Source organism: Cupriavidus pauculus (assembly GCF_022179805.1).
GTDB lineage: Bacteria > Pseudomonadota > Gammaproteobacteria > Burkholderiales > Burkholderiaceae > Cupriavidus > Cupriavidus pauculus_E.
In genome coordinates this window covers 1-55,991 of record NZ_BPUO01000022.1, presented here as the reverse complement: position 1 = coordinate 55,991, position 55,991 = coordinate 1, and the positions used below count along the sequence as shown (strand labels likewise).

Sequence of the window (55,991 nt, the reverse complement as noted above, 5' to 3'; positions counted from 1 at the left end):
GCGGTTCAGGCGCCGGATCGCATCCACGAAGAAACGGTTGCCGGACGCCTGCGCCAGCCCCTCGTGAAATGCCGCGTTGGTCTCGAAGAACGCCACGGCTGACGCCTCGGTCCACGGCTGGGTCAGGAACGCCGAATGCTGGATGCGCATGCGCGCCGCCCAGTCATCGGGCAATGCGAAGGTCGGCTCCAGGATGGCCGCCGGCTCGATGACCAGGCGGAAGCGGTAGCTTTCCAGCCGCGCTTCGCGATACCAGACGGCGTCCTGGAACTTCCACAGGTAACCCAGCCGGCGCTCCACGATGCCAAGGTCCGCCAGGCGTACCAGCGCCTGCTTCACGGAGGCGCGCGTCTCGCCGTAGGTATCCATCAGTTCCTTCTCGGACACCTCGTCTGCCAGCGCGCCACGCTGCCGGTCGTGGGCGATGCGGGTCAGCAACTGGTCCTCTCCGGCGGGAGCGCCCTGCTCCGGGGCCGCCACCGGAGGCGGCGCCACCAGCGCCACGCCCTTGTTCCGGCGCCGCTCCACAAAACCCTCGGCTTCCAGTTCGTCCAGCGCGGCACGGATGGGCGTGCGCGACACACCCAGCGTCTCGGCCAGTTGCTGTTCGTTCAGCCGGTCGCCAGCCTGCAGGTCTTCATCGCGAATCCACGCCGCAATCCGCTCACGCAGCACCAGCCGTCCGCGCCCGATCGACTCGTTGGGAATACTCATTGATTTTTTTGTATGTCCAAAATACACTTTGAATTATATACCCACCTGACACACCCGTGACTTATCGCCCAAAGCACACATCCATGACCAGCCAAGCCCAATCCAACTATCCCACCCAAGCCCCCGAATGCCCGCTCATCGAAGTCAGCGGCGCGCCGCGCGAACGCGGCCGTCAGTACGGAGAGCAAGCCGCGCCCTGGATCCGGCGCGGCATCGCGCATTACACGCAGCAGTTGGAAAAGAGCAAGCTTAGCTGGAAAGAACTGGAAAAGATCGTTGCCACGTTCGAACCCACGATAGCGGCGTTCGATGCGAACTATATCGACGAGATGCGTGGCATCGCCGAGGGCGCCGGGGTCGAGTATGCCGCGATCGTCATGCTCAATGCCCGCACTGAAGTACTCAAGCTGGCCGAGCGCATGCGCCAGCAACAGCCGGTGCCGCTTGACCCGGACGGCTGCACGGGCGTGATGGCGCTGCCGGAAGCCACCGCCAGCGGCCGCGTCATCCACGCGCAGAACTGGGACTGGAAGGCCGAGTGCGCCGAATCGTCGGTCGTGCTCAAGGTGCACCGTGAAGACGGCCCCGACTACCTGACGTTCACCGAGGCCGGCGCGCTGGCGCGCTCCGGCATGAACGCCGCCGGCATCTCGATCACGGCGAACTACCTGGAATGCGAGCGCGACTACCGGCAGCTTGGCGTGCCGCTGGCGCTGATTCGCCGCAAGGTGCTGGAGCAGCGCCGCCTGGCCTTTGCCATGCAGGCGGTCTACGTGACGGCCAAGTCCGCCGCGAATAACATCATGGTGGCCCATGCCGGCGGCATCGGCATCGACTTCGAATGTGCGCCGGACGAAACGTTCCAGGTGCTGCCGCAGCAGGGTGTGATCGTGCACGCCAACCATTGGCAAAGCCCGGTGGCACTGGGCAAGCTGCGCGAGCTGGGCATCCAGAAGATGCCGGATTCGCTCTATCGTGACGAACGCGTGCGCCAGCTGGTGATGCCACATGTGGGCCAGATCACCGTCGACACCATCAAGCGCGCGCTGTTCGATGACTTCGAGTCGCCGTGGTCGGTCTGCCGGCCGCCGCGCCCGAACTCCAGCAACAACCTGTCCGCCACGGTCGCGATGATCGTCATGGAGCCCGAGGCAGGAACGATGGAGGTGTCGATGCTGCCTGCGCTGTTCCCCACCTTCCAGACCTTCCGCCTGGACATGGAGATCGAGCAAGCCCATGGCGCTGGCGCGGACCGACAGCACGCCGTGGCGGCATAGCAGCGCGGGAGGAGCCATGGAGAGACAACCCCCCACGAAGACAATCACAACAACAACGACAACAATGACGATGCGGACTCGGCGGACGATGAGGACCCTGCGCGCCGGCCTGGCGCTGCTGGCGGCGGGCGGTACCTTCGCCGCCGCGCCGGCGTGGGCCCAGCCCGCGCAGGACGTGCTGCGCGTGCGGCTCAATGCCGATATCCGGTCGACCGACCCCGGCGTCAACCGCGACGTGAATACCGATGCCGTCATGGCGCACGTGGTGGAAGGCCTGGTGGCATTCCGCGAAGACACGTCCGTTGGCCCGTTGCTGGCGCAGTCGGTGACGACCTCGCCGGATGGCCTGATCTACACGTTTACGCTGCGCCCCGGACTGCGCTTCCAGAACGGCGCGCCGGTGACCGCCGACGACGTGGTCGTCAACTGGAACCGCTACATGACCCCCGCCAACAACTGGCGATGTCTGTCCGAGTTCGACGGACGCGGCCAGGCGAAGGTGGTGTCGGTGGAAGCCAGGAACGCGGCCACCGTGGTCTTCACGCTCGACAAGCCGTCGGCGCTGTTCCTGAAGACGCTGGCACGGCCCGATTGCGGCGGCACCGGTATCTACCACCGCAGCTCCCTGGGGCCTGACGGCAAGTGGCGCGAGCCCGTCGGCACCGGCCCCTACCGGATCACCGACTGGAAACGCGGCCAGTACATCGAGATGGCGCGCAATCCCTACTACCAGCCGCTGCCAGGCGCACGCGACGGCAACACCGGCAACAAGACGCCGGCCATTGCCCGCATCCGGTTCATGGTGATCCCCGATCCGTCGTCGGCCAAGGCGGCGCTGCTGTCGGGCAACATCGACGTGATTCCCGACGTGGAAGACAACGACCTGCCCGACTACCGCGCGCGCAAGGACGTGCTGCTCGACAGCACGCCCACCATGAGCCTGAACGGCCTGCTGCTGCAGACGCGCGACCCCGTGCTCAAGGACCCGCGCATCCGCCGCGCCATCGCGATGACGCTCGACGTGCCGGAAATGGTCGATGCCGTCACCAATGGCGGCTCGCGGGCCAGCCGGTCGGTTATCCCGCGTCCCAGCCCGTTCTACGGCAAGCCGCAGGCGGCCATGCCGGAGCGCGACGTCGAGGGCGCGCGCAAGCTGCTGGCGCAGGCCGGCTATCGCGGCCAGCCCATCAAGATCCTGACCACCAAGCGCTACAACTCGCTGTTCGACATCGCGGTGCTGACCCAGGCCATGGCGGCCGAAGCCGGCCTGCGTATCGACGTGGAAGTGCTGGACTGGGCCACGCTGCTGGACCGCTATAACCGCGGCGACTACCAGGCGATGTCGTTCAGCTACTCGGCACGGCTCGACCCGTCCCTGTCCTACGACATGATCACCGGCCCCAAGGACAAGCAGCCCCGCAAGGTCTGGGAAAACCCCGAGGCGATCCGCCTGCTGGCGGACAGCATGACGGAAACCGATGCCGTGCGCCGCCAGGCCGTGTTCGACACGCTGGAAGCGCGTCTGCGCGAGGACGTGCCGGTCATCTTCGTCTATTCGGAAACCCGCACCAGCGCCGCGCGCAACTACGTGCGCAACTTTGGCGGCTGGCCGCTGGGCCAGCCACGCGCGTGGAATGTCACGTTTGCTCCGGCGTCCCCGCCGCCCACGGCCAGCGCGGCGCGCTGAGCCCGCCGAGCCCCCTTTTTCCCGGAACGACTCCATGTCATCTTCCTTTCCGCTCTACCTGTTGCGCCGCGCACTGTGGACGCTACCAACGCTGCTGCTGGTAGCGGTGCTGGTCTTCGTGCTGATGCGCCTGATTCCCGGCGATCCGGCGCAGCTGATTCTTGGCGACACCGGCACTGCCGCGCAGATCGCCGACCTGCGCGCCCAACTGGGGCTCGACAAACCGATCCTCGTGCAGTTCTGGTTGTGGCTGTCCCACATGGCCAGTGGCGACTTCGGGCATTCCATCACCAGCGGCGAAGCCGTGTTGCCGCTGCTCGTGGAACGCTTCCAGGTTAGCGCCACCATCGTGCTAGTGGCCGTGGCTGCGGCCGCGCTGATCGCCGTGCCGGCTGGCCTGTTTGCCGCGTGGAAGCAGAATTCGCTGTCCGACACGGTGATCGTGGCCGGCGCCACGCTGTTCCTGTCGATCCCGAGTTTCTGGCTCGGCCTGTTGCTGCTGCTGGTGGTGGGCCTGAAGCTCGGCTGGGTGCCAGTGGTGGGCTACGTGGCCTTCGGCGAAGACTGGCGTGCGGCGGCCAGCTTCCTGGTGCTGCCCATCGTCACGCTGACGCTGATCGAGATGGGCGTGCTCACCCGCATGGCGCGCGCCAGTGTCATCGAGACCCTGCGGCTGGAATACGTCACGCACGCACGCGCCAAGGGCCTCTCCGAGTTGCGCGTGCTGCTGCGCCATGTGCTGCCCAACGCGTTTGCGCCCACGTGGACCATGATCGGCCTAGTGCTGGGCAACTTGCTGGGCGGCATCGCCGTACTGGAGACCGTCTTCACGCTGCCCGGCCTGGGCCGGCTGCTCGTCGACGCGATCTTCGCGCGGGACTACCCGGTGGTGCAGGGCTGCCTGCTGTTCACCGCAGGCATCTACGTGCTCGTGAACCTGGTTATCGACCTCTTCTACCCGCTATTCGACCCGCGCGTCGCCACGTCATGAAATTCCGAACCAATGCCGTCATTGGCGGCCTGCTCGTGGGCATCGTCGCCGTCATGGCGCTGCTCTCCGCGGTCTGGACGCCGTTCAATCCGCTCAAGCTCAACCTGCGCATGCGCCTCAATGCGCCGTCCAGCCTGCACTGGCTGGGCACCGATGAATTCGGCCGCGACATCCTGTCGCGCCTGCTGGCTGGTGCCGGCGCCAGCCTGGCCGTGGCCGCGATGACCGTGATCGTGGCGATGGTGCTGGGCACGCTGCTCGGGCTCGTGTCCGGCTACTTCCGGGGCCGTACCGACCGCATCATGATGGTCGTCAACGATGCGCTGCTGGCGTTCCCGGGCATTCTGCTGGCGCTCGGCATCATGGTCATCACCGGTGCCAACAAGTACGGCATCGTGCTGGCGCTGGGCCTGGCCTACACGCCCACCGTGGTGCGGCTGGTGCGCGGCACCGTGCTGTCGCTGCGCGAGAAGGAATTCGTCGAAGCGTCGCGCGTGATCGGCAATAGCGAAATCGTGACCATGCTGCGGCATATCCTGCCCAACTGCGCGGCCCCGCTGATGGTGCTGGGCACGTCGATGTTCGGCTGGGTGGTGCTGGCAGAAAGCGCGCTGAGCTTTCTTGGCCTTGGCGTGCCGCCCCCGGCGCCCACGTGGGGCAACATGCTGTCCTCCGGACGCCCGTATATGGAATCGGCCGCGTGGCTGGGCATTGCACCGGGCCTTTGCATCGCCATGACGCTGCTTGGCATCAACCTGCTGGGCGACGCGCTGCGCGACTGGCTCGACCCGCGGATGGAACGACAATGAACGCTCAAACCCGACAGGAACACCAGGCGATGGCCGATTCGAACCCCCTGCTCTCGGTACGCAACCTCACGCTGAGCGGCGCCGCCGGTCATCCGATCCTGAACGGCATCTCGTTCGACGTGGCGCCCGGCGAGGTGCTGGCGCTGGTGGGCGAATCCGGCAGCGGCAAGACGATGGCCGGCCGCGCGATCATGCGCCTGCTGCCGTCCCAGGTCAGGCAGACCGCCGGCACCATTACGCTGGCCGGGCACGATGTCGGCACGCTTTCCGACCGCGCGATGCGCGACCTGCGCGGACAGGTGGCGGGCATGGTCTTCCAGGAACCCATGGTGTCGCTGAATCCCGCCATCACGGTGGGCGCTCAACTGTGCGAAGGGCTGATGCTGCACGAGTGCATTGGCGCAGTCGACGCCCGTGCGCGCGCCATCGAGATGCTGCGCCGCGTGCAGATCGCCGATCCGGAAGGCTGCATGGCCGCCTATCCGCACGCGTTCTCGGGCGGCATGCGCCAGCGCATCATGCTGGCATCGGTCATGCTGCTCAAGCCCCGGCTGCTGATCGCCGACGAACCGACCACCGCGCTCGACGCGCTGAGCCAGCGCGAAGTCATGGAGATCATGGCCGACCTCACGCGCAAGAGCGGCACGGCCGTACTGCTGGTCACCCACGACCTGCAGCTCGTGGCGCACTATGCGGACAGCGTGCTGGTACTGCGGCGCGGCGACCAGGTGGAACACGGCCCTGCCGAGCGCGTGCTCAGCAAGCCCGCCGCTGCTTACACGCGCAGCCTGATCGATGCGCTGCCCAGGCGTGCCGACGATCGCAAGCCCGTGCCCGATCACGCGCCGGTGATCGAGGCGGTCAATGTCTCGGTGACTTATCCCGGCAGCCACCGGCTGTTCTCGCATCAGCCGGACAAGCGCGTTGTCGACCAGGTATCGCTGGCCATCCGTCCGGGCGAAGTCGTGGCGGTGGTGGGCGGTTCCGGCTCCGGCAAGACCACGCTGGGCCGCGCGATGATCGGCCTGCTGCCGCTGGCCGGTGGCGAGCTGCGGTTTCGCGGACAGGCCCTGGGCACCGGGAGCAAGGCCGCGCAGCGCGAATTCCGGCTGGCCTGCCAGATGGTGTTCCAGGACCCCTACTCCTCGCTGGACCCGCGCCAGCGCATCGCCGAGATCGTTGCCGAGCCGCTGAACCACGGCGAACGGCTGACACCCGCCGAGCGCCGCGCCCGCGTGGCGCAGATGCTGGCCGAAGTGGGACTCGACGGACTGGGCGACCGCTTTCCGCACGCACTGTCGGGCGGCCAGCGCCAGCGTGTGGCCATCGCTCGCGCCCTGATCCGCAGGCCCGCCCTGGTGGTGGCTGACGAGCCCGTTTCAGCGCTCGACATGACGATCCAGAAACAGGTGCTGACGCTCTTCCGCCAGTTGCAGACCCAGCATGGCTTTGCGTGCTTCTTCGTGTCCCACAACCTGGCCGCCGTCTCGGAGGTGGCCGACCGCATCGTGGTGATGCACCAGGGCCGTATCGTCGAGGAAGGCAGCGTGGCGGACATTCTCGATCGCCCGCAGCACCCCTATACGCAGGCTTTGCTGGAAGCCGCGTACGTGGCGCCCGGCCAGCAGACGCCGCTGTCGGCACGGACGGCCGCGGCAGCCTGACGCCGTCCCGCCCCGTACCAGCCACGCCGGTGCCGCCTTGCGCGGCACCGGCGTTTTTCTTTCCGGCGCGCCGGCGGCAGCCCCTTCCGATGCAAAAAAAAGGGCGCCCACGATGGTGGGCGCCCTTTCTATCAGGCTATCAGGCTTGTTGACCCGGCCGGAACCGGGCGCCGGTCAGAACTTATGCCGGATACCGAGCAGCACACCAGTCTGGTTCTTGCCCGGGACAGTCGTCCCGAAGCCGCCCGTTCCAAGGTTAGAGCCGTCCTTGTTGCGCGTGTAGGCCACGTTGAAATACGCGTCGGTACGCTTCGAGAACGAATAGTCCGCCGATACGACGAACAGCCACGGATCGGCGCCGGTGTCGCGGAAGTCCTGGTAGTAGGCCGAGCCCGTCAACGACCAGGCCGCCGTGATATCCCACTGCGCGCCCGCCCAGTAGAGGTTCGTCGTCTGGCTCGTGGGGGGCGTCATGATCCGGCCATAACGGTAGCCCACGTAAGTCTTGACCGGGCCGATCACATAGGTGCCGACCAGCGCCGCCTTGCGGGTCTTGTAGTCTTCAGTGGCGACCGTGTCGCCGTTCTGCTCGTCGTAGACCGCGGCAATGGCCAGCGGACCCGCCTCGTAGGCCAGGCTGGCGCCGTATTCGCGGCCCACGCTCGGATGGCCCGGCACCTCGCCGTTCACGCCCGCCGTGCCGTCCGCGCCGAAGCTGTAGAGCAGCTTGGCCGTGACCGGACCGAACTTGCCCACGTACTTGATCGAGTTGTCGGCCCGCGACTGGAAGTCGTCGTCCTGCACGCCAATCGAGTACCGCGTGGAAATGCCCATCGGATCGTATTGCACGCCGATGTCATACATGGGCGTGTTATGGCGACCCAGCGTCAGCGTGCCATAGTCGCTGCTCAAGCCCACCCACGCCTGCCGTCCGAACAGCCGGCCACTCTGCCCGCTCTTGCCGTCGTCGACGTTGAAGCCGCTTTCCAGCGTGAAAATGGCGCGCAGGCCGCCACCCAGGTCCTCGGTGCCGCGAATGCCCCAGCGCGACCCGGACAGGTTGCCCGACTGCATCCGCACCACGCTGTTGCCCGCGCCCTTCTGGTGATTGGCGAACTCGATGCCGACGTCGGCCACGCCGTAAAGCGTCACAGATGACTGCGCGTAGGCGCTGCTTCCCAACAGGCAGGCAATGGCCGCGACGGCCAGCTCTCTTCTTTTCATGCTCGTGGTTTCCCCTTGTGGTGAATGCGAACTGCCGGCCCGGAGGCGGCGGCTTCTGGTGTTTGAGTTGGCTCTGGTAGTACGCGCGCGCGGCAGCGCGCCCTGGCGATGACCGGGCTGCCCGCCGGTATGGCAGGCAAGACAGGCGGGATGCACGCTGGGCGTCGGGTTGTGGCGACGCCAGCCGTGTCAGGTGGGATCAGCGCTCGGTAGCGCCAGGCAAGGACGCGAGTGGCGTCAACGGCGCTGCCATTCTTTCATTGGCGCTTCACAGTTGAAAGTGTGCATTGTGATAACGAAATACACATTTCACTGCAATATGCGACGTGACGGTGACAATCCGTCAGACGGGAAAGTCCGGGCAGGCGCTGCGTTCGGAAGCAGGATGGCGATCGACGAATTCACGCGGGGATTTGCGGCGCGGAACCCGGGCATTCCGATCATGAACAATCAGGCGAAGTAGCACGGGGCACGGCCGGGCCGTCGCCGGCCCGTCGGGTAACTAAATGCTCCCCGGCACCGTCCACCCTAGCCCGCGCACATTCCGCACGATGGCGCTGCCGAACTTCTTGCGGATGCCGTAGATCACCGCATCCACGGCATTGCTTTCGACCTCCTCGCCCCAGCCGTACAGCCGCTCTTCCAGCTGCGCGCGCGAGAGGATGGCACCGGGCCGCTCCAGCAGCGCCAGCATCAGCGCATATTCGCGGGCACTGAGCACATCGCCATGCTCGCCATACGTGAGCTTCCGCAGGTTCAGGTCAAGCGTGACCGCCCCGTGGGTCAGCGTGGCCGATGCCGAGCCCGCCTTGCGCCGAACCACGGCGCGGATGCGCGCCAGCAACGCACGCGCCTCGAACGGCTTGATGACGTAGTCGTCGGCACCGAGGTCGAGGCCGGAGATATGGGTATCCACGTCGTCCCGCGCGGTGATGATCAGCAGCGGCGTCTCGTCCTTGCGCTGGCGCAGCCATTTGAGGATGTCGAGCCCCTCGGCATCGGGCAGGCCGAGATCCAGCAGCATGGCCGTGTACGAGCCATCGGCGATGGCCGACCTGGCCAGTTCGCCGGTGCGTACCCAGTCGACGCTGCATTGGGCATCCTTGAGCGCGCGGGTCAGGCTCTGGCCGATCTGCGGGTCGTCTTCGATCAGCAGGATTCTCATGGCTGTCTCTGCGTGGGCAGGTGAATGCGCGCCACGAGGCCGCTGTGGCCATCGTCGCGGCCGGCGAGCCAGACCTTGCCGCCCAGGTTCTGCGCCACGGTCTGCACGATCGCCAGCCCCAGGCCGCTGCCCTCCTCGTCGGTGGCCGCGCCGCGATAGAAGCGGTCGAACACGCGGGTGCGTTCAGACTCCGGAATGCCCGGACCGTTGTCGGCGACTTCGATTTCCACGTGGTTGTCGTGGCGCCGCACGCTGACATCGATGCGGCAGCCCTGCCCACCGTAGCGGATGGCATTCTCGATCAGGTTCTTGACCACCATGCGCAGATCGGTTTCCTGCGCCGGCACCATGGCGTCGTCGAGCTGCTCGACACCCAGGTCGACACCGCGATCGATGGCCAGCGGCAGCAGATCCGCCACCACATCGGTCACCAGTTGCGGCAGCGCCACCGCCACCGGCGGCGAGCTGGCGCCGATCTCGGCGCGCGCCAGGCCCAGCAACTGCGTCACCAGCGTCGCCGTGCGCCGGATGCCGCGCTGCAGGGCGTCCAGCCGCTCGCCGCGCGCATCGGCGGGCGCGTGGCGCAGGTTATCCACCTGCAACTGCAGCGCCGTGATGGGCGAGCGCAGTTCGTGCGCAGCATCGGCGATGAAGGTGCGTTCGGTCTGGATCAGCGTGGATAGCCGCGCCATCATGTGGTTGATCGATGCCAGGAACGGATGCAGTTCCTCGGGCGCGGTGCGAATGTCCACCGGCTCTAGGTGATTCAGGTCTGCCTGCGCCACCCGCTCGCCCATCACGCCGAGCGGACGCAGCGACAGCCGCACGCTGGCCCGAATCAGCCAGATCAGCACCGGTAGCAACAGCAGCACTGGCACGGCGGTCCACATCGCCACGCGCCAGGCGTTGTCGTTGCGCACCGCGCGTTGCTCGGCGATCTGGACATAAGCATCGCCCGCCTGCAGCGCGAACACGTCCCATAGATTGCCGTTGGCGCCCTGCACCGAGGAAAAGCCTTCACGGGCGCGCGGCAGCAGCACAGTGGCATCGCTGGTGTGTCCTGGCAGCGTCGTATCGCCGGGACGCCAGGTCTGGATCACCACGTGCGGCAAGGGATGCGAGGCATCGGCCTGCAGCGGCATGTGCGCGGGCGCGGGATGGATCGACGCGGCGGCGGCCTGCAGATCCTGGTTGAACTGACGCCCCATCTGCTGCACCACCACCCACGCGCCGAGCGCCCCGAGCAATCCCACCAGCAACGCCAGCGCGCCCAGCGACATGCTCAGACGACCGTGCAACGACCGGACGGCAGTCCGATTGATAAGCAGGCTCATTGCTTCTCCCGTCTTCCCGGGTGCCATGGTTTGAGCGCCATCGTTTTGCCGGGACGTGAGATGCAGTGTGCGTGGCGGGTGGCGTTCTGCCAATCCCGGCAACTCCGTACCGGCGGCGGCTCGGGAAAAAGTGGCGATTGCCCCATCTCATTTTCGGCTCATTCTCGGGCACCACACTCCAGACATCCGAGCCCGCAATGACGCTGACCCGAATACCCAGAACAAAAGGAGCCGATCATGACTTTCACCAAGCAAGCCGTAGTCGCCGTGGCACTGAGCTGCGGCCTTGTGGGAATGGCCCAGGCACACACGTTTGTCGGTTTTGGTGTCGGGTTCTCCGCCCCGGTCATGGCGGTGCCTGCCGCACCCGTGGTCGCCTATCCGCCGCCGGTCTACTACCCGCCGGTGCCCGCCTACGCCGCACCGGCCTACGTGCCGGCCACGCCGGTTGGCTACATCACCGGTCCGGGCTGGTACGGCCAGCCGTATCACCCCTGGCATGTCGGCTTTGGCTACTGGCACCACTAAGCCAGTCAAAGCGCCAGTCAAGTCTCAAGTAGTAGAAGTCAACAGGAGAACATCATGAAGAACCGTCTTGGATTCATCGCCGCCAGCGCCCTGGCCCTTTCGCTGGTTTCCGGCTGTGCCGTGGCCGATGTCGGCTACTACTCCGAACTGCACCCGAACATCGAAGCCGCCAGCGTCCACGCCGAACAGGCCATCGAGCGCATGCAGGCCGCACAGCGGGCCAACCACTACGCGCTGGGCGGCCACGCCGGCCGGGCCATCGCCCTGCTCCATCAGGCACAGGCCGAAATGGAAGCCGCTGCCGCCACCGCCAGCAGCCACGCCTACTGAAATCGCGCACCGGGAGAGCCATCATGAGAACCCTTGCAACCGTACTGGCCGTCGCCGGAGTCTTGTTGGTATCGGCCTCGACGTCCTATGCTGCCGAAGGCTGCGGCCCCGGCGGATGGCGCGGCCCCTGGGGACATTGCCACTTCGCCGGCCCGGCCGTCGTCTACCGCCCCGTGGAACCCGTGATGACGTTGCCGGTGGTCACGGTCCGTCCCAACGGCTGCCCCGTTGGCTACTGGCGCGGCCCGTGGGGACACTGCCGCGACACGCCTTACCATGGCCGCCTGCCCGGTGGCGGCTGGAAGTAACCGGGCGCCGATGTCCGCCCAGGATGGACCATGCGCACGGACCGAAACGTCACTACGTTCGCCAGCGTCACCCGCGCCGCCGTTACCGGCGGCTGTCGGTGGCTGGCGCGTTTCGCTGCCTGGCTGGAACGGGTCGATCCGGGCGTGCATCGTCGCATCAAGGGTCTGCGGCTGATCACGGCCTACGGCATCGCCGCCGCACTCGGCGCCCTGCCAGCCGTCACGCACGGCATCACCGGCGGCCAGCGGATTGCCACGCTCGCCGCCGGCTTCGCGCTGTGGGCCAGCGTATCGGAGGCCCGGCATGCGCGCCTGGAGTCGACGCGCGACCTGGCCGCGCTCTGTCTTGCGGCGGACCTGGGTGCCGCATCCTTCGCCCTGCTTTCTCCGGTGCTGGCCGCCGCGGGCAGCACCGACCCCGAATGGATACTCGTGAGCGGCGCCTTTCTGGCGGGCTACTGCCGGCGCTTCGGCGTGCTGGGCACTGGCGTGGGCTCGCAGGTCTTTATCGGGCAATTGCTCGCTTATGGCGCAGGGCTGGGGCCGCCCGACCTGGGCGCGCTGGGCGCCGCCTTTCTTGTGGCCGCCGTGGCGTGCGTCGTGCCACGCCTGTTGAGCGGGCCGGCCGAACGCCCGCCGGCGACACCGCAACCCGTGGCCGTCACTGTCAGTGGCACCAACGCGTTGTCGCCAGAGTTCGTGATGGGGCTGCAGGCGGCCACCGGCTCGCTGGCCGTGGTGCTGCTCAACTGCGCGTTCGGCCTGACCGAATCGGCCTGGGCGGTGACCGCTTGCGTCTATGTGGTGGCCGGCACTGCCGATGGCACGCTCGACCGCGTGCGACGCCGTATCGCCGGCACACTCGTGGGCGTGCCGCTGGGGCTGCTGCTCCTGCCGCTGGCAGCCCATGATCCGCTGCTGATCTGGATCGCGGCCTCCATCGCCATGGTGGTCTATGCGATGGCCCTGCCCGAGCGCTACGACATCGCCTGCGGTGCCTTTGCGTTCGCACTGGTCATCACGCTCGCCGCCGCCGGTGAGCACTCCATCGCGCTGCTCACGGCCCGTGCATGGGAAACGATGCTCGGCGGCGCCGTGGGCTGCGCAGCTGCGATCTGGCTGTTTCCGCTGCGCCCTGCTGTTGCCGCCCCGTCCTCCCCGTCTACGCCTTCCACCGACTGACCGCACGGTTCCCGGCGGGCGCTCATTTTCGGCTCATTCTGCGCCGCTACGCTTCTACCCATAGCAACCCCGAACTCCTGGAGACACAACATGAACCTGCTACTGGGCTTTCTTCCCTTTCTCGCCTTCGCGCTCGTGACGCACGTTGCCGGCAACGCGCTCGGACTCACTGCCGGCGCCCTCGCAGCCGTCGCCCTGCTGGTGCGCGACGGCATGGCCGGCCGCCACCTCAAGCTGCTGGAAATCGGCGCCGCCATCCTGTTCGGCGGCCTCGCGCTGTACGCGCTGCGCGCCCAGCCCGACTGGTCGTTGCCGCATGTGCGCCTGCTGGTGGACGGCGGTCTGCTGGCCATCGTGCTGGCCTCAATGGGTGCGCGCATGCCCTTCACGCTGCAATACGCGGCCGAGCGCGTGGCGCCGGAAGTGGTCAGCCACCCGGCATTCCTGCGCAAGAACTATGTGATCACGGCCTGCTGGGCGGCAGCCTTTGGTGTCATGGCGCTGGCTGACGTCGTGATGGAAAACCATGCGAAAGCGGGCGTGGCTTTGACGGTGGCGGCGCTTTGGGGTGCGGCGAAGTTTACGGAGTGGTATGCGCAGGCCAAGCCGGTTGGTGCGGCGGTGCACTACTCTTAGACCTAGCCAATGCTGCTGGCCAACATAAGCGAAGAAAAAGAGGGGTGCCATGACCGCAGACGAGACTCGCCGGGCACAACCGGCATGGGAAATGCAGGCCTGGGCTGAATTCTGGGCGGCGTGGCTAGCCTGGATGACGCGCCAGATGGCTGAAGACCGCATGCCGCTTTCGGGCGACGTGACTCAGTGGATTCGCACCTGGGGAGAGGCGGTTGGCCAGGTCGGATTTCTGAACGTCAACTACGCCGGATCGAGCGATCCGCAAGCCGAGCAGCGCATCGGCAGCCGATACAGCTACGGGCGGCAATTGGGACGGATGATGGATGTCCTCGTGCCGTATGTGCGAAAGCATGAAGCGGATTTTAGGAATGATCCCGACGGACGTGCGGTGAAAGATTTTCTCGAAATGGCCGAAGACATTGACGCGCTGAAGCAGGCAAGCGTCGACGAGCTTCTGCACCGCGTGAAGCAGTGGCGTAAATCGTCGGAGTTCAAGACGAAACTTGAGCAACTGAAACGTGGACTGGAGGCGCTGGACGACACACCATGAGAGATGGCTGCGCGATCTCCATGTAAAACGCGGTCTCGGCGCACTCACATCCATGACTGCGCCGGAAGCGCCAAGCCAGTCTAGGCGTCACGCTGGGGCGGCGCGCAACGCGCTGGTTGAACCGACGCCCTTGGCCAATCACCGTCGTCACTTGCACGTCACGTCAGAGGTGCGTGCAGAGGCTTGCATCTGGGCTTCGGTCGCGTGCTGTTCGGCATGCTTTGCCTCGCGGGCCTTCTCGATGACATAGAAGTCAGGGCCAGCAATCGCGGAGACGGAGAAAGATGCGGCGAGGAACGTGGCGCCGAGAAAAAGAATGGTTTTCATGGGTGGAGAACGAAGGCCGGTCAGACCTGGTAAGTGAAGTGAATTGCTGCGCTTCGCGTGCGGTGTGGCACGTGAAGAAGTCTAGCCCCCCTCTCCCATTACGTTGATGATTTAAAAGGACACAGATCAGTCGTTTTTTTCATGGGATGAAACGTAATGGCAAGCGAAGGGTCCGGATGGCTGCGCGAGCGCAGTTGGGCAGCCCCCGGCAGCCGCACTTTCGATGTGTGACCTAGGTAACAGTGATGTCGCTTGCAAGGGGTGTACTCTTCACGGACTGCTTCCCGACATCTTGCCCGTGCGATCTACCAGGCTTGGCCTTATCTCTCTTGTCTTTGCTCTGCTCGGACTATTAGGCTGGGCAAGTGCAGCGCTGTCGCCGTCGGCGCTCAACAGCGAAGAGATGATCGTCGATGTCCAAAGCAATGAGCGCGTGGAGCATTTGGCTGTTTGCTGCGCCGACCGTATGGCGCACGCTTCCTTCGTGCCAGATGACGCCGCGGAAACACAATCCACGCCTGCTCTGGATCCTGCCGAGCAGCTATTGCTGCAGTTCCGCACATTGCCTGCCGCCGGCACCCGGAAGGCACAGGCACCTCAAGTTGCCAGTACCTGGCTACCCGGGCCCGACCTGCCCATCCCCCATCGCCCACCCCGCACCTGACGATCCCTTCCGCTAGCAGTGTCGGTCATTTACGGCGCGGTTCCGGCGTAGGTACGTCGTCCACAGTCTCCCGGAGCACCGGCAGATTTCGCGCCTATTTGCAACTGACACTGTCCGACCAATGACGCCTGCTTCACCAGAACTAGCAGCGCGTCCAGGGATACGGAGGTATCTATGCAAACGAGCTTGCTGGAACCGGCATGCCCGGAGTGGCGCGACACACTTTCACGCTGTCGCCATGACTGCCACCACACGCCAGGCTGGTACATCGCCGCGGAACGCAGCGATCACGGTAGCGCTGCCGCGGTACGGGTGACCGACGGCGCCCACGAATTGCTGGTGCCAATGCTGCGCCGCCCCATCGGACGGGATAGCTGGGATGCCACTTCGGCCTATGGCTACGGTGGCCCGGTGCTGAGCCACGACGCGCCTTCCGGCTTTGCCGACGAGGCGCTGGGTGCGGCGATCGCGCTATTGCGCGAGCGGGGGTGCGTGTCATGGTTTATCCGTATGCACCCGCTGCTCAATGCCGGCTGGGACAGCGGCCTGGGGCTGGTAGTCGAGCAGGGCGAGACGGTGTGGATGGACCTGACCAAGAGTGCGGAGCGGCAGTGGCAGGAGACACAGGCGCGCCACAAGCAGGGCATCAATCGCGCGCGGCGCGCCGGCGTGACCGTTCGGCTGGATCGGGAGTTCGCCGGGCTGCCGCGCTTTATCGAGCTGTACAACGCGACGATGACGCGCCTGCAGGCGTCGCCCTATTACTTCTTTGACGCGCTGTACTACCGCGCGCTGGCACGCGGGCTCGGAGACGACCTGCTGCTGTTCGTGGCCGAGGAAGGGGATTGCACGATTGGCGCGGCACTGTTCACCGTGGCACGCGACAGCGGAATCATGCAATACCACCTGTCGGCCTGGGACTGGGAATATCGCCGCCACCAACCGACCAAAACCTTGATCCACACGGCGCGCGAATGGGGCCAGGCCAATGGCATGCACTATCTGCACCTGGGCGGCGGGCTGGGATCGGCCAACGATTCGCTGTTCGAGTTCAAGCGCGGCTTTTCGCCAGACACGCATATTTACCGGACCCAGCGCCTGGTACTTGACGCCAACCGCTACGTGGCGCTGTCCGGCGGCGACGACGCCACGCTAAAGAACCTGGACGGATTCTTTCCCGCCTACCGGCGCCCTGGCGCCAACATGGGGAAGTACTTCTCGAGTTCAGAAAAGGTGGTCAGCGCGTCAGACGGCTCGGTTCGTCGCGCCCCAGTGTCACTTTCCGGTTGAACCACAGTCCATAGCGGTCCCTTGCGTCGAGCGGGTCGCCAACTTCGCTTGCGCGATGGGTTGGGCCGATGCGTGCAGAAGTATTGAAGGCCGTCCCGTTGTCACAGGGATGGCCTTTTTCGTCCGTTCGTACCAACACAGCACGCGGAGAAGGCGCCAGAGAGGCTCATGGCTTCATGATGTGTATTAGGCACAAAAAAGCAACTGTTGTGTTAACGCCATTCATTTGACCAATCAACCCCCACCCACGCGGCGTGCACTACTCTTGCATGTCGCCACGCGTAGCACCTGCGTCTGGCCTCGGCGCCCTTACCGGCAACCTTCCCAACAAGAATGAGAAAAAACACATGCGCCGACTGTTCGCCGCCCTTGCCTTGTTCGCTATTTGCCAGTCATTGCAGGCCCAGGTAAAGCCGTACCCGTCCAGTTTTCGGAATCAGGACATAAAGACCGAGGGTGCCACACTGCATGTGCGGGTTGGCGGAAGCGGGCCAGCCGTGGTCTTGCTGCACGGTTTTGGTGACACGGGCGATATGTGGGCGCCGCTGGCGGCCGAGTTGGCGCGGAACCATACGGTGGTCGTGCCCGATCTGCGTGGCATGGGCTTGTCGTCGCATCCGGCTGGCGGCTACGACAAACGTACGCAGGCCGGCGATATCCGGTCGGTGCTGACGCAACTGCATATCGACCAGGCTGACGTGGTGGGTCACGATATCGGCACGATGGTCGCATTTGCCTATGCGACGCGTTATCCGGACAAGACCCGGAAGCTCGTGGTCATGGACGCCCCGGTGCCTGGCGTGCCGCCGTGGGAGCAGATCGTTCGTATGCCCGCGCTCTGGCATTTCGATTTTGGCGGGCCCGATGCCGAGCGGCTGGTCAAAGGCCGGGAGCGAATCTACCTGGATCGATTCTGGAATGAATTCGCGGGCGATCCGTCCAAAATCGACGAGGCCACGCGCGCTCACTATGCCCGCATTTATGCGCGCCCTGGCGCCATGCATTCCGCATTCGCGCAATTCCTGGCTATTCGCCAGGACGCCGAAGACAATCAGAAATCGCTGGCCACCAAGCTGACGATGCCCGTGCTGGCAATTGGCGGCGAGAAGTCGTTTGGCCAGAACGAGGCGATCGTCATGCGAAACGCGGCGGTCAACGTCCAGGAACTGGTGGTTCCCGGTGCCGGTCACTGGTTGATGGAAGAAAAGCCGCAGGTCACGGTGAGCGCGATTGTCGATTTCCTCGCGCAATAGGGCCGTTACCCGCCCTGCTTTGCGCTGGCCAGCGGTTGGACGTATGCAAACGGAGACAAACCATGACACGTGTTCGCGTTGAATGCTTCACCATCTCGCTCGACGGATTCGGCGCTGGCCCGGATCAGGACATCGACAACCCGCTCGGCATTGGTGGCACCAACCTGCATCAGTGGCTGCTGCCGACACGCACGTTCCAGCGGACGTTGTTCGGCAAAGACGGCGGGACGACCGGGATCGACGACGATTTCGCGGCGCGTGGCTTTGATAACGTGGGCGCCTGGATTCTGGGCAGGAACATGTTCGGGCCGATTCGTGGCGCATGGCCGGACGAAAACTGGAAAGGCTGGTGGGGCGACAACCCGCCGTACCACGTGCCGACCTTCGTCCTGACGCATCACGCGCGCCCCGCTCTGAAAATGGAAGGCGGCACGACGTTCCATTTCGTCACCGGCGGCATCCGCCAGGCGCTGGATCTGGCGCGCGCCGCTGCTGGCGGCAAGGACGTTCGCATCGGCGGCGGCGCCGACACCATCCGGCAGTTTCTATCGGCGGGCCTGATCGATGAATTGCACGTCGCGATCTCGCCGGTGCTGCTTGGCCGTGGCGAGTCCCTGTTCCACGGACTCGACCTGCCGGCGCTGGGATACGCATGCGTGACTTCCGTGGCCTCAGAAAAGGCGACGCATGTCGTGCTGCGGCGGCAATGACAAGCGCCCTTGCCCACGCTCGCTGTTTGACTTTGCCTGCATTGACTACCAAGATGGACAGCGCGCTGGACGCTCGCGACCCCAACAGCCACTGAACCGGCTGGACGACGGCGCGGCGGTTGGCGGCTCTTTCTGTTTGGAGTTTTCGCGATGACTGCAAACGCATCCGCTCTCGAGCCCATCGCAATCGGTGGCCTGACAGTGCGCTATCTCATTGACGGGGCCGCCACGAAGACCATGGGCGTCTTCGAGTTGACGATTGCGCCGGGAGCCAATGTGCCTCCGCCGCATAGTCACACCCACAACGAAGAATGCATATACGCCCTGGAAGGGCTCATCCGCTATTCCGTTGACGGCGTTGCCAGGGATCTGGCGCCGGGCGAGTGGATGCATACCCCCAAGGGTTCCATCCATGCGTTCAGCAACCCGCACCAAACCACCGCCAAAGCCCTTGTCATACTGACGCCTGACCTGGGTGCGCAGTACTTTCTGGATGTGCAGGAAGTGGTGAATGCAGGCGGGCCGCCAGATCGCCAGAAGTTGGCGGCGATCATGTCCAGTTACGGTCTCGTTCTGGGGCACTAGCCTTCAACCGAAGCCTCGAACACGCGCCGATAGTTGCCGCCGAGCATCAAGTCGGTCTCGGCCTGCGAGAATCCTGCCTTGAGCAAGGCATTGCCGAGCGCCGGCAGTTGCTCGTAGCTTTGGAACACGGGTGGGGAAATAAAGCCAAGCATATCGGTGCCTAGCCCGACGTGATCCACACCGACGACATCGGCCATGCGTTTGAAGCCATTGGCCATATCCTGCAAATCGCGGAAAGTGCCGGCATTCGGCCAGATGCCGATCACACCGCCCGTCGCCGCAATAACGCGCGCATGATCCGGCGTGATGAGGCGGCTGCGCGTGCCCGGACGCGTGGCCAGAGCCGTGTGTGACAGCACCAATGGCTTGGTCGTGACCGCTGCGGCGCGCTTGACCAGTTCATAGGTGCCATGCGCGACGTCGATCACGATGCCTAGCTTGTTGCAACGGCGGATCACGTCGGCACCGAAATCGGTCAGGCCGCTGTGAACAGGCGCTTCAGTCTGAATATCGCCTACTTCATTCACGCGGTAGTGGGTCAGTTGCAATTGACGCAGCTGGTGCTGATGGAAGGCTTCATCGACACGATCCAGCCGGCCTTCGAGGAAGTCCGCACCCTCCGACGCAATGATGGCCCGTGGCGCGGACGCATCCACGGATCGTAGCGCGCTACCCTGCGTGATGACGGCGATCCCCTCGTGCTGGACCAGCGCCTTTGCACGTTGAAACGCCTGCTGCGACATCCGGTACAACTCCCCTGGTTCGGGCTGGCGCCATGCTTCGAAGCGCTTGCGATCGGACGAGACACGCGTGACGGGGGTGTCCATGACCACGGCAAGGCAGACGACGTTCATACCGCCCGCTCGCATCTGCGCGCCGACTGGCAGGAACGGACGATTGCCGCCCGAAGCCGGGTCTCGCGACATCGCCAGCCGACCCGCGTGGCTGTGCATGTCGATGGTCACCGCGCCGGCGGAGGGGCGCCAGGGTGTCTCGCTTCCAATACGTCCGGAGGTGCAGGCGGTAATTCCCGCTGCAACACCCAATGCCAGAAACGCGCGTCGGTCCATCACCGTCGAAGATTTCGGGGAAGCCAGTGAATAATCGGTTTGCATGGGATGGCAGACGCCTTGGATGCATGATTGGCCCCGATTATCACCGATCAGTTGGGGCGCGGGCCGTCTGCTTCAGTCAAGCTGATACTTTTGCCGCGCGAGATGGCCGATACCGATGCGGTCCAGCACCGGAAGCGGGCACATGAAGGTCACGCGCACCGTGCCAGGGAGTCTGCTGATGTCGATCGATCCGGCGATCGTGGCGCGATTGAGCACTTCGTCGTAAGGCAGGCCAGTGACATCGGCCGCGCGCTGCAGGCCATTCTTCGTTGCGGCGTTCAGATCGACGCCGCTACCGATGAACGTGATCGGCGCCGACTCCTCGATCTGAACCTGCCCCCAGCGTGCGCCGAGCTCGCCCACCTTCTGCCGCTCTTCTTTCGACATCGGGCGCGCCAGCGGCGGCAGATCGTCGAGATTCTGGAACAGGATGGGCCCGTCAATCGTCAGGTGCTTGATGACCTCGACCTGCAGTTCAGTCTCCCCCGACACGTCGGTGGCATGTCCGGCGATCTCGCCATTTCCCTGTTGCGCGTGCATGTCGCCAAGATAGACCCCTGCGCCTGGAACCTTGACCGGGCAAATCAGGATCGCGCCTTCGCGCACGGTGTTGGTATCCATATGGCCGTCGGTCTTGGCGGCATGCAGCTCCTCGCGTGTCATCGAGAAACGGTGCGGCGCGCCAATCAGGTGCTGCCCGAAGTCGGCGCAGTTGTGCGAGTCTGGAAGATCGCGGGCCGGCGTTGTACCAATATTGCCGAGGAACGGCCGCATGCGTGAAGCCACACCCGCCATGTCGGCGCGTGCCAGCGACAGGATCGAATGTTGCGCTGCCAGTTCAGGCAACGCGGACATCTCCGAAGCCTTGCCAGCCAGCCGATCTGCAATCTCCTGCTTTACTGTGAGACTGAGTTGATTCTCGTGGTCGAACACCACGACATATCCATGGCTGAACCGAAATGCGCTGACCTCCGCGCCGCAGTTGTCGCAGCGGATAGCATGGTCGCCGATCCCCTCGACATGGCTAGCCGGGTGCTCGACACCACATTGCGCGCAGAGCTTTGCCACGAACGGATCGCCGTGATAACGGCCTTCAACAAACTCCATCACACCCGATGAGGTGGCGATCGAGCTGACACGCATTCTCCGGATTTTCAACGCCACCGCATCGCCAACTTCGGCGCCTGCAATCGACACGGGCTGCGTTACTTCGTGGCCGCCCTCGAAAGCCGGGGTGATCATCGGCCCCCAGCAGCCGGGCGGCGTTCCCGCCAAAAGCGTGCCGCCATCGGCTAGCGGCCCCAGCATCGGTTGGCTTGGGCCGATGACGCCGTGGGTGTAGGTCTGCACCCGAAGCGAATCCACGATATTCCGGTCGATCTTGTCCGCGATGATTGTCATGAAGTGCTGCCTCCGGTCTGCTTGTCGGTATGGAACGCGTCAGGACGGCCGAAAATTCCGATGGCTCGTACTGACGACATGCAGCGCAGTAGAACGCGCCGATGTATCGCCCCAATAGCGCACACCCCCTGAATTGGTCCGCATATGTATCCACGACTTCGCCAGATACAGTGCGATACAAGTACCCGCGTCCTTCGGCCGTAGATCTCCTCAAGCACTGCTTCGCGGAAGCACTCTCAACGCCACGGAACAACTGATTTTCGGCCGACCCCGATGATCTTGCGAAGGCCGTTGACCACAATGACAGGTATCAGTCGGTGTCGCTGACGCAGGCACCGCAACCTCAATAGCCACGGACCAGGCTCGCCGCGGTCCGTCGCCTAACGTCAGGAGTCATCGCATCATGTTCAACAGAAACCGCAGGCCTTCCGTGGACAATGAGCATCAGCAGGTCCTGGAACTTCTACAGACCTACCTTGACGCGATTTACGATGGTGATGTCAGCGCATTGCGTTCCGCATTCCACCCTGAAGCACTCTTGTTTGCCGAAGTCCGTGGCGAAACGGTGCAGAAGACACTTGACGCCTATCTCGATGGCGTTGCAAAGCGTCAAAGTCCGGCTTCGAGCAACGAGCCATACGGCATGTCGGTTCACTCCATTGACGTAATCGGCAAGATTGCCTCTGCCAAGGTTCAAGTCAAGGTGACCGGCAACAACTACTTCAACTTCCTGTCGATGCTTAAGATTGACTCCGAGTGGTATATCGTCAACAAACTCTATACGCGTGTCGGCGAGTAGGTTGTTGTGCGGAGCGGGAGGTGAAGGACGTCCTCCACCCCCAAGCCCCATCAGACCACGAACGGTGTCGTAGCCCCGTCGATCGAGAGAATCGCGCCAGAAATATAGCTGGCACGCGCCGACGCCAGAAACAGCACGGCATCCGCGATTTCCTCGGGCTTTGCTAGCCGTCCAAGCCCGGTCCGGTCATTGGCCTTGCGCAGGGCTTCTTCCACCGTCGTGCCAGCAAGTTTCGCTTCGGCCTCCAGTCCTTGATTCAGCCGGTCCGTACTCGTGGCCGAAGGGTTGAGCGCGTTGACCCGTACCCCCAACCGTCCGTACGCATTGGCCAGGCCCGCCGAGGCCAACATCAGGGCGGCATTGGCCGCGCCGCCCGGCAAATGGGTCGGGCTGGGGACCTTGCCGCCCATGCCGACGATATTGACGATGGCGCCACCTCCACCCCGCCCCATCCGTTTGATGACGGGATCGATGACGTTGATGTAGCTGAAATACTTCGCATCCATGGCGTCGCGCCACGCTTGCGGCGTGAGGTCCGCGGGCGGGGTGCGCCGCGCGGCGCCGGCCGACGTGACCAGGATGTCGATGCCGCCGAGCGCGGACCAGGCCGCATCCACAGCGCGCGCGGCGCTGTTCGCGTCCGTCAGGTCGGCTGCGGCAGTGACCGGTGCGGCGTCGGGAAACTTACCAGCCAGTGTCGTCAGCGCGGCGGTCAGGTTTGCCTCGCTGCGGCCCACTATCGCTACCTTGGCACCCTCGCGCAGAAAGGCTTGGGCACACGCCAGGCCGATGCCACGGCTGCCGCCCGTAATCAATACACGCTTGCCGCTCAGTTCCATATCCATATTTGCCACCTCCGGTCATTTTTTGATCACTACCCTGCTTCGGTCTGTGGCAGAAGATACAGCATTGTGCCGACGGCTTCGGCCTGCGAGCGCGTGCAGGTCTTCTCGTAGATCGCCCGCAGTTGCGTCCGGACCGTTGCGACGGAAACGCTGGCCGCAATGGCATATTCGTCTGGGGTCTTGCCACCGATCAGCGCCTCGCCGACGGCGGCCTCCGCAGCCGTCAATCCGAATGCCTGCTGCAATTGCGACGCGCGAACCATCGGCGCCGCACTCCTGCGTCTTGCCGTGACCAGAATCTCCGCGTGACCGAACGCCATACCGGTATCGCGGCCCGGAAGCCGGCTGATGCCAAGAAAGACTTCCGGCTCCAGGCCCGCCGCGGATCGCAATGTCAGGCTCTCGCCGTGCCGCGATTTCGCGGCGCGGGCGATTGCCGCGTGAAGCTTCGCGTTTTCTGCTGCCACGCTGGCAGAAAGTCGTCCATGCGCGAGTTTCAGGCAGTTGTTTGCACGCAGCATGGTTTCCGCCGACGGATTGGCAAATACAACTTTCGAACTGCTGTCGAGTGCAAACAGGGCCACGCCCAATTGCGCCATCATTTCCGCACCTACCGCCGCATCACGATGCAGCACGCGTGCGTCAAGCCAGAGATTGACCGCGCGCTGCAAATGGGACGCCATGTCATCAATACCCTGCCGCTCGTCGTCCGAATAAGCCGGGCGATCATTGGATCGCACTAATCCAAGCAGGATGTCGTCCGAACCCGGGCGTGCAAGGCGCGCACCGGTCAGGTAGCGGAAACCGGTTGGAATGTGAAAGTCCTGGTAGAACTCGCTACGTGCGACGTCAGCGTCACTAACGTAGTCCTGACAGAACTGAAATTGGCCGACGGGTGCCTTGGCAACCACTTCGCGCCGCGGATCCAGTGCGCCGTAGTACTGGTCGTATAGCGCCACGACGAAATCCCAGTGTGGGTCCGACGTGTGGGCCGCCAGATGTGGGACATTGCGCTCCGAATCCCAACTGAACATATGGAATCCGGTGGCACCCAACGCTTCGACAACTGTTTGAAACACGTCGAGAAACCCGTCGTGCCGGAATGCGGCCTCATAAAGGTCGCCAATCAAATGGTCCCGTTGCAAGCCTTCCTCCCCCAAGGATTTTTTTCCTTTTGGTCGGCAATTGCGCCGACAAGCCTCTAGCGGGCTGCATTCAGCTTCGCACAACGTCGTGTCGAGTCATTCCCCGCGAATCGGGGGATTGACGCGTTTTCATCCAAATGAATGATGCGCGTGAATTTTCCATTTCAGAGAATCGCACCGCGAAGACGGCCCATGCACGTCTCTCGCTTTCTGAATAACGACAGGGGGATCCGGTTCATGAAAACAAGATTTTTTCTCGTGGCAATCGCCGCCGCAGCGCTGAGCGCATGCGGTGGCGGTTCCGATTCGACGTCGTCGTCGGGTTCGTCAGCTTCACCTTCGCCCAGCACGACGACCACCAAGCTATCCGGTACGGCGGCAGTCGGCGCGGCCTTGGCGAATGCCACCGTGCAGGCCAAATGCGCATCCGGTAGTGGTACGGCCACCACGGCCGCCGATGGCACGTTCGTCATCAACATCCCGGACGCCAAGCGTCCATGTGTGCTGAGCGTCACTACGGCTGACAACGTGACGCTCCACTCGGTGATCGAGGCCGGTACCGGCACGACCGCAGTGGCCAACATCACGCCGCTGACCGAACTGGTCACGGCATCGCTGGCCGGCGGCAACACCAAGGACTTCTTCGACAGCTTCGATGCCACCGCGCAATCGAAGCTGAATGCCGACGGTCTCAATGGCGCGATTCAAGCGGTCAAGCTGATCCTGACCGGCACGGTCGATCTGACCGGCGTGGACCCGCTCAAGGACACGCTCGTCGCCGCACATGGCAGCACGCCGGGCAACGCGCTCGACCAGCGACTCGATACCCTGGGCGACGCGCTCGCTTCGTCCAAGACGTCGATCGCTGACCTGTCCGATGCGGTGGCCACCAACAAGGGTTCGACGGACGGCATCAAGACGCTGCTGAATCCGGCCTCGGCCACCTGCGCGTCGTACCGCAGCGGCAAGTACCAGAAGGTGGACCTGACCACCAACACGATCCAGCGCTTCACCGTGGATGCCGTGGCACTCAATCGCACCAACGACGCCACAAGCGCATCGGAGCACTTCGACACGAATGCCACTGAAGCCTGCCGCTTCGGCAACAACGATGCCCGACTGCTGGTATCGAAGTCCGGCATCGGACTGGAGCGTCGCGCCGGCGCAGCGAGCCTGCTGATTCCGGAGCAGACCATTCCGATGTCCGAACTGGCGGGCGACTGGGTGGCGATGAGCTTTGAACGCGAGACCAACCCGGGCAACTACGGCTCGGGCCTGATCCAGTTCACGGTGGATGCCGCGGGCAAGTTCACCAAGGCTGCCGATTGCGGCTTGAGCGGCTGCGGCCAGCCCTGGCCGGCCAGCGACCTGCCGACGTTCTCGGCCAACGCCAGCGGTGGCTTTGATCTTACCGACACCACCGGCACCGCTCGCGCATTCGGCTTCAAAGGCGTGGATGGGCAACTGGCCATCGTGATCGTGCATGCGGACGGATTCATGGTCGCACGCCATCCGGTCGCACGCGCACTGCCGGCAGTGGGCTTTACCAACGCCTACTGGGACGCAGCGCTGAACCCCGCCGGTGGCACCGACATCACGACGTTCTCGAACACCGTGATTGCCGTCGACCCGGCTACCAGCACCTACACGCGCCAGCGCAGCGATGGCCGTATCGACACGTGGCAAGACAACCGGCCGTCCGTTGGCCTGCGTTACCGTCCGGAAGTGCTGCCCGTCAACGGCCTGCCCGGTGCGGCCGAGTCCATCGGCATGAACCTGTCCAACACGGGCCTGACCATTTCGATCAACGTCCAATCGAACAACCCGTTCTATTCGATCTCCGTCGACCGGCCGTAAGCGGTCTGCCTGCAGTCCGAAAAGCCCCGCGCGACTTCACATCGCGCGGGGCTTTTTTCATTGTGCGGCGGCGCCGGTCAGCGTCGCCTGCAGGGCCTGGAGCCCGTCGCGATAAATGCCAGCGAACAACTGCGACGCGTCTTCGTCGCTCACGCCGGCTGGCGTAAATTGCCCCGACCACTCCACGCGCGATGCCAGGTTGCCATCGGCGCCCGCCACGCCAACCACGCGCAGCGTGGACCGGTAGCCAGTCACCGGGAACGGCGCTTCCAGAATCGAGTACGTGTAGCTGCGCCCCGCGTTGTCGAAGGCTTCGAGCCGTTCGACGATGGCATCGCCATCGGGATTGAGCAGGCGACGTACGCGGCCGCCCTCGCTCAGCTCGCTTTTAGGGATGTACGGCAGCCAGTCGGGCAGCGAATCAAAACCGCCAATCAGTTGCCAGACGCGGTCCGGTGAAACCGGTAGCGTGATGTTTGCGGATGCTTGTGCCATGGTGAACTCCTTCGAGGATTGCTCTGATCAGTCGCGGTCCGATGTATCGATGGGCAGCGGCGCGTTCTCGGCCACCAGGTGCTGTGCGCGCAGGTCACGCCAGAATTCGGCGGGAATGTCCTGCTTCAGCCCGGCCGTGTCCTCGGCGATGCGTTCCGGTCGGCTGGCGCCCGGAATCACGGCGGCCACCGCCGGATTGGCCAGCACGAACTGGAGTGCGGCAGCCTTGACGCTCACGCCATGGCGCTGCGCCACGGTCTTGATGCGTTCTACCTTGCTGATGATCTCGGCCGGTGCCTTCTGGTATTCGAAATGCGTGCCGCCGGCCAGGATGCCCGAGCTGTAAGGGCCACCCGCCACGATATGCGTCTGGCGTTCGGCGGCCTTCGGCATCAGCCGCTGCAGCGCGCGCTCGTGGTCCAGCAGCGAATAGCGGCCTGCCAGCAGGAATCCGTCCGGTTGGGCTTCGGACAGTTCCAGCGTCAGTTCGATGGGCTCGACACGATTCACACCCAGGCCCCAGGCCTTGATCACGCCCTCTTCGCGCAGACGCGTCAGTGCGCGGAAGGCACCCTTGCGGGCTGTCTCGAAGTACGACAGCCATTCGTCGCCGTAGAAGTCCTGCGCGATGTCGTGGATCCAGACAAAGTCGATGCGGTCGGTCTCCAAGCGCTTGAGGCTGTCCTCGATCGAGCGCAGCGTGCCGTCGGCCGTGTAGTCGACCACCAGCTTGTTCGGGCGGCCCGCCACGAACAGACCGCTTTTTTCGCCCAGCGCCCGGGCGGCGGCGTCTTCCACTTCATCCGAGATCAGCCGGCCGACCTTGGTGCTGAGCACGTATTCGTCACGCGGGCGGCGGGCCAGCGCCTGACCAAGGCGGATTTCCGAAAGCCCGGCGCCATAGAACGGTGCCGTATCGAAGTAGCGCACGCCCTGATCCCACGCGGCGTCCACGGTGGCTTGCGCCTCGGCTTCGGGGATGTCGCGGAACATGTTGCCCAGGGGGGCGGTGCCAAAGCCGAGCACGTGGCCGGCGAGTTTGTCCTTGAGACTCATGACTGCTCCAGATACAAAGTAAGTTGGGGTGAAGGCAGTCTAGGATTGCGAGTTAAGTCTGTCTAAGACAGAATTCGAAACACTTGAGTCTCACTAGGTCTGACATGTTGGATATCCGCCAGCTTCACTATTTCGTGGCCGTCGCCGAGGACGAGCACGTCGGGCGTGCCGCCGAACGGCTGCATATCTCCCAATCGCCACTTAGCCGACAGATCGCGCAGCTTGAAGAAAAGCTCGAGCTGACGCTGTTCGAACGATCGCAGCAGCGCATCCGCCTGACCCGCGACGGCCGTACCTTCCTGGCCGAAACGCGTGCGCTGCTGACCCATGCCAACCGGCTGGAATCGCTGGCGCGCCGCCTTGGTCGCGGTGACGAAGGCGGGCTGTGCATTGGCTATCTCGAATACGCGATGCACTCGGGCGTGCTGCCCAGTGCGCTGCGCGCGTTGCACGAAGACCGGTCAGCCGTGCATATCGCGCTGTACAACCTGCCATCCCACGACCAGCTCGAAGGGCTGCGCCAACGCAGCCTGGACGTCGCGCTGGTCTGTGAACCGCCGGAGCCCGACGATCCCGATCTGGTGGCGGCCCAGGTGCTTAACGATCCGATGCTGCTGGCCCTGCCCGAAGGACATCCGCTGGCTGCCCAGTCGTCGATCACGCCTGACGAACTCGGCGCGCAGAAGTGGATCGGCGTGATGCATCGCGAAAGCGCGCTGCGGCACGACGCCTTCATCGCCGCGTGCGCCCGGGCGGGCTTTACACCGACGATCACGATGGAGGCCACCGAGCCGCTGGCAGCCCTGGGGCTGGTAGCCGCCGGCCTTGGCGTGACCACGGTCCAGCGCAGCCTGCGCCATCACGCGCCTGCCGGGGTGGTGTTTCAAGAATTGCCGGGCTTTACCTATCGGATGCCGCTTTGGGCGGCGTGGCACAGGGTCAACCTGCGGCCGCTCGTGGAGATTTTTCGGAAGACGCTGCTAAAGACCAGTGGTGTGGAGGTCGACGAGGACGCAACGACCGCATCGACCGCATCGACTCCATCAACGGAAGCTGTCTGATTCAGCGAAGCGGCAACGCTGCGCCAGCGCAGCAACCGGAGCGTGATCGTGAGCCAACTCTTCAGTGACGCCCTGCATGAACAGCTCGGGACATGGCCGCTGGCCTACATCCCCTACGGTGGCGCCGATTTCGGCGAGATCAGACGGATCGCACAGGTGGTGGGCCAAGGCGACGACGATGCGTTCCATGACGCCTGGACGGACGCCGCCGACAGGTTGATCGACGAGGCGCACGCGGCCGAGGCACGCGGGCACCGGGCCAGCGCCCGCGAGTGTTATTTGCGCGCGGCCTGCTTCTACGGCAAGGCGTTCCATCCGCTCTTCGGCAGTCCGGTCGACCCACGGGTCATCGCGGCTTCGCGGCGCCAGATCCAGGCATTCGACCAGGGCCTTGCGTTGAGCGACGATCCGGTCCAACCCGTGCGGATTCCATGGGATACGGCCTCGATGCTCGCGTACGTCATTCCGGCCCAGGGTCGGGCGCGCGAACGCCACCCCCTGCTGATCCTCACAAATGGGTACGACGGCACCGCAACCGACCCCTACTTCGCATCGGCCGTTGCCGCATCGCGCAGGGGGTATCACTGCCTGATTTTTGACGGCCCGGGCCAAGGTACGACGCTTATCGAACACGGCATTCCGCTCCGGCCAGACTGGGAGACCGTGATCCGAACCGTCGTGGACTATGCGCTCGGCCTGCCGAACGTCGATCCGGACCGGATCGCGTTGAGTGGCTGGAGCCTGGGCGGTTACCTGGCACCACGCGCCGCATCCGGCGAGCCCCGCCTTGCCGCGTGCATCGCCGATCCGGCCCAATCATGCATTGCCGATGGCTTTCGCGCGTACGCGGTCCAGCTCGGCGCCACACCCGAACAGGCGGCCCGGCTTCACGAACTCCCAGACGTGCTGCTGGCGCGCATGGAAGACAGCATCGCCCAGAGCAGAAAACTCCGCTGGTCGGTCTTGCAACGTGGCTATTGGGTGAATGGCGTGACGAACTTGCGCGATTACCTCGCGTCGGTGGAAGGCTTCACCATGGCTGGGCGCATTGACCGGATTCAATGCCCGACGTTGTTCACGCTGGCCGAAAACGATCCGCTCGTCCACGGCACGCAGGCGTATTTCGAACTGCTGCGTTGTCCGAAGACCTTGCTGCGCTTCAGCCATGCCCAGGGCGCGGCCGATCACTGTGAAATGGGAAACCGCTCGTTGCTGAACCGCACGGTCCTTGACTGGCTGGACGAGACCCTTCGGACCGCGTAGGTCCGGTCGTTCAGCGCTGGCGCGTCTCCGGCTCCAGCCAGTGCATGACCAGCTCGCGCGCCGGGTCCATGTACGTTTCGATGGGTTGCACGCGGCCATTGGCGTACCAGTGGCAGTAGGCGCCGTGGAACAACGCCATCACGGCGCGCGCCATCGGTGCCGGCAGCGGACGCTCAGGCGTACTCAACGCATCCACCAGCACGCGGACGTGTCCTTCCCAGCCCTCGCGGATATGCTCGCGCACGGTCTGCGGCGTGGTGGCGGAAAACAGCAGCGCCAGCACCACGCCCTTGGTTTCGGGGTTGCGCGTGAAGTAGTTCGCCACGCGCTCAAACACTTCGTCCACGCGCTCCCGGGTTGACTTGCCGACGAGGTCCTCGGGATCCAGCTCCAGTTCGATTTCCTGGAACAGGTTGATGGCGGCTTCGGCCAGCAGCATGTCCTTGCTGCCGAAATGCCACAGCAGGCTGCTCTTGGCCACGTTGGCCTGGGTCGAAATCTGGTCGAGCGTCACCTCGCTATAGCCGTGCTCGGCGATCAGCGCCTTGGTGAGCGTGATCACGCGATTGCGGGTCTCCAGCCCCCTGCGGTACTTCGTCGGCCCGGCCGGGGTGGCGACAGCGTCGCCGGTTTCACTTGCGCTCATCGAACTCACCGATTGAAGGTGTCGCGAATTGTAGCAGCGGCGCCATACGGCCCCTCCGGACTTGCCCTAGGTGCTGCCCTGCGGCCTTGACACCGGGTTGTCATCCCCACGACACTGAAATTGTACTGACTGTTCAGTTTAATTTCAGGGGTTTTTACTGTGATGATAGCGCCGCACGAAATGGAAAACCTGCTCGCCGCGCAGCGTGCGGCGTTTGGCGACATGCCTTATCCGTCACTGGTCATGCGCAAGACCGCCTTGCGCAACCTGCGCGCCGCGGTGCGCCGGCACGCGAGCCACCTGGCCATTGCGGCCGATCGCGACTTTGGCGGGCGCGCCCATGCCGAGACCATGACGGTCGACGTGCTGCCCTCCGTCCTGCATATCAACCACCTGCTTGGCAACCTGCGCCGCTGGATGCGCCCCTCGCGCCGGCATGTGGAATTGCTGTTCCTGGGCAATCGCGCCAGCGTCCGCTACCAGCCCAAGGGGGTGGTCGGCGTGGTGGTGCCGTGGAACTTCCCGATCTACCTGGCGCTGGGTCCGCTGGCCACGGCACTGGCCGCCGGCAATCGCTGCATGATCAAGACGTCGGAATACGCGCCGCACACCTCGGCCGCGCTGCGCGCGCTGCTGGCCGACGTGTTTGCCGAAGACGAAGTGGCCGTGGTCGAAGGCGATGCCGACGTGGCGCGCCAGTTCACCGCCCTGCCGTTCGATCACCTGGTCTTCACTGGGTCTCCCGAGGTGGGCCGGCACGTCATGCGCGCAGCCGCCGAGCACCTGACGCCCGTGACGCTGGAACTGGGCGGCAAGTCACCTGCCATCGTGTCGCGCAGCGCCGACCTGTCGACGGCCGCACGCCGCATTGCGCATGGCAAGACCGTCAACGCGGGCCAGATCTGCGTGGCGCCCGACTACGCGCTGGTGCCCGAAGGCGACGCCACCCGCTTTGCCAACGAAGTCCTGACCCAGGCCGCCAAGCTGTTCCCGGTCGGCGGCGACGACTACACGTCGGTCATTCATGCGCGCGCCCATCGCCGCATGCAGGAACTGCTGGACAACGCCCGCGCCCATGGCGCCCAAGTCATGCGGGCAGACATGCCGGAAAACGGCAACCGGATGCCGCTGCACGTCGTGCTGGGCGTCACGCCCCGCATGCGGATCGCGCAGGAAGAAATCTTCGGCCCGATCCTGCCGGTGTTCACGTACCGCAGCTTTGACGATGTCATCGAGCACGTCCGCGCTGGTACCCGGCCGCTGGCGATGTACTACTTCGGCAAGGACAAGGCCGAGACCGAGACGCTGATGCAACGCACCCACGCGGGCGGCGTGACGCTCAACGACTGGGGCTGGCACGTGCTCAATCACGACCTGCCGTTTGGCGGCACCGGCACCTCGGGCATGGGCAACTACCACGGCGCCGAAGGCTTCCGCGAGCTGTCGCACGCCAAGGCGGTATTCGCCGAGCGCCAGTGGTTTCCGATCGAACTGTTCCACCCGCCGTACGGCACGTTCGTCCAGCGGCTGGCGCTGCGCCTGTTCCTTGGCGCCACGCCGTCCGAGCCTGCCCACCGTCCCCACCAACCCGCCACGCCCACGCACGCCCCGGCGCGCCAGGACTGACCACACCGCTGACCCACACCCTACACATCATGGAATTCGACTACGTTATCGTGGGCGCCGGATCAGCCGGCTGCGTGCTGGCCAACCGCCTGAGCGCCGATCCCGCCGTGCGCGTCTGCCTGATCGAGGCCGGCCCGACCGACCGCTCGCCGCTGATCCACACCCCGGCCGGCATCATCGGCATCCTGCCCACGCGCCACGTCAACTGGGCCTTCAAGACCGTGCCGCAGCCGGGCCTGAACGGCCGGCTCGGCTACCAGCCGCGTGGCAAGACGCTGGGCGGCAGCAGCGCCATCAACGCGATGATCTACATCCGTGGCCATCGCACCGACTATGACGACTGGGCCGCGATGGGCAATGCCGGCTGGTCCTATGACGAGGTGCTGCCATGGTTCCGCCAGTCCGAGGACTTCTTCGGCGGCGCCAACGCGTTTCACGGTGCCGGCGGCGAACTGAGCGTCAGCAAGCTTGACGCCCACCCTGCCACGCACGCGTTCATCGAGGCCGGACGCGCGGCGGGCCACAAGGTCAATGCCGACTTCAACGGCGCCGATCAGGAAGGCGTGGGCCACTATCACGTGACGATCCGCAACGGCCGGCGCTGCAGCGCGGCGGTGGCCTTCCTGCATCCGCTGCGCACGGAGCGTCCCAACCTCACGGTCATGACCGGCGTGCACGCCACGAACCTGATCCTGCGCGGCAACGTGGCGCAGGGCGTGAGCGTCCGTGCCAAGGGCCGGCCCGTGGACGTGATCGCCAAGCGCGAGACCATCGTGGCCGCCGGCGCGTTCGGTTCGCCGCAGTTGCTGCTGCTATCCGGCATCGGCGACGAGGCCGCGCTGAAGCCGCACCGCATTCCGCTGCGCCATGCGCTGCCGGGCGTGGGCCAGGGGCTGGTCGATCATCCCGACTACGTGCTGCCGTACAAGACGAAAGACACGTCGCTGATGGGCCTGTCGCTGAGTGGCGCCGCCACCATGACGCGTGCCTTCTTCGAATACCGCAAGCACCAGACCGGCCTGCTGGCCAGCAACTTTGGCGAAGCCGGCGCGTTCCTGCGCACGGATCCGGCGCTGGCGCGCCCCGATGTCCAGCTTCACTGGGTGACCGGCATCGTGGATGACCACAACCGCAAGCAGCACCTGGGTCACGGCATGAGCTGCCACGTCTGCGTGCTGCGCCCGAAGAGCCGCGGATCGGTGGGCCTGCAATCGGCCAATCCGCTGGCGCCGCCGCGCATCGACCCGAATTTCCTGGGCGATCAAGACGACGTGGAACGCCTGCTCAAGGGCTACAAGCTCACGCGCGAGATCATGTCCAGCGGCCCGATGGCGCGCTATGCGCCGCGCGAGCTCTATGTGAAGAACGCGCGCTCCGATGACGAACTGGTGCACCTGCTGCGTCAGCGTACCGACAGCATCTACCACCCGGTGGGCACCTGCCGCATGGGCAACGACGAGTCAGCCGTGGTCGACCATCGCCTGCGCGTGCGCGGCATGGAGCGGCTGCGCGTGGTCGATGCCTCGATCATGCCCACGCTGGTTGGCGGCAATACCAACGCGCCGTCGATCATGATCGGCGAGAAAGGCGCGCACATGATTGCGCAGGACTGGCGCTAAGTCCCCATCCCCAAAAAGCACGACAAACAACCCCGCAGAGAGGAGACAGACATGTTTCGCAAATCCGCCGCGATGAGCGCCGTCGCGGCACTGATGTTCGGCAACGCCCTGGCCGCCGGCACCCCGCCCGCCCCCGCAGACGCCACCCGCGCCACGCAGACGGCCAACGCCGATGTGCTGCAGCAACTGCCCTTCGCCGACCGCCAGGACTTTGAAGACGCCCAGCGCGGATGGATCGGCACGCTGGACAACGGCGAAATCCGCAATGCTCAGGGCCGTGTGGTCTGGGACCTGAACGGCTATGCGTTCCTGGAGAGCCAGACCGCGCCGGCCACGGTCAACCCAAGCCTCTGGCGCCAGGCGCAGCTCAACATGAAGCACGGGCTGTTCCAGGTGACGGACCGCATCTACCAGGTGCGTGGATTCGACCTGTCGAATATGACGCTGATCGAGGGCGACACGGGCCTGATCATTATCGATCCGCTCCTGACGTCGGAGACGGCGCGCGCCGCGCTGGACCTGTACTACAAGCATCGCCCGCGCAAGCCGGTGGTGGCGGTGATCTACACCCACAGCCACGTCGACCATTTTGGTGGGGTCAAGGGCGTGGTCGACGAGGCCGATGTCAAGGCCGGCCGCGTGCGCATCCTGGCGCCGGAAGGCTTCATGGAGGAGGCGGTCAGCGAGAACATCTACGCCGGCAACGCCATGAGCCGCCGGGCCCAGTACATGTTTGGCGCGCTGTTGCCCAAGAGCGCAAAGGGCCAGGTCGATGCCGGCCTGGGCAAGACCGTATCGCTGGGCACCGTCACGTTGATCGCCCCCACGGACCTGGTAACCAAGTCCGGCGAGAAGCGCACCATCGATGGCGTGCAGATGGAATTCCAGATGGCGCCCGGCAGCGAGGCACCGGCCGAGATGCTGGTCTACTTCCCGCAATGGAAGGCCCTGTGCGCGGCCGAGGACGTCACCCACAACCTCCACAACCTCTACACGATCCGCGGCGCCCAGGTGCGCGATGCCAACCAGTGGTGGCGCGCGCTGGACGAGACAGCCGACACGTTCGGTGCCCGCACCGAAGTGCTGTTCGCCCAGCACCACTGGCCGAAATGGGGCCTGCAGAATATCGCGGCATTGCTCGCGCGCCAGCGCGACGGCTACAAGTTCATCCACGACCAGTCGCTGCGCCTGGCCAACCAGGGCTACACGATGACCGAGATCGCGGAGCGCCTGAAAATGCCGCCCTCGCTGGCCAGCCAATGGGACCTGCGCAGCTACTACGGCACGGTCAACCACAATGCCAAGGCCGTGTACCAGCGCTATCTGGGCTGGTATAGCGGCAACCCGGCCGACCTGCATCCGCTGCCGCCCGAAGACGCCGGCCAACGCTACGTGAAGTTCATGGGCGGCGCGGACAAGGTACTGGCCCAGGCACGCCAGTCGTATGCCCAGGGCGATTACCGCTGGGTGGCCGAGGTGGTCAAGCACGTGGTGTTCGCCGACCCTGCCAACCAGGCCGCGCGCAATCTGGAAGCCGACGCGCTGGAGCAGCTTGGTTATCAGGCCGAATCCGCCGCGTGGCGCAGCGCCTATCTGATGGGCGCCTACGAACTGCGCAATGGCGTATCCAAGGCCCAGGCCACGCAAACGTCGAGCCCGGACATGGTGCGCGCCATGACCGATACGATGCTGCTCGACCTGCTCTCGGTGCGGCTGAACAGCGACCGGTCGGTGGGCCGCGAGATGCGCATCAACTGGGTGCAGCCCGATACCGGCAAGGAATACGCGCTCAGCGTGGAGAACTCGGTCTTCCTCTACAAGGCCGGACGCCAGCACGCCAATGCCCAGGTCACGCTGAAGGCGCCCCGTGCGGTGCTGATCGGTACGCTGCTGGGCCAGACCACGCTGCAGGCGGCCATGCAGGCCGGCCAGGCGAAGATCGAGGGCGATCCGGCCGTGCTGCAGGCCTGGCTGGGCATGCTCGACCAGTTCGATCCCAAGTTTGACCTAGTGACGCCGTAAGCCGCAAAGCGTAAGCCTTGCCTTGGCGCCCGCCGCGCAGGACCGTTTCGCTGCCTATTTCGGAAACAGCAGCGTGACGACTGCGCGGCCGCCCCAGCCATGCGGGCCCGTCGATGGGGAGTCGGCCCAATAGGTGGCGTACAGGCCAAAGCTCACCGGCCGGCCCTGGATCTTCACGAGCTTGCTCGCCCCGGCGTGAATCGGAATGCTCCACTGCGACTGCTTCCAGTCGTAGGTCGACTCGGTGTTGACCGTGTACGTCCATGCCGTCGGCGTCGTATAGGCCAGGAAGGGCTGGATGAACGTGCTGCTCACCGCCGGACGCCCGTTGTCTCCCGCCACCGACCAGATGTGGTTACCCAGCGCGCCGTAGGTCCACGGCCCGTGCTGGATCAGGCCAACGGCCGTCGGACCCAGTCCCCACTTGCGCCCGCTCAACTGGTTTTCCGTCCCGGTCGGCAACAGCAACGCCGGGCCAACACCCCAGATCAGCCCGCCGGCTGTCGGCTCCTTGGGCGAGAAAAACGCACTCTGCAAGGTGTCGCCGAGCCCTGTCTGCGAGCCCGATCCCAGTGTGATCGACGACTGATGGGTGATCGGCAGAATCGTGCGCGAAATCACGTTCCAGTCTTCGTTCAGGGAAATCGGCACCACGGGCTGGAAGTTCATCGTCAGGCGGTCGCCGTCATGCACCGGCCCGATGCCGCGATCGTAGTTGAACTGAAATGGCACGCTGATCAGCGCCGCCACCGGATTGGACAGCTTCTTGGCAAGATCGGCGGAGTCCTCGGCCAACGCCGGCCCCGCTGCCGCGATCAGCGAAAGCAGCGCGCCGGCCAGTGCTCCAGGATGTGCGGGGTGTCTCATGGCGTGCTCCTCGGACAGAAGCCCTCAAGTGAACGGATAGCAACTTGCGGCGATATCAACCGCTGAACCGACATCCTTTCCCTTCTCGCAAAGTGGCGGAAGTGAATCTTTTGGAGAACGATCTTAGATATTTCAGAACGGGCCGAATAGCGGGCGTCGCACATAGTCCGGGTGGGATTGCTACCATGCCAGTCACCGTCGACCCGCACGGGAGTGACCTTGGCCAGCCCGCAATTTCTCGATCGCGACCGCCAGTCCGCCGGGACCGCGCACGCCCTGGCGGCGCAAGCCAGCCCCTGTGACGAACTGGTGATCCGCGCGCAGCCCGACGCGGTAGACCGTCCCTGCCTGCGCAAGCGCATGGCGCTGGCTGCGACCATCCTGGGGTCGAGCATGGCGTTCATCGACGGCTCGGTGGTCAACGTGGCGCTGCCCACCATGCAAAGCGAACTCGGCGCGAGCGTTGCCGAGATGCAATGGATCGTCAACGCCTATCTGCTCTTTCTCGGCTCCCTGGTGCTGGTGGGCGGGTCGATGGGCGACAAGCTCGGCCGCCGCACCGTCTTCATCGCGGGCATCGGGGTCTTCACCGTGGCGTCGGTCGCTTGCGGGCTCGCGCCCAACGCCGGGTCGCTGATTGCGGCCCGTGCCTTGCAGGGTATCGGCGCGGCGTTCTTCGTGCCCAGCAGCCTGGCAATCATCGGTGCCATCTATGAAGGCGAAGCGCGCGGACGCGCTATCGGCACGTGGTCGGCCGTCGGGGCCATCACGTCGGCGGTGGGGCCGGTGGCGGGTGGGTGGCTGGTCGATGTCTGGTCATGGCGCGCGATTTTCTTCCTCAACGTGCCGCTTGCCGTGGCGACAATCGCGCTGGCGATCTCGTCCGTGCCGAACAGCCACAAGCTCGACGCGCCTCAGCAACTGGACTGGCCTGGTGCGCTCAGCGCCACCATTGGGCTGGCCGCCCTCGCCTACGGGCTGACCGAGGCGTCGGCGCGCGGTTTCAACGATCCGCTCGTACTGGGCATGATCGGCGCGGGCGTACTGGTACTGGCCGCATTCGTGCGGATCGAGGCCAACAGCCCTTGCCCGATGATGCCGCTCGACGTCTTTCGCTCGCGCGATTTCACCGGCGCGAACCTTGTCACGCTGCTGCTCTACTTCGGCCTGAGCGGCGCACTGCTCTTCCTGCCCTTCACGCTGATCCGCGCACAGGGCTATACGGCAACCGAAGCGGGCGCGGCGCTGCTGCCGGTGCCGGTCATCATCGGCCTGTTTTCCCGGTTCACGGGCGGCCTGACCAGCCGCTTTGACGCGCGGGCGCTGTTGAGCGTTGGCCCGTGCGTGGCCGGCGTCGGCTTCGCGATGCTGGCGGCGCCGCTTGTGCGCGAGAGCTACTGGATCGGGATCTTTCCGGCGCTGGCCGTGCTCGGCATCGGCATGACGATTACGGTCGCGCCACTGACGGCGACCGTGATGGGATCGGTACCCAGCGAGCACGTCGGTGTGGCGTCCGGCATCAACAACGCGGTGGCGCGCGTGGCAGGCCTGTTGGCCATTGCTGTGCTCGGCATCGTATTCGTGTGGTCGCACCAGGCCGCGCTGTCGGCCCGGCTCGACGCGCTGCACGTTCCCCGCGAGGCCCGCCCGACCGGGCAATTGCTGGAGCCGGCTGCATCGACAGGCGCGGCCGAAGGCAGCACGCATACGGCGCCTCGGACGCCCATGGCGCAGGCGGAAGCCGACGCCATCACCGACGCCCTGCGCGCCGTGTCACTGGTTTGCGCCGTGTGTGCGTTCGTGGGCGCAGGGCTGGCGGTAGCGACCATCCAGCCGCGCAAGTGACGTGCGCCCCGGCGGCGCTTCAGTCGCGTCGCGGATTCGCGCCCGTTGCCGCTCGCCGCGCGGCGACGAAGGCTTCGGCACGCGCGGCGCGTTCCTCGGCAAACCGCTTGCTGACCGTGGGTTCCAGGTCCTTGCGCTCGACAGGCACGCCGCAATGCTTGCAGACGCTGGCCACGCCGATGTCATGGCCGCACGTCTTGTGCACGAAGCGCACGGCCAGGCCCTCGCCCTTCTCCTTGCTCCACGTTTCACCCCACGCGCGCAGTGCGTAGATCACGGGGTAGAACGCCCAGCCTTTCTTCGTCAGGTGATATTCGTAGCGTAGTGGCCGCTCGTTGTAGGGCCGCCGTTCGACCATCCCGTCGGCCTCCAGCGCCTTGAGCCGGGAAGTCAGCATCTGGGGTGTGGCCTCGGTCTGGATCTGGATTTCCTCGAAGCGCGTCGCCCCCATGTAGAGCTCGCGCAGGACCAGGATCGTCCATTTGTCGCCCACCACATCCACGGATCGCGCCACGGGGCAGGCAGTCAGCGTGTCGTCTTCGGTTCGAGCCATCGGTTCAGCCCCAGGTCGGGAATCAAGTCGCTATTAAATTCATAGTATCACATGACCCACGGCAGCGGCGTCCCGACCCCACTCCCGTATTTCCTCCTTGCCACTATGATTTTCATAGTTATACTGGTCTGCATCCGCCGCGCGAGACGTCGCGTGGTTCGCCCGATGCGGCAGGCAGGCGCCACTGCACCAACAAATGCGACCCGAGTCGCACCCGTCTTCCCAGGAATACCGAAATGGCTAACCCAATCTATCGTCCCGAGCGCACCGGCCTGCTGCTGGTGGATCCCTACAACGACTTTCTTTCCGACGGCGGCAAGCTGTTTCCGATGCTGCGTGACGTGGCCGACGACGTGCGCCTGCTGGACAACCTGCGCGCTTCGGTGGGCGCGGCGCGCGACGCCGGCATCCAGGTTTTCTATGTGCCGCACCGGCGCTGGCAGCCCGGCGACTACGACAACTGGGACCATCCCAACCCGACGCAACGCCTGATCCAGCAACGCCATACCTTTGCCAAGGGCACCTGGGGCGGCGAATGGCACCCCGATTTCGTGCCGCAGGAAGGCGACATCTTGATCCAGGAGCACTGGGGCCAGAGCGGATTCGCCAATACCGACCTCGACTTCCAGCTCAAGCAGCAAGGCGTGACCCACGTGATCGTGGTGGGCCTGCTGGCCAACACCTGCATCGAGTCCACCTCGCGCTTTGCAATGGAGCTTGGCTATCACGTCACGCTGGTCAACGACGCCACGGCAGCCTTCACCCGCGAAATGATGCACGCGGCGCACCATCTGAACGGCCCGACGTTCGCCCACGAAATCCTGAAGGCATCCGAACTGGTTGCAGCGCTCTCCGCGTCGTCGCAAGAGGTGGCGTCATGAAGTTGACTGGCAATCTGCTGATCGGCGCGCGCGAGGTTGTAGCCTCCGCCGGTCACATGCAGGCATTGAATCCGGCCACGAACACCAGGATGGCGCCGGATTTCGCATTCGGCGGCCCCGAGGAGGTCGACCGCGCGGCACACCTGGCCGATGAAGCCTTCGATAGCTACAACAGCACCAGCCTGACGGTGCGCGCAGCGTTCCTGGAACGGATCGCCGACGGGCTCGATGCCAATGCCGGCGTGCTATCCGAACGCGCCGCACTGGAAACTGGGCTGCCCGCGGCCCAGCTTGCCGGCGAGGTGACCAAGTCGGCCACCCAGTTCCGGCAGTTCGCCGAGGTGGTACGCCAGGGTCGTTTCCGGCAGGCCACGGTGGATCCGGCACAGCCCGAGCGCGCGCCGCGCCCGCGCATGGACCACCGCATGCAGAAGATCGGCATCGGGCCGATTGCGATCTTCGGCGCCAGCAACTTCCCGATCTCGTACTCGGTGGCGGGCGGCGACACCGCATCGGCGCTGGCCGCCGGATGCCCGGTCATCCTGAAGGCGCACAACGCGCACCCGGGCGCTTCAGAGATCCAGGGCCGCATCATCCAGCAGGCCGTGCGCGATGCCGGCCTGCACGAAGGCGTGTTCTCGATGCTGCGCGGCGACGGCAATGCGATTGGCGAGGCGCTGGTGGACCACCCGCTCGTCAAGGGTGTCACGTTCACCGGCTCCGAGGCGGGCGGCATGGCGTTGTACCGCCGCGCCCAGCTTCGTGAAGACCCGATTCCGGTGTTCACCGAAATGACCAGCGTCAATCCGACCTTCGTGCTGCCCCACGCACTGGCGGCACGCGGTGCGGCAATTGGCGACGGTTTTGCCGAACGGATGCTCGTGAACGTGGGCCAGGCGTGCCTGAAGCCCGCCATCCTGCTGGCCGTGGACGGCGCCGGCTACGACGAACTCAGGCAAGCCATGAGTGCCCGCGTGACCGCCATGCACGCCCGCACGATGCTGACGCCGGCCATCAGCCTGGCCTATCGCCGGGGCCTGGAACGTCATTACGCCGCCGGTGCCGAGACGATTGCGGCAGGCGTCGGCCCTGCCAGGGAATGGGACGGCCAGGCCTTCCTGTTCGAAGTCGATGGCAGCCGGTTGCTGGAAGAACCGGCGCTGCTGGACGAGGTCTTCGGCCCGGCCGCGATGCTGGTGCGCGTTGCTGACAGCGACCAGTTGCTGGCCATTGCGCGGCGTTTCCGTGGCCAGCTTTCGGCCACCATGCACCTGGAGTCCGCCGATCATGCGCTGGCGGCGCATCTGCTGCCGATGCTGGAACGCCGCACGGGCCGGATCGTCATCAACGCCTTCGCCCATCCGCAGGAAGTGTCGTACGCGTCGATTCACGGTGGACCGTTCCCGGCCACCTCCGACAGCCGCTTCACGTCCGTCGGCATGAGCGCGATCGAACGTTTCCTGCGGCCCGTCACCTACCAGGGCTTTCCGGATGCGCTGCTGCCCGAGGCCCTGCGGCATGGCAACCCGCTGGGGCTCTGGCGGCTGACCGATGGCCAACTCTCGATGAACTGACCGGGCCGACATTTGCCCACCGCCTTGCCGGGGCCGCACGCGATCGTCGATGCCTTGCCGATCCGCGCGGCCCCGGTGGCCTGACAGGACCCACGCATGTCCACACCTGCTTCAAACACGGCGCCGGAGCCCACTTCCCGCCTTGTCTTCCTGATGGCCCTGAGCTGCGCCCTGGCGGTGTCGGCCATCTACTACCATCAACCGCTGCTGCCGCAGATTGCCTCGACGTTTGGCGTCACCCCCACCGACGGCAACCTGATCGCCACGGTGACTCAACTGGGCTACGCCGCCGGACTGCTGCTGATCGTGCCGCTGGCGGACAGCGTCCAGCCGCGCCGGCTGGCGTCGGCGGCCATCTCCGTCAACGCCGTGGCATTGCTGGCCTGTGCATGGGCACCGACGTTTGCGCTGCTGGCCGTCGCCAGCGCGCTGGTCGGCATGACGGCGATCACCGCGCAGATCATCATTCCAGCAGCCTCGGGCAGCGCTTCGGCAGCCAACCGGGGCCGCGTCATGGGCACGCTGCTCGGCGGCCTGTCATCGGGCGTGTTGCTGGCGCGCACGTTGAGCGGGCTGGTCGGCGCGCATATGGGCTGGCGTGCCATGTTCCTGCTCGCGTCGACGGTGGACGTGGCACTGCTCGTCGTGGTGACGCGCCTGCCCGCCTCCACGAACCTGACGACGATCCGCTATGGCGCCCTGATGCGCTCGCTGCTGGACCTGATCCGCGAGGAGCCCCGGCTGCGCATTGCAATCGCGAGCGGGTTCCTGACGTTCGCGGCGTTCAGCGCGTTCTGGTCGTCGCTGGCCGCCCTGCTCGCGCAGCCGCCCTATTCCTACGGCCCCGCCGCAGTTGGCGCGTTCGGACTGGTTGGACTGTTCGGACTCGTGGCGTCGCCACGGCTTGGCGCGATGGCCGACCGCTTCGACACCCGCAAGGTGATATCGGCCGGCGCCCTCAGCCTTGTCGCGGCCTTCGCGCTCCTGGCGCTCGGCGCCAGGCACATGGCCGTGCTGATCGCCTGCATGGTGTTGCTCGATCTTGGCAACCGGGCCAGCTTCATCGCCAACCAGACGCGCATCTACGCGCTGCGCCCCAATGCGCGCAGCCGCCTGAACACGGTCTTCATGGTGTCGTACTTCCTGGGCGGCGCGGCCGGCGCCACACTGGGCGGCTACGGCACGCAACACGGCGGCTGGATGGGCGTGGCCGCCGTGGGCGGCATGCTGGGGCTGGCGGCGCTGGCGGTCGGTTTGCTTGTGCCGGCCACGCCCGCCCCCTCAGGTGCAAACCTGCGCACCTGATCGATCACATTCCGGGAACGACCGCCTACATCACCCGGTGCGCAAAGTGTCCGCGCCGGGCATCGGCCATCAGCTGGCCGAAATCGGCGGTGCGCATGTGGACCAGTGCTTCACGGTCGCCGGCTTCGAAGTAGACGTCTTCGTGCGCCAGCAGGCTGTCATCCATCCAGGTCAGCGTGCCGTAGGCCATGCCGACCGGCGGCAGCGCCTGCAGGTCGCAGTCGCGAAACACCTCGCGCACGCCATCGGCATGCGCCAGCGACAGCTTGCGGCCGGTTTGCTCGCGCAGCTCGGCCAGCTTCAGGTGATGGCTGGCGGGGATCACAGCCACCAGATAGCCGCGCTCGTCCTCCAGCAGCACGGTACGGGCCAGGCGGTCGCCGGGAATGCTTGGTGGGGGCGCCGCGTCGAGGCCGCCAGCGCTGCCGGGGCGCCGGACCGTATCGAAGTGGCTGTCGTTCTTGCTCAGGCATTTAGCCAGCCTGATAGACATGGTCATGATTGCAACCTCCGAGCGCGTACCGCTGCAGTTGTCTGTAGTACCGGCAACTATAGGTCACGCGTGATGGGCGCACCGGAGCCATTGGCTCGGGGCTAACCCCTACGACCTTGGCCAGGGGGCTGCCTTATAGCGCCGCACTATCGCGTCGATTGCAAAGCTCTCATGTTGTTGACATGCGCTCTCGCCTATATTTCTCGTGCGACAGGACCTGCCGAGGCAGGGCCTCGTGGAAGTGTTGACGCGTGAAGACTAGAACTACCGTTTGGATCCCCCCAAAGGAGAGAGCATGTCTAACGAAAAGTGTCCCTTCAACCATGCCGCGGGCGGCGGCACAACCAATGCGGACTGGTGGCCAAAGCAGCTGCGGCTAGACCTGCTGAGCCAGCATTCGAACAAGTCCAACCCGCTCGAACCGGAATTCGATTACGCCGCGGCTTTCAATAGCCTTGACTATGCCGCGCTGAAGAGCGACCTGGCCAAGGTCATGACCGATTCGCAGGACTGGTGGCCGGCGGACTTTGGCCACTACGGCCCGCTGTTCATCCGCATGGCCTGGCATAGCGCCGGCACCTATCGCATCGGCGATGGACGCGGAGGCGGCGGACGCGGCCAGCAACGCTTTGCCCCGCTCAACAGCTGGCCCGATAACGTGAGCCTGGACAAGGCGCGCCGGCTGCTGTGGCCGGTCAAGCAGAAGTACGGGCAGAAGATTTCCTGGGCCGACCTGATGATCCTGGCCGGCAACGTGGCGCTGGAAACCATGGGCTTCAAGACCTTTGGCTTTGGCGGCGGACGCGAGGACACCTGGGAACCGGACCAGGACGTCTACTGGGGCAATGAAAAAACCTGGCTCGGCGGCGACGTGCGCTACGGCAAGGGCGCGGCCGGCAATGACGCCGACGGCGGCGTGCTGTCGGCCGACGCGCAGAAGCATGGCCAGGAAGTGAGCCGCACCGACCCGGGCCGCAACCTGGAAAATCCGCTCGGCGCTGTGCAGATGGGCCTGATCTATGTGAATCCGGAAGGCCCGGACGGCAATCCCGATCCGCTGGCCGCCGCGTACGACATCCGCGACACCTTCGGCCGCATGGCCATGGATGACGAGGAAACCGTCGCCCTGATTGCCGGCGGGCATACCTTCGGCAAGACCCATGGCGCCGGCCCGGCCAGCAACGTGGGCGCGGAGCCCGAATCCGCCGCGCTGGAACTGCAGGGCCTTGGCTGGCAGAGCAAGTACGGCTCCGGCAAGGGCGCGGATGCCATCACCAGCGGCCTGGAAGTGACGTGGAGCAATACGCCGACGCAGTGGAACCAGGGGTTCTGGGAAAACCTGTTCAATTACGAATACGAATTGACCAAGAGCCCGGCGGGCGCCAACCAGTGGGTGGCCAAGGGCGCACCCGAGAGCGTGCCCGATGCCCATGATCCGTCGAAGAAGCGCAAGCCAACCATGCTGACCACGGATCTTTCGCTGCGCTTCGACCCGATCTACGAAAAGATCTCGCGGCGCTTCAAGGACAACCCGCAGGAATTCGCCGATGCCTTTGCGCGCGCCTGGTACAAGCTGACGCACCGCGACATGGGCCCGGTGGTCCGCTACCTTGGCCCGGAAGTCCCCAAGGAAGAACTGCTCTGGCAAGACCCGCTGCCCAAGGCCGACTATCAGGCCATCGATGCCAAGGACATCGATGCGCTCAAGCAGAAGGTGCTGGCATCGGGGGCGTCGATCGCCGAACTGGTCAAGACGGCCTGGGCCGCAGCCTCGACCTTCCGTGGCGGGGACAAGCGTGGCGGCGCCAACGGCGCGCGCATTCGCTTGGCACCGCAGAAGTACTGGGCGATCAACGAGCCAGACCAGCTTGGCAAGACGCTGAAGACCCTGGAAGGCATCCAGCAGGAGTTCAACGGCCAGGCGGGCGGCAAGAAGGTGTCAATGGCCGACCTGATCGTGCTGGCGGGCGGTGCAGCGATCGAGAAGGCCGCCGAGAAGGCCGGCAAGAAGCTGACCGTGCCCTTCTCGCCGGGCCGCGTGGATGCGTCGCAGGCGCAGACCGACGTGAAGTCGATGGACGCGATGGAGCAGACCGCCGACGCGTTCCGCAACTACGTCAACCCGCGTGTGCGCGTGCCGGCCGAGCACATGATGATCGACAAGGCGCAACTGCTGACGCTGACCGCGCCCGAGATGACCGTGCTGATTGGCGGCCTGCGGGTGTTGAACGTCCACAACGGCAAGGAGACCCACGGCGTACTGACCGACCGCCCCGAAACGCTGACCAACGACTTCTTCCGCAACCTGCTCGATATGCGCCTGGAATGGACGCCGCTGTCGCGCGATGTGTTCGAAGGCGCCGACCGCAAGACCGGCGCGGTCAAGTGGACGGGCTCGCGCGTGGACCTGGTGCTGGGCTCGCACTCGCAGCTGCGTGCGCTGTCCGAGGTCTATGCCAGCGCCGACGGCGCCGACAAGTTCTACACGGACTTTGTCGCGGCCTGGACCAAGGTGATGAATCTGGACCGTTTCGACCTGCGCAAGTGAAAGTGATCTAGGGGAGCAACTGCCAGCCGCTGGCACAGGCCGGTGGCAGATAAGGCGCCGTGGAAGTTTCACGGCGCCTTTTTTTACAATCGCCTCGCGTCGGACAATGTGCCGCGTATAGTGGAAAACGCCATTTCCGGCCTGATCACTCAAGGAGTCCTTCCATGGCTGATTCTTCCCTATGCGCCACGTTGCGCCGCAAGGCGTGGCTGGCCGTGCCCGCGGCGTTGCTCGTGGTATCTGGCCTGGCCCACGCCCAACTGGGCGACATGATGAAATCGTCGCCGCTTGGCGGCAGTTCGGGCCAGAGCGCCGCCGGCGGGCTGGGCAGCCTCGGTGGCCTGGGCGGGCTGTCGTCGCTCAGTGCCGGCTCGGCGGGCAATGCGGCCGGCGTCATCGAGTTCTGCATGAAGAACAACTACCTGAACGCCGACTCCGCCACGTCCGCCGTGAAGGACAAGCTGCTGGGATCGGTGCCCGGCGGTACCAAGGACAGCGGCTACAGCGACGGTTCGCGCGGCGTCCTTTCCACGGGCGGCGGCAACAAGCTCGATCTCAGCGCCAGCGGCCTCAAGGCCGAGGCGACCAAGCAGGTCTGCGACAAGATCCTGGCGCAAGGCAAGTCGATGCTGTAGCGGCATCGCCTATATTCATAGCGCGTGCATCGCGCCTGGCGCGCGGACGCGTCTGGGCATTGCTGCGGCCCGTATGCATGAAGGAGTGTCGACGATGCCCCACGAGTCAACGCCGGATGGCGATCCGTCCGCCGTGCAGGCGCATCCGCGCCACGCGCAGATGTTTCCCGTGCTGAGCGAGGCGCAGATCGAACGCGTACGGCGGCACGGCAACGTGGTGCACTACGCCAAGGGCGACATGCTGTACCGGGCCGGCAGCCTGTGCCCGGGCGTGTTCGTGCTGCTGACGGGTCAGGTCGAGATCGTGGGGCGCGACGGCCTGGGCCATGCGCGCCAGATTCACATCTATACCAAACGCGGCGAGTTCACATCGGATGTGACGCAGTTGTCGAACAAGCCGGCCGTGGTCGACGCGCATGTGATCGAACCCGTGGAGGCGGTGCTGCTGCGCCCCGAGGAACTGAGCGCGCTGATGATCCGCGAGGCCGATATTGGCGAAACCATCATGCGCGCGCTGATCCTGCGCCGCGTGCTGGTCATCGAGCAGGGTCACGGCGTGGTGCTGCTGGGGCCGTCCGTCAACGCACGGCTGGTGGCATTGCAGAACTTCCTGCGGCGCAATGCCTTTCCCAGCGTGGTGATTGACGCCGAGCACGACGCCGAAGCCATCGCCCTGCTGGAACGCCTGACGCCGCAGCCTGACGACTTTCCGCTGGTGATCTGTCCGAACGGCACGGTACTGCGCAACCCCGACGAACGGCAGCTTGCGTCCTGCCTGGGCCTGATCCCGGACTTCGATCCATTGTTCGTGTATGACGTGGTGATCGTCGGCGCCGGCCCTGCCGGACTGGCGGCGAGCGTCTATGCGGCATCCGAGGGGTTGTCGGTGGCGGTGCTCGACTGCGCCGCGCCCGGTGGGCAAGCTGGCTCCAGCGCACGTATCGAGAATTTCTTCGGATTTCCCACCGGCATCTCGGGACAGGCGCTGGTCAGCCGGGCCTTTGTCCAGGCACAGAAGTTCGGCGCCCATTTCGGCATTCCCTGCGAAGTCAAGGCGCTGCATTGCGGCTGCTACCCGCTAGTGGTTGAACTGACCGACGACACGCGCATTCCGACGCGCACCGTGGTCATCGCCACCGGCGCCGAGTACCGGCGCCCGTCGGTGGACGACCTGGCCCGCTTTGAATCGTGCGGCGTCTATTACTGGGCCACGCCGATCGAGGCCAAGCTCTGCCGCAAGGGGCCAGTGCTGTTGCTGGGCGGCGGCAATTCGGCAGGCCAGGCCGCGGTGTTCCTGGCCTCGCATGTCGATCACGTGCATATGTTCGTGCGCGGTGCCAGCCTGGACCACAGCATGTCGCGCTACCTGATCGAGCGCGTGCGCGCGCTGTCCAACGTGACGCTGCATACAAGGATGGAAGTGCTCGGCCTGGAAGGCGGCACGTGCCTGGAGCGCGTGCGCTACCGGGGCGCGGGCGGCATCGAGGGCACCATGACCGCGCAGCACCTGTTCGTGTTCATCGGCGCGGATCCCAATACCGCATGGCTGCGCGCCTGCGGCGTGGAGCTCGACGACAAGGGCTTTGTGCTGACCGATACCGACATTCCCGGCGCCGACGCGGCCGCGCGGCCGCTGCAAACCAGCGTGGATGGTGTGTTTGCCATTGGCGACGTGCGCTCCGGATCGACCAAGCGCGTGGCCTCCGCCGTGGGCGAAGGGGCCGCCGTGGTAGCCCAGATCCACCGGCTGCTGGCCGCGCGCAACGTGCAGCGCAGCGCCGCGGCCTGAGACCTGAAACCCGAAACCTGCGCGCGACTCAGGCGTCCTCGTCGGGCGTGTTGACCACCACCGTCGGCACGGTGGACTGCGCCACCACCTTGGACACCACCGACCCGGTCAGCGCCGCCTTGAGCGCGCCCACGCCCTTGGCGCCCAGCACCAGCAGGTCGGCACCGTTGTTCGCGGCAAACGACACGATGGCTTCCACCGCCTCGCCCCGCAGCCAGTGGTCGTGAATCGTATCGGCACGACCGCTCAGGATGCGGTGCGCTTCCTCGAAGGCCAGCTTCGCCTGCTCGCGGTTTTCCTGCTCGAAGTCGACCGTGCCAAACCCGGTACGCCCGAGCACCGGCGAGACATGCACGAGATGAACGATGCGCGGTGCTGCCAGCGCGCCCGTGGATGCCACCCAGTTGGTGGCGCCATGGCTATGCTCGGACCCGTCTACCGCCAGCACGACTACTGTCATTGCGCGCTCCTTTGCAGAATCTGTCGAACCCCGCGAGCATACTGCAACTACCTTGCCGTTGCCGGGCGCGCTTGCCTACCATGACATGACCGTCGACACCGCGACGCCCTCGATACCCTCACCCCCGTGCCATGAGCGCCGACGCCATCCCGCCCAGCACCCCGCCGCGCCTGCCGTTGCACACGACCCTGCGCGGCGGCCAGCCGGTGGTACTGCGCAAGATCCGTGAGGACGACAAGGCCGGCATTCTCGAAGCCTTCGCGCTGTTGTCGGAAGATTCGCGCTACACGCGCTTCATGGCCGCGATGCATGACCTGCCCGAGGCGCTGCTGGACGATGTGGTACACCCCGTGCCCGGGCGGGACTGCACCATCACGGCCGTGAGCGGTACGTCCGAAGCCGGCCACCTGGTAGGCGGTGCCCGCTATGTGGCCCTGCCCGGCCGCGACGCCTGCGAGTTTGCCGTGACCGTGCTCGATGGCTGGCATCACACCGGATTGGGCCGCCTGCTCATGCAAACGCTGATCGCGCATGCCCGCGCGGCCGGCGTCGGCACCATGGAAGGCTACGTGCTGGCCGCCAACCGGTCGATGCGCGGCCTGGCGCGCCGGCTGGGTTTTTCGGACACCGTGTTCGCCGACGACCCCACCCTGCACGTCGTAACGCTGGTGCTACACCCCGCTCCCGGCGGTTGATCAGTCAAATCCGGTCGGGGTCACACCCATGCGCCGCGATCAGGCCGCGCCCGACAGCACGGCCTTCTGGCTGGCCAGCCGCGCGCCCATCGCCTCGGCCAGCGCGTGCAGGCCCGACATCGGACGCACCATCACCTCGAATTCCTCGATCTTGCCGGCTTCGTCGAAGCGCAGCATGTCGATGCCCTTCAACGCCTTGCCGTCCACCTCGGCGCTGAACTCCAGCACCGCGCTGCGGCCGTCGTCGGTGGCAAACATGCGGTGGTAGGTAAAGTTCACGAACACCGTATTCACGGTCTTCAACACCAGCTTGATCGCGGCGCGGCCCGGATAGGCGTTGTGCGCCACTGGCGAGCGGAACACGATCCGGTCAGACAGCAGCGGGTCCAGCTCCTCCATGGCATTGCGGGCCAGCAGCCCATGCCAGGCGGCCAGCGTTTGTCGGGCGGCGGGGCTCAGTCCTTCGATGTCCATGCAGGTCTCCTTTTGTCTTTGGTCTTGTGTCTTCGGTCGTGTGATGGTGACGGATTGACTGCCTGTCATGCGATCAATCCCATTTATGCAACTGGTTGCATAGTGCGCATCGTAGCCTGCGTCTCGGCAAATTGCCAGTGCCAGCGCAGATCTCGCAGGTCGCCATGCATTGCGTGCATTCCACGAGTTAAGTTGCCCAGAAAATGCCAGAAATACAAAATCAGACAAACGCCTACATCTTTGGGATGTGCCTCACTCTAAGCTTCATCGCAGGACCTGACCCGTCCTTAATACCTCCCCTGCAAACCCGTTCGACCCCGCTCGGACGGGTTCTTTTTTTGGGCGGAATCAGCGCGCGCCGGCGGGCGCCCCCTGCTCCAGCGCCTGCAGAATGGCGTACGCCGCCTGCACGCGCGCGGGGATCGGCACGTTGCGGTTGGCCAGTAGCACCACGCCGATACGCCGGCCGGGCACGAAGGCCACGTAGGCGCCGAAGCCATTGGTCGATCCGGTCTTGTTGATCAGCGCGTTGGCTGGCGCCGGCTGCGGCGGGCTGATGCGCTGCACCGCCTGCGGGTCCAGCACCATGCGCGCGTCGTTGCCGGCCTGCAGCACGTCCAGCGTCACCGGCCAGCCGTAGCGCTCCCAGCCCAGCCCCTGCGTCATCACACCCACCTGGAAATAGCCGGTATGCGTGGCAGCCAGCGCCTGGCGCAGTGCCGGGTCGGCCAGCGACTGGCCGTCGATGTTCAGCTCGACATAGCGGATCATGTCCGCCGCCGTGGTCTTGATGCCGTAGGCCTGTCCGTCGAACACACCCGGCGACGCCCGCACCGGCTTGCCGTCCTTGTCGCCCCAGGCATAGTCCTTCATCTGATCGCGCGGCACGTCGATCCACGAATGCGTCAGGCCGAGCTTCGGCAGCAGTTGCTGGGTCATGGCGTCTTCGAACGTCGTGCCCAGCGCCTGCGCCGTGGCCACGCCGAACAGGCCGATGCTCACGTTCGAATAGCGGCGCCGGGTGCCGGGCGCGTATTCCGGTTTCCAGGCGCGCAGCCATTCGATCATCTGCGGCATGGAATTCACGGCGTCGGGCACTTGCAGCGGCAGCCCGCCAGCCGAATAGGTGCCCAGTTCCAGCAGGCTGATGCCATCGAAGGCGCTGCCGGCCAGCGTCGGCAGATAGCGGGTGGCCTTGTCGTCGAGCGACAGCACGCCACGTGCCTGCGTATAGGCGCCCAGCGTCGCCGTAAACGTCTTGCTGACCGATCCGATCTCGAACAGCGTGTTGTCGGTGACGGGCTGGCCGCCCTGCCGCGACGCCACGCCATAGTTGAACACCCGGTGCTGGCCACCCGAGGTCACCGCCACGGCCATGCCCGGCACCTTGTACTGGGCCATCACCGGCTTGATGGCCGCGTCCACGGCCTGGCGCATCGCGTCGGGCGCGGCCCACGCGGCGGGCGTGGCGGCTGCCACGGCCAGCGCCAGCGCGCCGGTACGGCGCCGCGCGCGGCGGGCCATGCGGGAAGAAAAGCAAGCGGTGAGCGCGGGTTTCATCGGCGAACCTGGGGGCGGAGGCAAGGCTCGCATTGTATCCGCCAGACGGTGCCGCGACGGGCACGGTTGCGCCTTACAATGGCAGCCTCGCCGCCCCCGATAGGTCCACGCCATGCAGCCTGGTGCCTCGCTGAACCTGCTTGAAATCATCGGCCTGCTGGTTGGCGGGCTCGCACTGTTTCTCTATGGGCTGGAGTGCATGACCGCCGGGCTCAAGGCCATTGCCGGCGCGCGGCTGCAGTCGCTGCTCGGCACCCTGACGGCCAGCCGCCTGCGTGGCGTGCTGGCGGGCGCGGGCATCACCGCCCTGCTCAATTCCTCCACCATCACCACGGTCCTGCTGGTCGGCTTTGTCTCGGCGGGGCTGATGACGCTGACGCAGTCGATCCCGGTGATCATGGGCGCCAATATCGGCTCCACGCTCACCGCGCAGATCATTGCCTTCAATATCTCCGCGATCACGCCGTTCCTGCTGGCGCTGGGCTTCCTGCTGCATGGCTTTGGACGGCAGGAACTGCTGCGCCAGCTGGGCGGCGTACTGCTGGGGCTGGGGCTGCTGTTCCTGGGCATCGAGTTCATGGGCAATGCCACGCGGCCGCTGCGCAACTACGAGCCATTCATCGCGACGATGCAGGACATGCGCAATCCGCTGCTCGGCATCCTCATTGGTGCGGCCTTCACGGCCATCGTGCAGAGTTCGGCCGCCACGCTGGCCATCGTGATTGCGCTGGGCAGCCAGGGCCTGATTCCGCTGGAATCGGGCATTGCATTGATCCTGGGCGCCAACGTCGGCACCTGTGGCACGGCGCTGCTGGCGGCCATCGGCAAGAATGCCGAAGCCACGCAGGTGGGCGTGGTCCACCTGCTGTTCAACATGCTGGGCGTGCTGTTCTTTGCGTTCATCATTCCGCAGTTTGCCGATGTCGTACGCATGGTGTCGCCCAGCGCGCCCGAGTTGACCGGCGTGGCCCGCCTGGCCGCCGAAACGCCGCGCCAGGCCGCCAATGCCCACACCATCTTCAGTGTGTTCAGCACAGGCGTGCTGATCTGGTTCGCGGGGCCTATCGGCTGGCTGGCGCAACGCATTGCCCCCGCCACCCGCAAGGGTCTGCACGACCCCGGGCTGCCACGCTATCTCGACGACACCCTGCTGGACATGCCCGCGCTGGGCATTGCGCGGGTGCAGCTTGAACTGACCAATCTGGGCAGGCAGGTGCGGGGGCTGGTGGAACGCAGCGCGGAAATCGCCATGCGCGGCACGCCAGAGGACGTGGTGGCGATTGCCGGCCAGGACCAGGCCGCCGAATCGCTGAGCACGGCCATCATCGGCTATATCGGCAAGCTGTCGGACGCCAACGACAGCGGCGACCAGAGCCGGCAGATGGTGGACCTGACGCGCATTGCCGCCACGCTGGACGCCATCCGCGAAGTAGCCACCACGAGCATGCTGGCGCTGAGCCAGCGCCGCCTGTCGCAAGGGGCCGACATCGACCAGCTGCGCAACGCCGATGCCGCCGCGTTTGCCTCGTCGGTCATCGCGCATCTCGACAGCGCCGTGAACACCGTGGCGCATCCCGATATCGACGCCGTGGAAAGCATCGTCGCGGCCAAGTCCACGCTGGAGACCATGGCCGCCACGGCACGCCAGGGCATCATGGCAGACCTGCGGCCGCGCAGCACCGAAGACGTGGCCAACTTCCGCATGGCCAACGACATGATCGAACACCTGAACGAGGTGGCCCGGCTGTCGCGCGCGCTGGCCAAGGCGACGACGTCATTGCGCGACGTACGCGTGGACGATGCCGAAGCCAGCATGTCACCCACCCTGAAGGAGTCAACGTGACGCCCCGTATTTCCGTGCTGACCCTTGGCGTTGCCGACCTGGAGCGCGCCGTGGGCTTCTATCGCGATGGGTTGGGCCTGCCGACCGAGGGCATCATCGGCCAGGAATTCGAACACGGCGCGGTGGCGTTTTTCGACCTGCGCGGCGGGCTGAAGCTGGCGCTCTGGGCCCGCGACAACCTCGCGTGGGATACCGGCCTGCCCGCCAGCCCGCCTTGCCCCACGGGGTTTTCGATCGGGCACAACGTCGGCAGCAAGGCCGAAGTCGATCAGGTCATGGCGCAGGTGGCCCAGGCCGGCGGCACGATCGTCAAGCCGGCGCAGGACACGTTCTACGGCGGCTACGCCGGCTATTTCCAGGACCCCGAGGGCAATCTCTGGGAAGCGGTCTGGAACCCGTCGATCCTGCCGGCCGACTGAAACCTTTTACTCGGCGTCCTTGGCTTCCGCTTCCTGCTGGATGAAGCAGAGCCGGTTGCCGAACGGGTCCTTGACCTGCAGTTGCCGGCCCCACCCCGCATCTTCCACGCCTGGCTTGGCGTACCGGTACTGGCGCTCGGTCAACTCCTTGTGCAGCGCGTCGACATCGTCGATGGGCACTAGGATGGCCGATCCCGGAGTGGCATCGCCGTGATGTTCGCTCAGATGCAGCTTCAGCCCCGAACGCGATACCTGCGCATAGAGCGGAAAGTCGTCGCCGAACCGGTGTTCCCAGTCGAGCTGGAAGCCCAGGAAGTCCAGATAGAACTCCTTGGCCTTGTCGACCGAGAAGATGCGCAGGATGGGAATCGCTTGCGATAGCTGCATAGGGCACTCCGCTCAATCGGAAAACTACTATTCTGCCGCAGGAAGCCTGCGCCGCCACTCAATATGTGATGCTTTAAGCATTCAAAACCTGTTTTACTTTGAATTATTGAATCTCTATAATTATTCCGATCTAATAATTCCGTATAACTCGCGCATGAGCTCCGTCTACAACCGTCCCGAACTGGCTCACCAGATGGCGCAGCAGTTGCTGCATCCCGGCGTGCTGGACGAGGGCCTGCGCTCCGGCCTGTTCCTGTCGGGGCTGCGCCGCGTGGGCAAGACCACCTTCCTGCAGAACGACCTGATCCCCGCGCTGGAGAACCTGGGCGCGATCGTGATCTATGTGGACCTGTGGAGCGACACCAAACGCAGCCCGGCCACGCTGATCCGCGATGCGGTCAGGAAAAAGCTCGACGATCTGGAATCGTTGTCGGACGGTGCGCTGCGCCAGTTGCGGCGGCTGGCCGGGGCCGATCTGAGCGCGCTTGGCTTCAAGTTCGGCTTCAAGCTGGACAGCCTTGGCGAAGCTGGCGGCGTCACGCTGGCGCAGGCGCTGTGCGAGGTGGTGGACCAGGGCCGCACCGACGTCGTGCTGATCGTCGACGAAGTGCAGCACGCGCTGACGTCCGATGAAGGCAGCGAAATGCTGCTGGCGCTGAAGGCCGCACGCGACGCCATCAATCCGCGCCGCCATACCCCAGGGCATTTCCTGTTCGTCGGCACCGGCTCGCATCGCGCGCTGGTGAACGAACTGACAGCGCGGCGCAACCAGGCCTTTACCGGCGCCACTTCGGTGGCCTACCCGGTGCTGGACAAGGATTACGTGGCCCATCTGCTGGAGCGCCTGTCGGCCGAAGACACGGCCGCCGTGCCCTCGCTGGACGTGGCCGTGGCCGCCTTCCAGACGCTGGGCAACCGGCCCGAGGAAATGATCAAGGCGCTGCGGCAGCTACGTTTGCATCTGCCACCCGGCGGCAATCCCGACGAGCACCTGCCCGTGATCGCCAGCACGTTGCGCTCCACGGCGGCCGATGGCGAGTTGATGAAGCTGGAACAACTGGGCGGCCTGGCCACGGCGGTGTTCGACTACATTGCCATGACCGCGGGCGACGCCCGGGGGTTGTTTTCGGCCCAGGCGGCAGCCGCGTATTCCAGCGCCATCGGCCGCGAGGTCAAAGTGGAAGAGTCGCAGCCAGTGGTCAATGAACTGATGGCCGCCAACCTGATCATGCGCAAGGGGCATGGCCTGTACGGCGTGACTGACCCGTTTGTGCAGGAGATGTGGCGCGAGCGGAAGGCGATTGAGGGGAAGCTTTGAGGGGCTGAGCGCCGTCGCTCTCCCTATGTTCTGCTCCCCTCTCCCACACAGTGGGAGAGGGGTTGGGGACAACACCTCGAAGAACTTCCAGCCGAGCGTGTTCGTGAGTGATGTGATCTCGCTGACGCCGAAGTGGGACGTGCTGCTCGGCCTGCGCCGTATCCGCT

General features: G+C 65.3%; 53 protein-coding genes (1 of these 53 running past the window's edge). 34 read left to right on the top strand and 19 right to left on the bottom strand.

Features of this window, described 5'->3' with window-relative positions:
- A protein-coding gene (locus MFF62_RS28695; RefSeq protein WP_238267022.1) for a GntR family transcriptional regulator crosses the window boundary here: on the bottom strand, positions 1-714 show its 5' portion. 210 nt of this gene lie to the left of the window's left edge; the window shows 714 of its 924 coding nt (coding positions 1-714); the start codon lies at positions 712-714; the stop codon falls past the left edge of the window.
- Between the two features lie 83 nt (positions 715-797).
- Here MFF62_RS28695 and MFF62_RS28690 point away from each other — a divergent pair, with 83 nt between their 5' ends.
- The 5 genes from MFF62_RS28690 (at position 798) to MFF62_RS28670 (ending at position 7,142) form a co-directional block, all read left to right on the top strand.
- Positions 798-1,991 (top strand): C45 family autoproteolytic acyltransferase/hydrolase, encoded by a 1,194-nt coding sequence (locus MFF62_RS28690; protein ID WP_238267013.1) that lies wholly within the window; start codon positions 798-800, stop codon positions 1,989-1,991.
- Positions 1,992-2,079: 88 nt separating this feature from the next.
- A complete protein-coding gene (locus MFF62_RS28685; RefSeq protein ID WP_238267011.1) occupies positions 2,080-3,678 on the top strand; it encodes an ABC transporter substrate-binding protein in 1,599 nt (532 codons plus the stop codon).
- A gap of 34 nt (positions 3,679-3,712) precedes the next feature.
- Positions 3,713-4,669 carry an ABC transporter permease gene (locus tag MFF62_RS28680; RefSeq protein ID WP_238267010.1) on the top strand — a complete coding sequence of 319 codons (957 nt, stop codon included), beginning with the start codon at positions 3,713-3,715 and terminating at the stop codon, positions 4,667-4,669.
- Positions 4,666-5,478 (top strand): ABC transporter permease, encoded by an 813-nt coding sequence (locus MFF62_RS28675; RefSeq protein ID WP_238267009.1) that lies wholly within the window; start codon positions 4,666-4,668, stop codon positions 5,476-5,478. Before MFF62_RS28680 ends, MFF62_RS28675 begins: the two co-directional genes overlap by 4 nt.
- Positions 5,475-7,142, top strand: coding sequence for a dipeptide ABC transporter ATP-binding protein (locus MFF62_RS28670; RefSeq protein ID WP_238267008.1), 1,668 nt, complete (start codon positions 5,475-5,477; stop codon positions 7,140-7,142). Before MFF62_RS28675 ends, MFF62_RS28670 begins: the two co-directional genes overlap by 4 nt.
- A 174-nt stretch (positions 7,143-7,316) precedes the next feature.
- On the opposite strand, the gene MFF62_RS28665 is transcribed toward MFF62_RS28670, so the two are convergent.
- The 3 genes from MFF62_RS28665 to MFF62_RS28655 all read right to left on the bottom strand — a co-directional run bounded on the left by MFF62_RS28665 (position 7,317) and on the right by MFF62_RS28655 (position 10,865).
- Complete coding sequence (locus MFF62_RS28665; RefSeq protein ID WP_238267007.1) at positions 7,317-8,366, bottom strand: porin; 1,050 nt, start codon at positions 8,364-8,366, stop codon at positions 7,317-7,319.
- A 502-nt stretch (positions 8,367-8,868) separates the two neighbouring features.
- On the bottom strand, positions 8,869-9,531 hold the full coding sequence (locus tag MFF62_RS28660; protein ID WP_238267006.1) for a response regulator transcription factor: 663 nt from the start codon (positions 9,529-9,531) through the stop codon (positions 8,869-8,871).
- Positions 9,528-10,865 (bottom strand): sensor histidine kinase, encoded by a 1,338-nt coding sequence (locus MFF62_RS28655; protein ID WP_238267005.1) that lies wholly within the window; start codon positions 10,863-10,865, stop codon positions 9,528-9,530. Before MFF62_RS28655 ends, MFF62_RS28660 begins: the two co-directional genes overlap by 4 nt.
- Before the next feature lie 237 nt (positions 10,866-11,102).
- Here MFF62_RS28655 and MFF62_RS28650 point away from each other — a divergent pair, with 237 nt between their 5' ends.
- The 6 genes from MFF62_RS28650 (at position 11,103) to MFF62_RS28625 (ending at position 14,399) form a co-directional block, all read left to right on the top strand.
- Positions 11,103-11,393: a hypothetical protein gene (locus MFF62_RS28650; protein ID WP_238267003.1), complete on the top strand. Its 291-nt coding sequence runs from the start codon at positions 11,103-11,105 to the stop codon at positions 11,391-11,393.
- A gap of 54 nt (positions 11,394-11,447) precedes the next feature.
- Positions 11,448-11,723, top strand: a complete 276-nt coding sequence (locus MFF62_RS28645) for a hypothetical protein (RefSeq protein WP_238267000.1) — start codon at positions 11,448-11,450, stop codon at positions 11,721-11,723.
- 23 nt (positions 11,724-11,746) lie between these two features.
- Complete coding sequence (locus MFF62_RS28640; RefSeq protein WP_238266998.1) at positions 11,747-12,031, top strand: GCG_CRPN prefix-to-repeats domain-containing protein; 285 nt, start codon at positions 11,747-11,749, stop codon at positions 12,029-12,031.
- 30 nt (positions 12,032-12,061) lie between these two features.
- Positions 12,062-13,213: an FUSC family protein gene (locus tag MFF62_RS28635; protein ID WP_238266997.1), complete on the top strand. Its 1,152-nt coding sequence runs from the start codon at positions 12,062-12,064 to the stop codon at positions 13,211-13,213.
- A 90-nt stretch (positions 13,214-13,303) separates the two neighbouring features.
- Positions 13,304-13,849 (top strand): hypothetical protein, encoded by a 546-nt coding sequence (locus MFF62_RS28630; RefSeq protein ID WP_238266996.1) that lies wholly within the window; start codon positions 13,304-13,306, stop codon positions 13,847-13,849.
- Between the two features lie 49 nt (positions 13,850-13,898).
- Complete coding sequence (locus MFF62_RS28625; protein WP_238266995.1) at positions 13,899-14,399, top strand: hypothetical protein; 501 nt, start codon at positions 13,899-13,901, stop codon at positions 14,397-14,399.
- A 147-nt stretch (positions 14,400-14,546) separates the two neighbouring features.
- Here the strand turns inward: MFF62_RS28625 and MFF62_RS28620 are convergent, their stop codons facing one another.
- Complete coding sequence (locus tag MFF62_RS28620) at positions 14,547-14,726, bottom strand: hypothetical protein (protein ID WP_238266994.1); 180 nt, start codon at positions 14,724-14,726, stop codon at positions 14,547-14,549.
- A 298-nt stretch (positions 14,727-15,024) separates the two neighbouring features.
- On the opposite strand from MFF62_RS28620, the gene MFF62_RS28615 reads away from it, so the two are divergent.
- From MFF62_RS28615 to MFF62_RS28595, 5 genes are all read left to right on the top strand, one after another.
- The gene (locus MFF62_RS28615; protein ID WP_238266993.1) at positions 15,025-15,390 is read left to right on the top strand and encodes a hypothetical protein; all 366 of its coding nucleotides are present in this window, start codon (positions 15,025-15,027) and stop codon (positions 15,388-15,390) included.
- A gap of 174 nt (positions 15,391-15,564) precedes the next feature.
- The gene (locus MFF62_RS28610) at positions 15,565-16,680 is read left to right on the top strand and encodes a GNAT family N-acetyltransferase (protein ID WP_238266992.1); all 1,116 of its coding nucleotides are present in this window, start codon (positions 15,565-15,567) and stop codon (positions 16,678-16,680) included.
- A 347-nt stretch (positions 16,681-17,027) separates the two neighbouring features.
- Positions 17,028-17,933: an alpha/beta fold hydrolase gene (locus MFF62_RS28605; RefSeq protein WP_238267056.1), complete on the top strand. Its 906-nt coding sequence runs from the start codon at positions 17,028-17,030 to the stop codon at positions 17,931-17,933.
- 62 nt (positions 17,934-17,995) lie between these two features.
- Entirely contained in the window at positions 17,996-18,643 is a 648-nt protein-coding gene (locus MFF62_RS28600) for a dihydrofolate reductase family protein (protein ID WP_238266991.1), read from the top strand.
- A 150-nt stretch (positions 18,644-18,793) separates the two neighbouring features.
- Positions 18,794-19,228, top strand: coding sequence for a cupin domain-containing protein (locus tag MFF62_RS28595; RefSeq protein WP_238266989.1), 435 nt, complete (start codon positions 18,794-18,796; stop codon positions 19,226-19,228).
- Here the strand turns inward: MFF62_RS28595 and MFF62_RS28590 are convergent.
- Together MFF62_RS28590 and MFF62_RS28585 are read right to left on the bottom strand one after the other, a co-directional pair.
- Positions 19,225-20,343, bottom strand: a complete 1,119-nt coding sequence (locus MFF62_RS28590; protein ID WP_238266987.1) for a dipeptidase — start codon at positions 20,341-20,343, stop codon at positions 19,225-19,227. The genes MFF62_RS28595 and MFF62_RS28590 overlap by 4 nt on opposite strands.
- A gap of 72 nt (positions 20,344-20,415) precedes the next feature.
- On the bottom strand, positions 20,416-21,744 hold the full coding sequence (locus MFF62_RS28585; protein WP_238266986.1) for an acetamidase/formamidase family protein: 1,329 nt from the start codon (positions 21,742-21,744) through the stop codon (positions 20,416-20,418).
- 403 nt (positions 21,745-22,147) lie between these two features.
- Between MFF62_RS28585 and MFF62_RS28580 the strand changes: the two genes are divergently transcribed.
- Positions 22,148-22,543 carry a nuclear transport factor 2 family protein gene (locus MFF62_RS28580; RefSeq protein ID WP_238266979.1) on the top strand — a complete coding sequence of 132 codons (396 nt, stop codon included), beginning with the start codon at positions 22,148-22,150 and terminating at the stop codon, positions 22,541-22,543.
- Between the two features lie 50 nt (positions 22,544-22,593).
- Here the strand turns inward: MFF62_RS28580 and MFF62_RS28575 are convergent, their stop codons facing one another.
- Together MFF62_RS28575 and MFF62_RS28570 are read right to left on the bottom strand one after the other, a co-directional pair.
- Positions 22,594-23,388 carry an SDR family oxidoreductase gene (locus MFF62_RS28575; protein ID WP_238266977.1) on the bottom strand — a complete coding sequence of 265 codons (795 nt, stop codon included), beginning with the start codon at positions 23,386-23,388 and terminating at the stop codon, positions 22,594-22,596.
- Between the two features lie 29 nt (positions 23,389-23,417).
- Positions 23,418-24,548, bottom strand: a complete 1,131-nt coding sequence (locus MFF62_RS28570) for a helix-turn-helix transcriptional regulator (protein WP_309295923.1) — start codon at positions 24,546-24,548, stop codon at positions 23,418-23,420.
- Between the two features lie 222 nt (positions 24,549-24,770).
- On the opposite strand from MFF62_RS28570, the gene MFF62_RS28565 reads away from it, so the two are divergent.
- On the top strand, positions 24,771-26,390 hold the full coding sequence (locus tag MFF62_RS28565; RefSeq protein ID WP_238266975.1) for a hypothetical protein: 1,620 nt from the start codon (positions 24,771-24,773) through the stop codon (positions 26,388-26,390).
- A 57-nt stretch (positions 26,391-26,447) separates the two neighbouring features.
- Here the strand turns inward: MFF62_RS28565 and MFF62_RS28560 are convergent, their stop codons facing one another.
- Positions 26,448-26,885 carry an SRPBCC family protein gene (locus MFF62_RS28560; protein WP_238266973.1) on the bottom strand — a complete coding sequence of 146 codons (438 nt, stop codon included), beginning with the start codon at positions 26,883-26,885 and terminating at the stop codon, positions 26,448-26,450.
- A gap of 27 nt (positions 26,886-26,912) precedes the next feature.
- Positions 26,913-27,941, bottom strand: a complete 1,029-nt coding sequence (locus MFF62_RS28555) for an aldo/keto reductase (protein ID WP_238266971.1) — start codon at positions 27,939-27,941, stop codon at positions 26,913-26,915.
- Between the two features lie 104 nt (positions 27,942-28,045).
- On the opposite strand from MFF62_RS28555, the gene MFF62_RS28550 reads away from it, so the two are divergent.
- Together MFF62_RS28550 and MFF62_RS28545 are read left to right on the top strand one after the other, a co-directional pair.
- A complete protein-coding gene (locus tag MFF62_RS28550; protein ID WP_238266969.1) occupies positions 28,046-29,002 on the top strand; it encodes a LysR family transcriptional regulator in 957 nt (318 codons plus the stop codon).
- A gap of 48 nt (positions 29,003-29,050) precedes the next feature.
- Complete coding sequence (locus MFF62_RS28545) at positions 29,051-30,265, top strand: alpha/beta hydrolase family protein (RefSeq protein ID WP_238266967.1); 1,215 nt, start codon at positions 29,051-29,053, stop codon at positions 30,263-30,265.
- Positions 30,266-30,275: 10 nt separating this feature from the next.
- On the opposite strand, the gene MFF62_RS28540 is transcribed toward MFF62_RS28545, so the two are convergent.
- The gene (locus tag MFF62_RS28540; protein WP_238266965.1) at positions 30,276-30,911 is read right to left on the bottom strand and encodes a TetR/AcrR family transcriptional regulator; all 636 of its coding nucleotides are present in this window, start codon (positions 30,909-30,911) and stop codon (positions 30,276-30,278) included.
- A 180-nt stretch (positions 30,912-31,091) separates the two neighbouring features.
- On the opposite strand from MFF62_RS28540, the gene MFF62_RS28535 reads away from it, so the two are divergent.
- From MFF62_RS28535 to MFF62_RS28525, 3 genes are read left to right on the top strand one after another with little or no spacing between them, the layout of a single operon-like run.
- Positions 31,092-32,537 carry a coniferyl aldehyde dehydrogenase gene (locus MFF62_RS28535; RefSeq protein ID WP_238266963.1) on the top strand — a complete coding sequence of 482 codons (1,446 nt, stop codon included), beginning with the start codon at positions 31,092-31,094 and terminating at the stop codon, positions 32,535-32,537.
- 29 nt (positions 32,538-32,566) lie between these two features.
- On the top strand, positions 32,567-34,156 hold the full coding sequence (locus tag MFF62_RS28530; RefSeq protein WP_238266961.1) for a GMC family oxidoreductase: 1,590 nt from the start codon (positions 32,567-32,569) through the stop codon (positions 34,154-34,156).
- 51 nt (positions 34,157-34,207) lie between these two features.
- Complete coding sequence (locus MFF62_RS28525) at positions 34,208-36,178, top strand: alkyl/aryl-sulfatase (protein WP_238266960.1); 1,971 nt, start codon at positions 34,208-34,210, stop codon at positions 36,176-36,178.
- A 54-nt stretch (positions 36,179-36,232) separates the two neighbouring features.
- On the opposite strand, the gene MFF62_RS28520 is transcribed toward MFF62_RS28525, so the two are convergent.
- Positions 36,233-37,045 (bottom strand): transporter, encoded by an 813-nt coding sequence (locus MFF62_RS28520; protein ID WP_238266958.1) that lies wholly within the window; start codon positions 37,043-37,045, stop codon positions 36,233-36,235.
- Positions 37,046-37,264: 219 nt separating this feature from the next.
- Here MFF62_RS28520 and MFF62_RS28515 point away from each other — a divergent pair, with 219 nt between their 5' ends.
- A complete protein-coding gene (locus tag MFF62_RS28515) occupies positions 37,265-38,890 on the top strand; it encodes an MFS transporter (RefSeq protein ID WP_238266957.1) in 1,626 nt (541 codons plus the stop codon).
- 19 nt (positions 38,891-38,909) lie between these two features.
- On the opposite strand, the gene MFF62_RS28510 is transcribed toward MFF62_RS28515, so the two are convergent.
- Positions 38,910-39,443 (bottom strand): winged helix-turn-helix transcriptional regulator, encoded by a 534-nt coding sequence (locus tag MFF62_RS28510; RefSeq protein ID WP_238266955.1) that lies wholly within the window; start codon positions 39,441-39,443, stop codon positions 38,910-38,912.
- A gap of 236 nt (positions 39,444-39,679) precedes the next feature.
- On the opposite strand from MFF62_RS28510, the gene MFF62_RS28505 reads away from it, so the two are divergent.
- The 3 genes from MFF62_RS28505 to MFF62_RS28495 all read left to right on the top strand — a co-directional run bounded on the left by MFF62_RS28505 (position 39,680) and on the right by MFF62_RS28495 (position 43,203).
- Entirely contained in the window at positions 39,680-40,324 is a 645-nt protein-coding gene (locus tag MFF62_RS28505) for a cysteine hydrolase family protein (protein WP_238266953.1), read from the top strand.
- Entirely contained in the window at positions 40,321-41,898 is a 1,578-nt protein-coding gene (locus MFF62_RS28500) for an aldehyde dehydrogenase (NADP(+)) (protein ID WP_238266952.1), read from the top strand. Before MFF62_RS28505 ends, MFF62_RS28500 begins: the two co-directional genes overlap by 4 nt.
- 96 nt (positions 41,899-41,994) lie before the next feature.
- Positions 41,995-43,203 carry an MFS transporter gene (locus MFF62_RS28495; protein WP_238266951.1) on the top strand — a complete coding sequence of 403 codons (1,209 nt, stop codon included), beginning with the start codon at positions 41,995-41,997 and terminating at the stop codon, positions 43,201-43,203.
- A gap of 25 nt (positions 43,204-43,228) precedes the next feature.
- On the opposite strand, the gene MFF62_RS28490 is transcribed toward MFF62_RS28495, so the two are convergent.
- Positions 43,229-43,702: an aminoacyl-tRNA deacylase gene (locus tag MFF62_RS28490; RefSeq protein WP_238266950.1), complete on the bottom strand. Its 474-nt coding sequence runs from the start codon at positions 43,700-43,702 to the stop codon at positions 43,229-43,231.
- 289 nt (positions 43,703-43,991) lie between these two features.
- On the opposite strand from MFF62_RS28490, the gene katG reads away from it, so the two are divergent.
- The 3 genes from katG (at position 43,992) to MFF62_RS28475 (ending at position 48,668) form a co-directional block, all read left to right on the top strand.
- Entirely contained in the window at positions 43,992-46,244 is a 2,253-nt protein-coding gene (gene katG / locus MFF62_RS28485) for a catalase/peroxidase HPI (RefSeq protein ID WP_238266949.1), read from the top strand.
- 164 nt (positions 46,245-46,408) lie between these two features.
- The gene (locus tag MFF62_RS28480) at positions 46,409-46,879 is read left to right on the top strand and encodes a DUF2501 domain-containing protein (protein WP_238266944.1); all 471 of its coding nucleotides are present in this window, start codon (positions 46,409-46,411) and stop codon (positions 46,877-46,879) included.
- A 94-nt stretch (positions 46,880-46,973) separates the two neighbouring features.
- Positions 46,974-48,668 carry an FAD-dependent oxidoreductase gene (locus MFF62_RS28475; protein ID WP_238266943.1) on the top strand — a complete coding sequence of 565 codons (1,695 nt, stop codon included), beginning with the start codon at positions 46,974-46,976 and terminating at the stop codon, positions 48,666-48,668.
- A gap of 28 nt (positions 48,669-48,696) precedes the next feature.
- Here MFF62_RS28475 and MFF62_RS28470 read toward each other — a convergent pair whose 3' ends face one another.
- Positions 48,697-49,128 carry a universal stress protein gene (locus tag MFF62_RS28470; protein ID WP_238266942.1) on the bottom strand — a complete coding sequence of 144 codons (432 nt, stop codon included), beginning with the start codon at positions 49,126-49,128 and terminating at the stop codon, positions 48,697-48,699.
- A 131-nt stretch (positions 49,129-49,259) separates the two neighbouring features.
- Between MFF62_RS28470 and MFF62_RS28465 the strand changes: the two genes are divergently transcribed.
- Positions 49,260-49,823 (top strand): GNAT family N-acetyltransferase, encoded by a 564-nt coding sequence (locus MFF62_RS28465; RefSeq protein ID WP_238266941.1) that lies wholly within the window; start codon positions 49,260-49,262, stop codon positions 49,821-49,823.
- Between the two features lie 39 nt (positions 49,824-49,862).
- On the opposite strand, the gene MFF62_RS28460 is transcribed toward MFF62_RS28465, so the two are convergent.
- Together MFF62_RS28460 and ampC are read right to left on the bottom strand one after the other, a co-directional pair.
- Positions 49,863-50,297 (bottom strand): nuclear transport factor 2 family protein, encoded by a 435-nt coding sequence (locus tag MFF62_RS28460; protein ID WP_238266940.1) that lies wholly within the window; start codon positions 50,295-50,297, stop codon positions 49,863-49,865.
- A gap of 348 nt (positions 50,298-50,645) precedes the next feature.
- Positions 50,646-51,821: a class C beta-lactamase gene (ampC, locus tag MFF62_RS28455; protein ID WP_309295924.1), complete on the bottom strand. Its 1,176-nt coding sequence runs from the start codon at positions 51,819-51,821 to the stop codon at positions 50,646-50,648.
- A gap of 148 nt (positions 51,822-51,969) precedes the next feature.
- Here ampC and MFF62_RS28450 point away from each other — a divergent pair, with 148 nt between their 5' ends.
- Together MFF62_RS28450 and MFF62_RS28445 are read left to right on the top strand one after the other, a co-directional pair.
- Complete coding sequence (locus tag MFF62_RS28450) at positions 51,970-53,700, top strand: Na/Pi cotransporter family protein (protein WP_238266938.1); 1,731 nt, start codon at positions 51,970-51,972, stop codon at positions 53,698-53,700.
- Complete coding sequence (locus MFF62_RS28445) at positions 53,697-54,119, top strand: VOC family protein (RefSeq protein ID WP_238266936.1); 423 nt, start codon at positions 53,697-53,699, stop codon at positions 54,117-54,119. The genes MFF62_RS28450 and MFF62_RS28445 overlap by 4 nt, the downstream gene beginning before the upstream one ends.
- 6 nt (positions 54,120-54,125) lie before the next feature.
- Here the strand turns inward: MFF62_RS28445 and MFF62_RS28440 are convergent, their stop codons facing one another.
- Positions 54,126-54,506, bottom strand: coding sequence for a glyoxalase superfamily protein (locus tag MFF62_RS28440; RefSeq protein WP_238266933.1), 381 nt, complete (start codon positions 54,504-54,506; stop codon positions 54,126-54,128).
- A 154-nt stretch (positions 54,507-54,660) separates the two neighbouring features.
- Here MFF62_RS28440 and MFF62_RS28435 point away from each other — a divergent pair, with 154 nt between their 5' ends.
- On the top strand, positions 54,661-55,824 hold the full coding sequence (locus MFF62_RS28435; protein WP_238266932.1) for an AAA family ATPase: 1,164 nt from the start codon (positions 54,661-54,663) through the stop codon (positions 55,822-55,824).
- Positions 55,825-55,991 lie beyond the last annotated feature (167 nt).

Excerpts from the sequence above, each read along its gene's own strand:
- MFF62_RS28690 (WP_238267013.1), top strand. The coding sequence starts at position 798 with ATGACCAGCCAAGCCCAATCCAACTATCCCACCCAAGCCCCCGAATGC.
- MFF62_RS28685 (WP_238267011.1), top strand. The coding sequence starts at position 2,080 with ATGAGGACCCTGCGCGCCGGCCTGGCGCTGCTGGCGGCGGGCGGTACC.
- MFF62_RS28680 (WP_238267010.1), top strand. The coding sequence starts at position 3,713 with ATGTCATCTTCCTTTCCGCTCTACCTGTTGCGCCGCGCACTGTGGACG.
- MFF62_RS28675 (WP_238267009.1), top strand. The coding sequence starts at position 4,666 with ATGAAATTCCGAACCAATGCCGTCATTGGCGGCCTGCTCGTGGGCATC.
- MFF62_RS28670 (WP_238267008.1), top strand. The coding sequence starts at position 5,475 with ATGAACGCTCAAACCCGACAGGAACACCAGGCGATGGCCGATTCGAAC.
- MFF62_RS28665 (WP_238267007.1), bottom strand. The coding sequence starts at position 8,366 with ATGAAAAGAAGAGAGCTGGCCGTCGCGGCCATTGCCTGCCTGTTGGGA.
- MFF62_RS28660 (WP_238267006.1), bottom strand. The coding sequence starts at position 9,531 with ATGAGAATCCTGCTGATCGAAGACGACCCGCAGATCGGCCAGAGCCTG.
- MFF62_RS28655 (WP_238267005.1), bottom strand. The coding sequence starts at position 10,865 with ATGAGCCTGCTTATCAATCGGACTGCCGTCCGGTCGTTGCACGGTCGT.
- MFF62_RS28650 (WP_238267003.1), top strand. The coding sequence starts at position 11,103 with ATGACTTTCACCAAGCAAGCCGTAGTCGCCGTGGCACTGAGCTGCGGC.
- MFF62_RS28645 (WP_238267000.1), top strand. The coding sequence starts at position 11,448 with ATGAAGAACCGTCTTGGATTCATCGCCGCCAGCGCCCTGGCCCTTTCG.
- MFF62_RS28640 (WP_238266998.1), top strand. The coding sequence starts at position 11,747 with ATGAGAACCCTTGCAACCGTACTGGCCGTCGCCGGAGTCTTGTTGGTA.
- MFF62_RS28635 (WP_238266997.1), top strand. The coding sequence starts at position 12,062 with ATGCGCACGGACCGAAACGTCACTACGTTCGCCAGCGTCACCCGCGCC.
- MFF62_RS28630 (WP_238266996.1), top strand. The coding sequence starts at position 13,304 with ATGAACCTGCTACTGGGCTTTCTTCCCTTTCTCGCCTTCGCGCTCGTG.
- MFF62_RS28625 (WP_238266995.1), top strand. The coding sequence starts at position 13,899 with ATGACCGCAGACGAGACTCGCCGGGCACAACCGGCATGGGAAATGCAG.
- MFF62_RS28620 (WP_238266994.1), bottom strand. The coding sequence starts at position 14,726 with ATGAAAACCATTCTTTTTCTCGGCGCCACGTTCCTCGCCGCATCTTTC.
- MFF62_RS28610 (WP_238266992.1), top strand. The coding sequence starts at position 15,565 with ATGCAAACGAGCTTGCTGGAACCGGCATGCCCGGAGTGGCGCGACACA.
- MFF62_RS28605 (WP_238267056.1), top strand. The coding sequence starts at position 17,028 with ATGCGCCGACTGTTCGCCGCCCTTGCCTTGTTCGCTATTTGCCAGTCA.
- MFF62_RS28600 (WP_238266991.1), top strand. The coding sequence starts at position 17,996 with ATGACACGTGTTCGCGTTGAATGCTTCACCATCTCGCTCGACGGATTC.
- MFF62_RS28595 (WP_238266989.1), top strand. The coding sequence starts at position 18,794 with ATGACTGCAAACGCATCCGCTCTCGAGCCCATCGCAATCGGTGGCCTG.
- MFF62_RS28590 (WP_238266987.1), bottom strand. The coding sequence starts at position 20,343 with ATGCAAACCGATTATTCACTGGCTTCCCCGAAATCTTCGACGGTGATG.
- MFF62_RS28585 (WP_238266986.1), bottom strand. The coding sequence starts at position 21,744 with ATGACAATCATCGCGGACAAGATCGACCGGAATATCGTGGATTCGCTT.
- MFF62_RS28580 (WP_238266979.1), top strand. The coding sequence starts at position 22,148 with ATGTTCAACAGAAACCGCAGGCCTTCCGTGGACAATGAGCATCAGCAG.
- MFF62_RS28575 (WP_238266977.1), bottom strand. The coding sequence starts at position 23,388 with ATGGATATGGAACTGAGCGGCAAGCGTGTATTGATTACGGGCGGCAGC.
- MFF62_RS28565 (WP_238266975.1), top strand. The coding sequence starts at position 24,771 with ATGAAAACAAGATTTTTTCTCGTGGCAATCGCCGCCGCAGCGCTGAGC.
- MFF62_RS28560 (WP_238266973.1), bottom strand. The coding sequence starts at position 26,885 with ATGGCACAAGCATCCGCAAACATCACGCTACCGGTTTCACCGGACCGC.
- MFF62_RS28555 (WP_238266971.1), bottom strand. The coding sequence starts at position 27,941 with ATGAGTCTCAAGGACAAACTCGCCGGCCACGTGCTCGGCTTTGGCACC.
- MFF62_RS28550 (WP_238266969.1), top strand. The coding sequence starts at position 28,046 with ATGTTGGATATCCGCCAGCTTCACTATTTCGTGGCCGTCGCCGAGGAC.
- MFF62_RS28540 (WP_238266965.1), bottom strand. The coding sequence starts at position 30,911 with ATGAGCGCAAGTGAAACCGGCGACGCTGTCGCCACCCCGGCCGGGCCG.
- MFF62_RS28535 (WP_238266963.1), top strand. The coding sequence starts at position 31,092 with ATGGAAAACCTGCTCGCCGCGCAGCGTGCGGCGTTTGGCGACATGCCT.
- MFF62_RS28530 (WP_238266961.1), top strand. The coding sequence starts at position 32,567 with ATGGAATTCGACTACGTTATCGTGGGCGCCGGATCAGCCGGCTGCGTG.
- MFF62_RS28525 (WP_238266960.1), top strand. The coding sequence starts at position 34,208 with ATGTTTCGCAAATCCGCCGCGATGAGCGCCGTCGCGGCACTGATGTTC.
- MFF62_RS28520 (WP_238266958.1), bottom strand. The coding sequence starts at position 37,045 with ATGAGACACCCCGCACATCCTGGAGCACTGGCCGGCGCGCTGCTTTCG.
- MFF62_RS28510 (WP_238266955.1), bottom strand. The coding sequence starts at position 39,443 with ATGGCTCGAACCGAAGACGACACGCTGACTGCCTGCCCCGTGGCGCGA.
- MFF62_RS28505 (WP_238266953.1), top strand. The coding sequence starts at position 39,680 with ATGGCTAACCCAATCTATCGTCCCGAGCGCACCGGCCTGCTGCTGGTG.
- MFF62_RS28500 (WP_238266952.1), top strand. The coding sequence starts at position 40,321 with ATGAAGTTGACTGGCAATCTGCTGATCGGCGCGCGCGAGGTTGTAGCC.
- MFF62_RS28495 (WP_238266951.1), top strand. The coding sequence starts at position 41,995 with ATGTCCACACCTGCTTCAAACACGGCGCCGGAGCCCACTTCCCGCCTT.
- MFF62_RS28490 (WP_238266950.1), bottom strand. The coding sequence starts at position 43,702 with ATGACCATGTCTATCAGGCTGGCTAAATGCCTGAGCAAGAACGACAGC.
- katG (WP_238266949.1), top strand. The coding sequence starts at position 43,992 with ATGTCTAACGAAAAGTGTCCCTTCAACCATGCCGCGGGCGGCGGCACA.
- MFF62_RS28480 (WP_238266944.1), top strand. The coding sequence starts at position 46,409 with ATGGCTGATTCTTCCCTATGCGCCACGTTGCGCCGCAAGGCGTGGCTG.
- MFF62_RS28475 (WP_238266943.1), top strand. The coding sequence starts at position 46,974 with ATGCCCCACGAGTCAACGCCGGATGGCGATCCGTCCGCCGTGCAGGCG.
- MFF62_RS28470 (WP_238266942.1), bottom strand. The coding sequence starts at position 49,128 with ATGACAGTAGTCGTGCTGGCGGTAGACGGGTCCGAGCATAGCCATGGC.
- MFF62_RS28465 (WP_238266941.1), top strand. The coding sequence starts at position 49,260 with ATGAGCGCCGACGCCATCCCGCCCAGCACCCCGCCGCGCCTGCCGTTG.
- MFF62_RS28460 (WP_238266940.1), bottom strand. The coding sequence starts at position 50,297 with ATGGACATCGAAGGACTGAGCCCCGCCGCCCGACAAACGCTGGCCGCC.
- ampC (WP_309295924.1), bottom strand. The coding sequence starts at position 51,821 with ATGGCCCGCCGCGCGCGGCGCCGTACCGGCGCGCTGGCGCTGGCCGTG.
- MFF62_RS28450 (WP_238266938.1), top strand. The coding sequence starts at position 51,970 with ATGCAGCCTGGTGCCTCGCTGAACCTGCTTGAAATCATCGGCCTGCTG.
- MFF62_RS28440 (WP_238266933.1), bottom strand. The coding sequence starts at position 54,506 with ATGCAGCTATCGCAAGCGATTCCCATCCTGCGCATCTTCTCGGTCGAC.
- MFF62_RS28435 (WP_238266932.1), top strand. The coding sequence starts at position 54,661 with ATGAGCTCCGTCTACAACCGTCCCGAACTGGCTCACCAGATGGCGCAG.